Below are 57,671 nucleotides of genomic sequence, written 5' to 3' on the forward strand. Positions count from 1 at the left end.
AGCATGAAGTTGAAGATAAACAACTGTCGCTTCATGAGGTGTAAAGAGAGGGCTCTAAGAGTCCGAACTTAGTACGCCCCCATGGGGCGGAAAACAAAGCCGCCTTCTATGAAGGCGGATTTTTACTCCTGCACTCTACACGTATTTGCCGGGCATGTGCCTGTGATGTCCTCTGACTATTCAGGTCTTCTGTTAATCATATATCACTTAAGCATGCTAACGCTTGAACCTTACGCTGTTTAGCGCTATAGCTAAAACGGTTTAGCTTTCAGGTTTAATCAGAGGAGTTTTTTATGTCTGTTCGCGTATGGTGCCTCGGGGATGCCGTGGTCGATTTGCTACCCGAAATGCCGGGCCGCCTGATGCAGTGTCCTGGTGGAGCACCCGCTAATGTTGCCGTTGGCATTGCCCGACTACAGGGAAACAGCGGTTTTATCGGAAGGGTGGGTGCAGATCCTTTTGGTGAGTTTATGCGGCAGACGCTCAGTGAGGAGAATGTTGATACCCGCTATATGATCGCCGATTCACAGCATCGCACGTCAACCGTGGTGGTCGGTCTGGATGAGGAGGGGGAGCGCTCTTTTACCTTTATGGTGCGGCCCAGTGCCGACCTGTTTCTTGAACCGTCAGATCTGCCTGAATTTCACCGTGGAGAATGGCTGCACTGCTGTTCGATAGCCCTGGCGGCGGAACCTTCACGTACTGCGACGCTGACCGCTATGCAACAAATCCGGGCGGCAGGCGGCCATGTCAGTTTCGATTTAAATCTGCGGGAAGATCTCTGGCCCGACCCGGGACTGCTGCATACGGTGGTGAATGAGGCCCTCAGTCATACAGACGTGGTGAAACTCTCCGACGAAGAACTCGATTTTCTCAGCCCGGGTCAGGAAGCGGCTGTCAGCATGCCGCAGCTGGCCGCAAAATTCAGCATTCGCTTATTACTGGTGACGCGTGGCAGGGAAGGGGTGATGGCCTGTTATCAGGGCCGTATAACCCACCATGCCACCACGCCCGTTGACAGCGTCGATACTACCGGTGCAGGTGATGCCTTTGTGGCCGGATTACTCTGGGAGCTGGCGAAGTCAGGGCTGACTGTTAATGAATCGCAGCTTGCCAGCTGCCTGCTGACTGCGCAACGCTGTGGCGCACTCGCAACCACGGCAAAAGGAGCCATGACAGCACTTCCCTGGCACCACCAGCTGGACGAGCTGGCTGGCTAATCATCCTGAAACGTCCCTGTTTTGGGAGCTATCTCACAATCACTAAACCGGTTTAGCTATTTTCATTGCAGAGGGAAATTACCCGTGGCTATGATTTGCACCTAAACCGGTTTAGCAAAAAATACCGGTGATGATAGCCTCTCCTCAGGGATATAAAAAATGAAAAAAAGCACGTTAGCCGTCGCCCTCTCTGCAATATTCTTTTCCACACCCGTCTGGGCCGATCCCAGTATGAGCAGCATTGAAGCCCGCCTGGCTGCAATGGAGCAGCGACTGCAGGCTGCTGAGCAGCGGGCGAATGCCGCTGAAAGCCGCGCAGAGGTTGCCGAAAAACAGGCCCAGATGGCTGAAAGACAGGCTCAGCAGCTGGCGGCGGTTCAGCAGCAGACCCAGACCTCCACCGCTGAGGTCGCGCAGCGCACCGCGAAACTGGAACAAAAATCTGCCGATGAAGGTGGCTTTGAGTTCCACGGTTATGCCCGCTCAGGATTATTGATGAACAGCTCCGCCGCCAAAACGCAGGGCGGCCCGACTGTAACCCCGGCTGGCGAAACCGGCGGTCACGTCGGGCGTCTGGGTAATGAGCCGGATACCTACGTTGAGCTCAATCTCGAACATAAGCAGACGCTGGACAATGGTGCGACAACCCGCTTCAAAGCAATGCTGGCCGATGGACAGCGCACCTACAACGACTGGACGGCCGCCAGCAGCGATCTCAACCTGCGTCAGGCGTTTGTCGAACTCGGCCAGCTTCCGACCTTCACCGGCGCGTTTGATAACGCAACCGTATGGGCCGGTAAGCGTTTTGATCGTGATAACTTCGATATTCACTGGCTCGACTCCGATGTGGTTTTCCTTGCCGGAACCGGCGCCGGTATTTACGACATGAAATGGGCCGAGCAGGCGCGCAGCAACATCTCGCTTTATGGTCGTACTTTTGGTGACATCGAAAACAATGAAAACACCGCACAGAACTACATCCTGTCGCTGAATAATTTTGTCGGCCCGGTGCAGATGATGGTCAGCGGTATGCGGGCGAAAGATAACGACGATCGTCGGGATATCGACGGCCTCCGTGTCAAAAGCGATGCGGCAGAAACCGGCGTCCATGCGCTGCTGGGCCTGCATAACGACAGTTTTTATGGGCTGACAGAAGGTACGTCGAAAACAGCCCTGCTCTATGGTCATGGCCTTGGCGCTGAGGTGAAGTCGATTGGATCTGACGGCGCACTGCTACCGGAAGCGGATACCTGGCGGCTGGCGAGTTACGGTACAACTCCCCTCGGCGGTGGCTGGCACATTGCGCCCGCCTTACTCGCACAGCGCAGTGACGATCGCTACGTCAAAGGTGACAGCTACGACTGGGCGACAGTCAACCTGCGGCTGATTCAGGAAATCACGCAGAACTTCGAGATGCAGTATGAAGGCTCTTATCAGTACATGGATCTGCGTCCGGAAGGCTACAACAACCGTAATGCGGTCAGCGGCAGCTTCACCAAACTCACCGTTGCGCCAACCCTGAAAGCCGGTGATGTCGGCGACTTCCTTAAACGACCGGAAATTCGTCTGTTTGCAACCTGGATGAACTGGGATCACCGGCTGGATAACTATGCCAGTGACGACGCGTTCGGCAGCAAAGGCTTCGATGCCGGCGGCGAATGGAACTTCGGCGTACAGATGGAAACCTGGTTCTGAGCCGGCGGCTCCGGCTGTCGGGGCCTGAACGCCACGCGGATAGAAACATAACAAGAGTGAGGTATGTATGGACTATGTAAAAATATCGCGGGCCCTGCTGCCCCTGCTGGGTGGCAAAGAGAACATTGCCAGCGCGGCTCACTGCGCCACCCGACTGCGGCTGGTGCTGGCAGATGATGAGAAAGCGGACACGAAAGCGATTGGCCAGATTGAAGGCGTTAAAGGCTGCTTCCGCAACGCGGGACAGCTTCAGGTTATCTTCGGCACCGGCGTGGTGAACAAGGTCTACGCCGCTTTTATCGCCGAGGCGGGCATCAGCGAATCGAGCAAGTCAGAAGCTGCTGATATTGCCGCCCGCAAGCTCAATCCTTTCCAGCGCATCGCTCGCCTGCTGTCGAACATCTTTGTGCCGATCATTCCGGCGATCGTGGCATCGGGCCTGCTGATGGGCCTGCTGGGGATGGTTAAAACCTACGGCTGGGTCAATCCGGAAAATGCACTCTACATCATGCTGGATATGTGCAGCTCGGCGGCCTTTATTATCCTGCCAATCCTGATTGGTTTTACGGCGGCCCGCGAGTTTGGCGGTAACCCGTTTCTGGGAGCGACGCTGGGCGGCATTCTGACGCACCCGGCGCTGACCAACGCCTGGGGCGTCGCCGCCGGTTTCCATACCATGAACTTCTTCGGCATTGAAGTGGCGATGATTGGCTATCAGGGTACGGTATTCCCGGTACTGCTGGCGGTGTGGTTTATGAGCATGCTGGAAAAGCAGTTGCGTCGGGTGATCCCGGATGCGCTCGATCTGATCCTGACCCCGTTCCTGACGGTGATTATCTCCGGCTTTATCGCGCTGCTGATTATCGGTCCGGCGGGCCGTATGCTGGGCGATGGTATCTCCTTTGTGCTCAGTACCCTGATTGCGCATGCCGGCTGGCTGGCAGGTCTGGTCTTTGGCGGACTCTATTCGGTGATTGTCATCACCGGCGTGCATCACAGTTTCCATGCGATTGAGGCGGGGCTGCTGGGTAACCCGTCTATCGGGGTTAATTTCCTGCTGCCTATCTGGGCAATGGCGAACGTCGCTCAGGGCGGGGCCTGTCTGGCGGTGTGGTTTAAAACACGCGATGCGAAGATCAAAGCAATTTCGCTGCCCTCCGCGTTTTCAGCACTGCTGGGGATCACCGAGGCGGCTATCTTTGGTATCAACCTGCGGTTTGTGAAACCCTTTATCGCGGGTCTGGTGGGCGGCGCGCTGGGCGGTGCCTGGGTGGTGTCGGTCCATGTTTATATGACGGCGGTCGGACTGACCGGTCTGCCCGGCATGGCGATTGTTAAGGCGGGTTCTCTGCTCAATTATGTCATCGGTGTCGCCATCGCGTTCACCACCGCGTTTGTGATCTCTTATCTGCTCAAATACAAAACGGACTCTGAATAATGGCTTCATCAACACGTCTTGCCGCCATTCTGCAGGCGGTGATGCAGGATATGCCAAAGGCGCTCAGCGACAGCCACTATCCCGGCTGGCATCTGGCCCCAGTTACCGGACTACTAAACGATCCCAACGGCTTCATTCATTTCGACGGTCACTATCATCTCTTCTACCAGTGGAACGCGCTGGGCTGTGCGCATCAGCATAAATGCTGGGGGCACTGGCGCTCAACCGATCTGCTGAACTGGGAGCATCAGCCCATCGCGCTGATGCCGGATGAGGAGTATGACCGCAGTGGCTGCTATTCCGGCAGCGCAGTCGACGATAACGGCGTACTGACACTGGTCTACACCGGCAACGTAAAATTCGACGATGGCTCGCGCACGGCGTGGCAGTGCCTGGCGCAGCAGAACAGTGCGGGCGGTTTTGACAAGCTTGGCCCGGTCATCGCCGTGCCGGAGGGTTATACCGGCCACGTTCGCGATCCTAAAGTGTGGTGTCATGACGATGGCTGGTACATGGTGCTGGCGGCACAGAATATAGAGCGGCAGGGCAGGGTGCTGCTGCTGCGTTCTGACAATCTGCGGGAGTGGCAGAATCTTGGCGAGATCGCGGGCAGCGGACTGGGCGGGCTGGATGCCGCGGGTTATATGTGGGAGTGCCCGGACATGTTCACGCTCGGCGACAGCACCTATCTGATCTGCTGTCCGCAGGGTGTTGCGCCCGAAGAGAAGCGCTTTCTGAACAGCCACGCGTGCGCCTGGCTGAGTGGCGACCTGGATTATCATCAGCCTGCATACCAGCACGGCCCGCTGAACGAAATGGATGCCGGCTTTGAATTTTATGCTCCGCAAACCACGCTGACCGCGGATGGCCGGCGTCTGCTGGTGGGCTGGATGGGGACGCCGGACGGTGAAGAGATGGCCCAGCCAACCGTGGCGCAGGGCTGGATCCACCAGATGACCTGTCTGCGCGAGCTGAGTTCACGTAACGGGCGGCTCTGTCAGCAGCCCATCGCGGAACTGCAGGCGTTGCGCGAGAACGAGCAGCACTATCAGGGCCGCGCCGATGATGCGCCGCAGATTGCCGCACAGCGGCTTGAGCTTGAGCTTGAGAGCCAGGGCGACATCGAACTCAATTTCGCCGATACCCTGATCCTGACATGGCAGCACAACGAACTGCGGCTTGCCCGTCGTAGCCTGGTGTCGGGTGAATGGACGTATCGTTACTGGACCGGGGCAGCCCGCCGGTTACAGATTCTGTGTGACCACTCCAGCGTTGAGATCTTCATCAACGACGGGGAAGGGGTGATGAGCAGCCGCTATTTTCCGGACCAGCCGGCGCTGCTGACTCTGCACGGGCGCGCAGAACTGCAGGCGCGCTACTGGTCGTTACGTCGCTGCATGGTAGAATAAGCCCTTGTTTCCCTAACCGATGTCTTGCCGTGAGAAAAACAAAACGCGTTACCATCAGTGATATCGCCGGGCTGGCCGGGGTTTCAAAAGCCACTGCCAGCCTGGTGCTCAACGGCCGTGGCGAAGAGTTACGGGTCGCGAAGGAGACGCGTGAGCGGGTTCTGACGCTGGCCCGCGAACACCATTATCAGCCCAGTATCCATGCGCGGATGTTGCACGATGCCCGCAGTCATACGCTGGGGCTGGTAGTGCCGGAGATCACGAACCACGGTTTCGCTGCCTTTTCTCATGCGCTGGAAAATCTCTGCCGTGCGGCGGGTCTGCAGCTGCTGATCGCCTGTACCGACGAAAATGCCGGTCAGGAACGGGTCGTGGTCAACAATCTGGTGGCGCGTCAGGTCGACGGCCTGATTGTTGCCTCCAGTATGCTGACCGACAGCGACTATGTCAGCCTCAGCGAACAGCTGCCGGTGCTGCTGTTTGACCGCCACATGAACAACACGACGTTGCCCTGGGTCATCACCGACTCCGTGACGCCCACCGCTGAGCTGGTTGAAAAGCTGGCGCGCGCCTGTCCGGATGAGATCTACTTTATGGGCGGACAGTCCGATCTCTCTCCGACTCAGGATCGTCTGGCGGGATTCAGAGAGGGGCTGGCGCGGGCCGGTGTGACGCTAAAGCCGGAGTGGGTAATCCAGGGGAACTACCATCCCGGCAGCGGTTACGAGATGTTTGCCGCGCTATGTCAGCGGCTGGGGCGGCCACCCAAAGCAATGTTCACTGCGGCCTGCGGCCTGCTGGAAGGGGTACTGCGTTACATGAGTGAGCATAACCTACTGACCAGCGATATCCGCATCGCCAGTTTTGATGACCACTATCTTTATGATTCACTGTCGATTCCTGTCGACACCGTAGAGCAGAACGTTCCGGCGCTCGCGCAGGCCTGTTTTTCTATGCTGACCACGATGATTGCCGGAAATGATCCCGCAGACAGTCAGCTGGTGCTGCCTGCCACGCTGCGGCTGCGCGGCTAAATGCCGGGCGCTTCTGGCCCCGGCGGCTTCACCACTCGACCGGCAGGGCGCTGACACCACGCAGGTTAGCTCTGTGGTTGCGGCGAACCCCGGTGGTTACCGGCCGCATCGCTGGCAGGCGGGTCAGCAATACCTGTAACGCCACCTCCATTTCTGCCAGTGCCAGCCGGTAGCCCATACAGTGATGTATCCCGCCACCGAATGCCAGGCAGCGTCCCTCATGCCGTCGGATATTAACCCGCTCCGGCGAGGTGAAGACAAGTGGGTCATGATTGGCTGCGCCCAGACTCAGAAAGAAACGCGTTCCGGGCGGAATGAGCTGGCCTGCCACCTCAATCTCTTCCAGCGTCGTACGGTAAAGCATCTGGACCGAACTGTCGTAGCGCAGACACTCCTGTATAGCATTGGGTATCAGCGCATGATTCTGTTGCAGACATGCCAGTTCCTGCGGATGGTCATGCAGAGCCAGAATGATGTTACAGAGCATATTTGAGGTGGTCTCATGACCGGCAAGAAACAGCAGTATCACATTGGCGATGATCTCATCGTGACTTAGCCGGTCACCGTCGCTACCGCTACGCAGAAATAGGGACACCAGATCGCGGGCGCTGCTGTCACGGCGAGCGACGATCAGGGCGCTGAAGTAACTTTCCAGTACGGCAAACGCATCGGCGGCTTCAAGCAGATCTGCCTGGCTGATTTGCGGGTCGAAAACTTTGACCAGCACAGACGTGAGGCGACCCAGTTCAGACGCATCCGACTCCGGGACATCCAGCATCCTGCAGATAATGCGCACCGGTAGCGGAAAAGCGAATGCCTGTACCAGATCGCAGGTACGAAGGCCTGCCAGTGCATCAACCAGATCATTGGCTATCGTCAGCGCCATCTCTCTGAGGGGATGAATTTCCCGGGCGCTGAACGCTTTCATGACCAGTGCTCTCAACCGGTTGTGGTCCGGCGGATTCAGCACCAGAAACATTCTGCCGATGCCCTGAAACAGCGGCATGTCGGCAGCGGCATCACCAAATCTTAACCTGACACTTTCTATATAATTCTTACCGACCCGCCGATCGTTCAGCAGTGCTTCCACCACCGCGTGACTGCCGCTGATGATGATCTTATCCCCGGCCGGAATAAGCGGGCCCTGCCGATGCAGTTCTCGATAAAGCGGAAAGGGATTGTCAGCGTAGTCGGGGTTCATCAGTTCATGAAGCTGCATAGCTCACTCCTCGGCTTAAGGATTAATGCGAGCGCTGAATGCGGGCGAGAGAAGCGAAAAGGTTGTTTTTATCACTTTCACTGAGGTGGGGTGCCGTGAGCTGTGACATCAGAAATGCTTTGTCCTCCTGCGAGAAGGTGCCGGTCATCAGGTGCTGGCTGATCGCAGCCAGCACCTGGTTATCCAGCCGTTCAATCTGCTGCCGGGTTACGGCCAGATCGACAACGGATACGTCACTCTCCGGTGCTGAAAGCCAGTCAGCGCGATAGCGATACTGAATCGCTTTGCTGGCGTTCATCAAAGCATGGACAAAAGGCTCAACCGATTGAGGTTCAAGTCCTGCCTGCTGCGCGTTATGCAGCATATTATCCAGAACAACCTGCTCACGAGGCAGATCCTCAACGGATAAATGATGCTGCGCTTTATAACCCGCCACAGCCTTCATGACCTGCATACGTTCATTCAATGCGGTGGAAAGAGCATCGAGTGATACAGAGGAAACCGAGCCTGCGAAAACGTTGCTGCACATGAACAGGGAAGAGAGAAAAACTGCCACATATTGCATCATTGGTCTGCTCCATAAATGAAAACTGGCACTAATTTATGCATGAAAAAATAACTTAGTGTGATTATTTTGTTTTCAAAATGTGAACAGGCAGGGGTGACTGCTTAGCGTTTACAGACGTCTGATTCCGATGTGTTTTTTTGACTTTTCGTTCATAAAAAATTCATATCAGCATGGAATGATGGTGGGTTAATTCAGGTTCAGCCGGGCCGTAACAGGCTCTTCTCATCTTTCTTTGAGCGTCCGGGAATAACTAGGGTTTTTTCAGGATTCAGGAAAGATCCCGCAGGGCGGCAGCGCCGCCCGAATCGGTTTATGTGTTTTCAGGGCACGAACACGGCACGAACGCAGCCATCTTCTTTGTGTTTGAACATCTCATAGCCTCGCGGGGCCTCTTCCAGTGGAAAACGATGTGTCGCCATAAAAGCCGGATTAAGCTCATTTCTGGCAACATGCTCCAGCAGGCGATGCATGTAGCGTTGCCCGTGCTGCTGGGCGGTACGAATGGTCAGGCTTTTATTGATCATCAGCCCCAGCGGAAACTTATCCATCACGCCATACACCCCCAGAATCGCGATGTTGCCGCCTTTACGGCAGGCATATAACGCCTGGCGCAAGGCTGCTCCGACATCCGTTTCCAGATGCAGCAACTGTTTGGTCTTGTCATAGACCTGACTTAATCCTTCACCACGGGCTTCCATGCCGACAGCATCTATACAGCTGTCCGGACCGCGCCCGCCGGTTAACTCAAGCAGCGCTTCATTGATATCCACCTCGGTGTAATCCAGCGTTATGCTGCCTGCGAAGTCGCGTGCCATGGCCAGCCGTTCAGGATAGCGATCGATACCGATGACCTGATGCGCGCCCATCAGCCAGGCGCTTTGCTGTGCCATCAGTCCGACACCGCCACAGCCCCAGACCACCACGGTGTCACCCGGATGAATATTACAGAAGTCGGCACCCATATAACCGGTCGGCGTCGCATCGGAGAGGAACAGCGCCTGCTCATCGGTTACGCCTTCGGGCACGACGAAGCAATCATTGTCGGCAAAGGGCACGCGAACATACTCTGCATGTGAGCCGGCATAACCGCCAAACGCGTGGCTGTAAGCATAAATGCCGCCCGTGGCATGACCGAGCACCGTTTCGCCTTTCTCCCACTGCGGATGCGTATTGTCACAGCAGGAGGGCAACTGATGCTGGCAATACCAGCAGGAGCCACAGGAGATAAAAGAGGGCACGACTACCCGATCGCCGCGCCGGATATTTTTTACCGCATGGCCAACTTCAACGACCTCGCCCATAAATTCATGACCCAGGATATCGCCCTCTCGCATACTCGGGATCAGGCCGTCAATGACGTGCAGATCGGAGCCGCAGGTGGTCGTGAGCCTGACGCGAATAATCGCATCATGAGGATTGAGCAGGCCGGGGTCGGCCACGGTTTCAACGCTTAAATCGTTGACGCCATTCCAGCAGAGTGCGCGCATTTATTTCTCCTTATCCTGACGTCCGCCATGACGACCCGCAGGCTGCCCGTGCAGGGTAGGAATCTCACCGGTTTCAGCCAGACTTTTAAAGCGATGTAACGCTTTGCTGGCTACCTCTTTTGGCAGCAGATCAAATAACGTCGTTACTTTTTTTCCCAGTGCGCCACCCGGCGGCGTGAACTGCAGAGTCAGAGCCAGCTCGGTGCCCCATTCTCCCGGAGCCGGGCGCAGGCGCAGTTCACCTTCGTTAGGAATATCTGCATCCTCAAGCGAGCGCCAGGCAATAACTTCGCCTGGCTGCGCTTCAACAATGCGGGTATCCCAGCGGTAGTGCTTACCCAGTGGACCCTCAATCTGCCAGTGTGCATCGCTTTTATTGACCGGCGTCACGCTGGCAAAGTGGCTCATAATGCGGGGCAGGGTATCTGGCTCAAGCCACAGGTTAAAAAGCTCGGTAGCGGGCAGGCCCACAGTAATCCAGCGCCGTAGCGTGAGGGTATTATCACTGGCGGTAGTCAGGGATGTTGATGTCAAAATGTCCTCCGATTGTTTTCTCAGTGGAACAAAACTACTGAGTTTGAGTTAAGGACAGCTGGCGGAATTTTGCGAGCGAAGCCGCGCCCTGCTGGTCATCTCTGCAAGGCTATAAAGCTTCTGCGATGCATGCCGGGTTATGCGCACAGTAAGACGTCATGCCTGCCGGATAATCGGTATAATACGTGCCGCTGGTTTCATCATTTTTAGCAGCAAAAAGAGGCAGATATGTCTGTAACTGAAACGTCAGCCAGTGATAAAAATGTCGCGGAACTCGTCGGGACCCTGGAAAAACAGGCGGCAAATCGTGCGGATGCCTACTGGCACAACGGTCTGAAAAGCAGCACCAGAATCGCACTGGAAAAAATTAATCATGCGGTTGAGGCAAAGTGGATTGGCGCAGAAGACGGTCTGAACCTGAAGCAGCGCGTTTACAGCATTCAGGATAAATTGATTGAGCTGGCGCTGTGGTGATTCAGATGGCCCGGCGCTCCGCCCGTAGATCTGCGGGGGTAAAAAAGTGATATTTCAGCACGCAGCGCCGTCCCGCATTTTGCGCGCTTCGCAGAGACGGCGTATTGCCGGGCAGAATGGTGCCGGTCAGCATCGCATCATGACCGCAGTAATGGTGGAGCTGATGCAGCAAACGCTCCTGAGCGCGTGCAGCCAGTCCACGGCCCTGATACGTCGGAAGAATCACCTCATCCATAATCTGAAATCCCTCAATAAAGGCCAGTCGTCGCGGCACGCAAATCATCAACCCCGCCATCATGCCCTGCCAGAGGATCAGAAACACATGTCCCCCGGCAATATCGTCCCGTAATTCCTGCCTGCTGGTGGCCATCAGCTGATCCCGCAGATGCGGCAGCGTGTGCCAGCTGGCACGATAAGCGCGGTTAATAGCAGAGCTACAGAGGGGATAATCTTTCCGGCAGGCCGTAATCAGCGAAATCTGTCGGTCGTCAGACGCGGAGTGTGAGCCCGGAATGCTGAGGTAAATCAGCTGATCGGTTATACCAATATCAGGATCGGTTGCCGGCAGCAGAATACGCATCTTCAGCGGCCTGATCGTTTGCCACTCACGCATGATGCCGGCTGCGGCTGCGTAATCCAGTGCACCATCACGGGCCACGATCTCGATAAAAGGCTGAGCGGGGTCGCCCCCCAGATAGCGCGGTCCGGTGAGAAAACGCTGCCCATTAATCATCAGTTCGCGCTGCAAAAAGGTGTGCTGGGGCAGGCCGGTTTCACGCCAGGGAAAGGCGGCGGAGAAGTGATGATCGTGGCACCGGGCCTGCTGCTGCGCCAGCCAGCGGGTCAGCCAGCCGCTGAGACATTCAGATGAGACAGGCACAGTACGGTAGAGCGATAACATATAATTCAGCATAAAATTCCTTATTGCCCGCCGTCAGTAATCTCCTGCTTCTCTGCGTACACTACAGAACCGTGCCGATAAGGCTGCTGAGAGTGTAAACGATGCGTTCGCTTTATGACCATCACCATCGCATCGGTCAGCACGAATATCTGGCGTTTCATAAAGATTCCGGGCCTGCCGCACACAGGTTCACATGCCGGAAATGCTGTCAGATAAACGTCATCATCCTGTGCACTTGTTATCGCCGCTGGCTGTGCTGATTTAAAAAAACAAAGAATATTTCCCCGATTTTTGGCACGTTACGCAAACATGGTCAAATTAATTGATGCAACGGGACTAATTTGCCCAAAAAATAAAAATATTCGTTTTTTACGTAAATATTACGGAATCAGATAATCGGCAGCCGGTAAATGGATTATGCTAAACAGGCTGTTCAATAATTATAAAATGCACCATCTTTTTAACTCCCGGGGGTTATATGGTCCATATTGATTTATGTACCAAAGAGGGCGTGATGAAGGCTTATGCTTTCCAGACGCCCATGCAGGCAATGAACCTGCTGGATAAAATTAAAGATGATGAATTCCAGTGGTTTAATCTGGAGTGGGAAGGGTGTCGCTTTACCTGTCCGCATCAGTTTATTAAAAGACTCAGCAGTTGTTCTTATATTAAGTCGTTCTGGCGTTAATCCGACCGCAATGATTAAGCCTGTGCCTGACTGCGTATTCATAACGCAGATTTAATTTAACTGTTTTACGAGCAATTCATTCACGATGATAAACGGGGCAGATTATGCCCCGTTATTTTTCGTGCCTGCAGCACCTCACGCTGGTGCTCAGCGATAATAAGGCACCTCACCTGAGACAGTCGCAGGTTAAACAGTTTCATTATTACTGCTTAATTATTTTAGACTGCTGTTTATCAGTGCCTGAGAAATGCTCAACAAGACCTTATGCAAGTCTGTACGGATTTGTCCTGCGCCCGGCAATGCATCGTGATCCACTGTAAATCCGCTTCTTTTCTTCCCTTGACGTTAAGCATCAACTGTTACACTCAGGTGATACTTGATCCGGATCCCGACCGCAATGCTCCATAAAAAAATGCGCCTTCGTTCGCTGCTGACTTTACTTTCCATTGGGGGCGTCATTCTGACCTCCGGTCTGCTACTGAGTGCGCTGCTACTGTTTCAGAAGGCCAATATTGAAGACAGCCTGCTTGAAGGAAACATTGCCTATGCCCGCAAACTGGCCGATACCACCGATCGTTATCTGACGACAGCGCAGCGGGAACTGGCCTGGAGTGCATCGCAGATCAAGGGCCTTAGCAATCTGAAGCAGCTAAAAGCAGAAACTGAGCGCCTGCGCATGCAGTCAGGCTTTTTCAACTCGGTGGTAGTGGTTAACCATGATGCCATCATTGCGGCAACCTCACCCGATAGCCTGAATCTGACAGGCATGAAACTTCACTCAGCAGCCAGTCTGCAGGCTATTACAACCCGTAAGCCCTTTATCTCCGCGCCCTTTACCTCTGCCGCCGGAAACTATGTGGTGTTTTTATCTCAGCCGCTGTTCAGCGAAGAGGGGGGCTATCTGGGTTATATCGGCGGCACCATATATCTAAAAAAACAGAGCATGCTGAGCGAAATCCTGAGCCAGCATTTTTATACCAAAGGATCGACGGTGAGCGTGGTCAGCAATGAGGGGCTGATTATTTTCAGCCATGACCCGACGCTCGTCGGAACGAAGATGCTGCTGAGTCTGGCCCTGCAGAAGCGCCTGTCCACCACGGAAAGTGGACATTTCACCCTGGAAAAGGGGGGGAAAAGCTATCTGACCGGCTATGGCACGCTGCAGAAAACCGGCTGGAACGTATTTATAACTGGCACCTCTGAAACGGTCAGGCATATTCTGCTGCGCACGGCGGAAAGCGCCATCTGGTTCGTTCTGGGCATTATTCTCCTGACGGCCAGCGTAATTGCGTTTATGGCTGGTCGGATCGCTTCGCCACTGGAAAAGCTGGCGGACAGAGTGCGGGATGGTGGCAGTGAAGCACAGGCGGAGTCACTCGCTACGGTCAAAACCTGGTATTACGAGGCTGACCGGCTCAAAGAAGCGGTGCAGGAGCATCGCCATGCGGTGGCAGGCCATCTGGCTGCGCTTAACGATGAGGCGATGACCGACCCGCTGACCGGGCTCTGCAACCGTCGCGGATTTTCAGCCCTGGCGGCGCAGGCAGACAGTGAGCATGAACAGTGTGTCATCGCGATTGATATTGACCATTTCAAGAAGATTAATGACTGGTACGGGCATGACGCAGGCGATGCGGTTCTGGTGAGCCTGGCGGCGTTACTGCGTCAGGCCTGTCGCACCGGGGATATCGTCAGCCGGTTTGGTGGCGAGGAGTTTATACTGCTGTTGCCTGACACCACGCTGGCTGAAGCCGCCCGCACCGCAGAACGCATCCGCGAGACCGTCTGCGCCACCACCTTCCCGTTCGCCGGGACGATGACTATATCCGCTGGCGTGGCTTCACGGGATGACCAGAGTCGCGATCGCGAGGCACTGCTGCGCCGGGCGGATGAAGCGCTTTACGAGGCAAAAGCGGCCGGGCGCAATACGGTGATCATTGCCGGGCCGGACGGATTCAGTACGCCTGAGTCTGCCAGATAAGATTGCGGGGCAGGGAAGTCAGGATCAGCACTTACTGCGTAATCGCCAGCCAAGCCACTCATCCAGCGCCGCTTCCGGCAGTGGCCTGGAGTAGAAAAATCCCTGAGCCTGGTCGCAGCCGAACTCGGTCAGCGCCGTAACAGTTTCCGCATTCTCCACGCCTTCGGCCAGCACCATGTAATCAAGGTCTTTGAGCATTGCAATAATACTGCGGGCAATGACACGCGATGCAGTGTCAGACGAAATTTCGCTGATCAGTGAGCGGTCCAGCTTGATCACATCCAGCGGCATGCGCCGCAGATAACTGATGTTACTGTAGCCGGTACCGAAGTCATCCAGTGAAATACCAAATCCCCGTAGCTTCAGCATCTCAAGCCCCTGTATCGCGGTCGGACTTTCCAGAATCCGTTCTGTTTCCAGACACTCAATGCCCAGCAGCGAAACCGGCAGCTTCGCTCTTAGCATCTTCTCTTCCAGTTCGTCAGCAAAATCGTCACGGGAAAAATCGCTGCTGCTGACGTTAATGGTGATGGGCAACTGAATATAGCTGTCGCGAAGACGGGCGAGGCGGGCAATCGCATGCTCTGTGACCCAGGCGGTCAGTTCGGTAAGCAGCTGGGTTTGCCCGGCAACGGGTAAAAACTGCGCAGGTGAAAGTTCGCCGCGCTGCGGATGCTGCCAGCGGATCAGCGCTTCCAGTCCTATCGGCTTACCGCTGTGAAGGCAGATTTTCGGCTGCCAGGCGAGCCATAACCCTTTATCCTCGCGTATTGCAGTGGCCAGGTCATGCATCAGGGTGAAATCCTGAGTATGACGCGTATCAGTGGCTTCACTGAACGGCATTGAGGCAACGTTGCGGGTAATGGCTTCGTGCAACGCGCTGCCCGCCCGCCGCAGGATCTCCTGGGCAGGCAATTCACCCGTGTTGAAACTTGCCTCACCAGTATGTGTCATCAGCGCAACCGACAGCCCATCGCCAAGATCGGCGCTGATCCCGGCCAGTTTATTGGCCACCCAACTGGCAGTGAGTGTGCTCTCCTGTCGTGTCAGCAGGGCAAAGCGTCCGGTTGCTACGGTGTAAAGCATTTCTCCCGGGGCAGGGCGCAGACGCAGCGGCAGCAGTGTCGCCACATCCTTCAGCAGGCTCTCAACCGGCCCCATGCCCATTGAGCGTGCCAGTTCGTAGGCACGCGGCATATCGATACAGTCAATCAGCACAAGCCGCCGTGGCGTGGTGTCTCCGGAGGTGGCAAGGAACTGCAGGTCGCGGATCAGACGCTGACGATTGGGCAGGCCAGTTACCGGGTCGGCAAAGCCAGCCGAGTACCAGGCGTCAAGAAAGGACATCACCAGCGCAGCGAGCATTTTCAGCATGGTTACCTGATCGTCACTGAAGCGATGAGGTGCCGTGTCGGTCACGCAGAGCGTACCCAGAATCAGACCGGTACTGCTTTTAAGCGGCACGCCAGCATAGAAACGGATAAAAGGCGCGCCGGTAATCAGCTTATGGTCAGCAAAGCGGCTATCAAGCAGGGTATCAGGCACCACCACGGTGCTGTCACTGTCCACGGCGTGCCGGCAGAGCGAGTCCTGTCGCGTGGAATGAGTGAGTGTGAAATTGTGCGCCGCTTTAACGTGCTGCATCTCATCATCCAGGACGGAGATAAAGCTGCCGGGAATACCAATGGCCTGGCTGGCCAGCCGGACGAACTGTCGCAACACATCGTCACGACTCTCGTCGTTACTGCGCAGCGCGTGCAGGGTTCGCGTACGGCAATCGTCGCCGCCGCTAAGGCTCATGAGCATGAATTCCTCCGCACCGTCTGATTACGGAGCGAAATTAAACAGAAAAATTGAAGGTTATAGCGTTATGACTACAGGCTATTTCTGTAAAAAGAAAGAGCCATAACGATTTATTTTTTATTACACCGCCTGCCAGACCTGAAGAGAATAGCAAATCACTTTTCTTTAACGAAATATTTTATGAATGACGATTCTATTATTTTGTCGTTAAAAACTTTTAATTTCTGAAATATCCTGCCAGGATAGTAAGCATAAACATAGTGCGCTATATAATAACGCATTAAAGTAGATGACATAACTTATTTTTGTTTAATTTTAACTACACCAATGACAACATCGGGGAAAACCTCATGAACTCACTCAGGCATTTCACTATTCGCCGCGTTGTGTTGTGGATAATGATCGTTTCGCTGGGCGTGGTCGCACTGGCAGGTGGCTATAGCAGTCAGATCGTGCGGGATATCTATCGGCAGACCGATCGCTCAGCTGTTCTGACGCAACAACTGAGTTTTCTTGCGCGCAGCGCTCTTATTATGCAGGGCGGAACAGCCGCAGATAAAAACGCCCTGGTCGCCTTAATTCCGGCCAGTGCTGACTGGGATAGCGTCCGCGCAGCACTGACGACCTCACCCTCAGAGTATGCAACTGTCACCCGTGCGAAGCTGGATAAGGTAACGCAGCAGCTGGCACAAAATCAGGCTCTTCTTAACGCTGACCGGCGTCAGCTTGAGCGCGTACTGCTGGCGGCTGTGCTGGCAGCATTCGCGTTGCTGCTGTTTTGCGACCGCTATCTGGTCGTCCATCTGGTGCGTCCGGTAGCTAAAATCCGCGGTCATTTAAAAATTATTGCCGGAGGTGATCTGACACGCGAGCCGGAAGATCTGGGTCGCAACTGCGTCGGGCAGTTAGTGCCGCTGGTGAAAGAGATGCAGCACAGCCTGTTGCAGACGGTCAGCGCTATTCATGACAACGCAGCCATTCTTCATCGTGAGGCTGGCGACATCGCGGCGGGTAACGCCGATCTCTCCGACCGGACCTCCACGCAGGCCGCTGCGCTGGAGCAGACTGCTGCCAGTATGGAAGAGATCACGGTTACCGTGCGTCACAATGCACAGAATGCCCGCGAAGCGCGTGAACTGGCCGCCAGCACCACGGATACGACCCATCAGGGCGTGGAGCTGGTTCAGCGGGTGTCGGCAGCTATCACCAGCATCGCGCAGGGATCAGAGAAAATCCGGGAGTTTACCACCACCATTAATGGTATCGCATTTCAGACCAACATTCTGGCGCTCAACGCCGCCGTAGAGGCCGCCCGTGCGGGCGAGCAGGGCCGTGGTTTTGCGGTGGTTGCCAGTGAGGTACGTTCACTGGCGCAGCGAAGTGCTGCCGCCGCGAAGGAGATTGAAGAGCTGATAGCCGATACCGAGGCACGCGTAGATGATGGCCGACGCGCAGCAGAGAGTGCAGGAACGACTATGGAAGCCGTGCTGCGTGGTGTGGATGGGGTTAATGAACGGATCGGACAGATTGCGCTGGCCTCGGATGAGCAGAGCAAAGGAATAGCCCAGGTCACCGTGGCGGTTGCTGAACTTGACCGTGTAACGCAGCAGAATGCGACGCTGGTCCAGCAGGTTTCGACGACGGCAGGCAGCCTCAGTGGACAGACTGAAACGCTGGGCAGCGTCATTACCCGCTTTACCCTGCCGCCGCAGGTTGCCGGGATAGTGAACTGACATGTGCATCGTTTGAAAATAAGGGACCGTGTGGATTCTGGTCAGGCACAGTGATCAGATATTTTATTCATCCGCAGACAATGGCTCTGTAAAGTAATGGTTAATACTCACTCTTTTTTATCGCGGAATGAAAAGGTCATCTTTTCAGACGGTAATTAATGTTGAACATTAGCTGACCATTATTACCATTCAGAATAACGATGATTATTCTCAACGGTACAATCATTATCCGATTCACGAATTAAACATAAATACAGTTCATTCCGGTGGTTTTACCTGGGCTTTACGCTTTCCTGACGATCAGGGATCGCGCACATTTAAAACTTAACCCAAATTTATGGGTTGGCCAAAGGCGGATTCGGTTGCCTGGCCATCTCACCGGGGGCACCGTATGGGGAGCGTTTCATATGGGAAAACAGATTTTACAGCGGCCTGTTGCCGTCCAGCGTAACGTACGTGAGCTGCGCCTTGCGGCGGGTCTTTCGCAGGAAATTGCAGCCGAACGTTTCGACCTTAGCCAGCGCGTCTGGCAGACCAAAGAAGCATCAAAAAATCCTGCTCTGCTCAGTCAGGGCGAATATGAACTGCTGATGCTGCTGGCGGGAGAGCATCCGCACTACGAACTGATCCCAAAGCCTAAAAAGTAAGACGTTCTGCCACTATTTTCCCTGAAGTAAACGTATTTCAGGCCGATATAAAGAGCTAAGCGAAGCGCATTAATTCGCGCGTCTTAACTGCTCTGGCAGGATTGTTCTGGCACGGTCCGCTATTAACCAAACCGTCACGATCGCACTGCCCGGCATAACGTATTAACCGGCATCCCGCTGTCTGCGATGCTGGCTTTATCGGACTCATTGCGGCGGGTTTTGCTGCAGAGTTCACTGACGGGCCTTTCTTCCGGCAGCGGGTCGGCAGCCAGTTCTGCGTGTCCTGTCTGATTGAACGTGTCCTCTTCATGCTGCGTCATGCCGGCCACAGCAGATAACATCAGAGGGGATTTACGCTGAAACGTCCAGTTTATCATGATGCCGAGGCGGCTCGCCTTGACGCACTTAAGCAGTATCATCTGATGGATTCACCGCCGACCGATGCGCTGGATCGCCTTACCACGCTTGCCGCGCGACTGTTCCGCGTACCGGTTGCGTTTGTATCGCTCATCGATGAGAAGCGACAGTTTTTCGCCTCCCGCTACGGTTTGAACATTTCCGGTACGTCGCGCAACGTCGCCTTCTGCCACCATACCCTGGCGCAGGGCGATATCCTCTGCGTACCCGATACGCTGAAAGATCCCCGCTTCCGCGACAGTCCGCTGGTTCATGGCTACCCTTTTATCCGCTTTTATGCCGGGATCCCGCTCACAACGCCGGATGGTCATCACATAGGCACCGTCTGCCTGACTGACAGTCATCCGCGTGAGCCGCTGGCTGCAGAAGATCGGAAGCATCTGTCCGATATAGCTGCGCTGGTGATGGATCGCATGGAGATGCATCGTCTGGAGTTACTGCGCTACACCAGCCAGCAGCGGCTTCAGGCAATCTCATCCACTTCACCCGACGCCATTGTCTGTACCGATTTGCGGCGCGGCATCACCTTCTGGAATCCGGCAGCCACTGCCCTCTTCGGCTACAGCGCAGAGGAGATGAAAGGTCAGTATGTCAGCGAGCTGATCCCGGCGCGCTGCCAGACTGACTACCGTAACGAGCTGGCCCGGATTACCTCAGACGAAGGGGCTATCTCACACCCACGCTTGTTGCAGATATGGGGTGTGACGCGCGATGGCCGTGAATTCCCGGCAGAAGTCTCGTTTTCGGGCTGGCGTGAAGAGGGCGAGCGGCTGGTGGGCATGATCATCCGTGATGTCACGGCCCGCTATGAAAGTGAGGCGCGGCTCTGTGAGCTGGCTTCTCTGGATATGCTGACGCGACTCGCCAGCCGTAGCGCGTTTATGGATCAGGTCGGGCAGCTGACCAAAGCGTGCGTTCCCTACACCTTGTTGATGACCGATCTTGATGGTTTTAAAGAGGTGAACGATACGCTGGGACATGCAGCAGGCGATGCGCTGCTGTGTCACGTGGCCGAGCAGATTCGTGCAGTGTGTGCCGGTGCTGTGACGGCTGCGCGGCTGGGCGGCGATGAATTTGTGATCCTGCTGGCGGGCGGCAGCGCTGAGGCGGCGATTACCGCGGAAAAACTGATTGCGGCCGTACAAACGCCGTTCCACTATCACGATTCGCCGGTTGTGGTCGGTGCCAGCACAGGCATCGCTTCCTACCCGGATCACGGTCGCGATCCCTCTGCGGTGATGTCCGCCGCTGATCTGGCACTCTACCGCGCCAAAGCCTCAGGCAAAGGCTGCAGTATCCTGTTTATGCCTGCGTTTCGCGAAGCGGAGCAGCAGCGCCGCCGTTTCGAGCGCGAACTGGAAACGGCGGTGCGGCAGCAGCAGTTCACGCTTTACTATCAGCCCCGTTTCGATGTGGAAAGTGGAAAACTGGCTGGCTGTGAGACGCTGGTACGCTGGCAGCACCCGACACGCGGATTGCTGTTGCCTGCCGACTTCATCGGCATGCTGGTTAAAAGCCCGCTTTCCGTAACGCTGGGGGAATGGATCATCCGCAGTGCTCTGGCACAGGTCCGGCAGTGGCAGGTGCGATCGCCTGAGCTTCGCGTCAGCATCAATCTGTTTCCGCGTCAGCTGACAGTGAACAGCCTGGAAACCGTCATACGTGAGAGTGCCGGCGGCGATGCGGGTTTTGTTGAGCTGGAAGTAGATGAGCCTCTGCTGGCTGTACTGGTGCAGGATATGCCGGTTCAGGTTGAAGCGGTGCGACGTACCGGTGCCTCATTTGTCATCGATCATTACGGACGCACGCTGGGGGCTATTAACCTGCTGCGCCACAGCTTTGTGGCGGGTTTTAAAATCGATAAGTCGCTGACGCACGAGCTGAACTCCAGCATGCGCGTGCGAATGATGTTCCGATCTATCACCGCACTCGGCAAAAGTCTGGGTATTCGGGTGGCTGCAGAAGGGGTTGAAGATAAAGAGCAGATCGCCTTTGTCACGTCAGCCGGATGTCACATTATGCAGGGCAATGGCCTGTGCCGGCCACTGACACCGGCGGACTTTGAAGCGATGCTGTACGGCGAGGAGCATTCTGTGCCCGCTAATGCCAGCGGTTACGATGTCACATCCCCCTGAACATTCTGACCCTGGCAGCCGAAGAGAGGAGGCGATTGACGCCCGTCAGTCTGGCTGTCCGGGTCGGTAATCCTGTTTCAGCAATCCGAAAATCCAGTCATCCTGCCACTGACCATTGAGGAAGAAATTCTGCCGCAGGGTGCCTTCCTGAATAAAGCCCGCGGAGAGCAGCGTGTGGCGTGAGGCGACATTGCCTGCCGTCACCGTTGCGGTCATTTTGCGGTAACCCTGTTGCTCAAAGCAGAAGGCGATTATGGCATGCAGCGACTCGCTGCCGTAGCCTTTGCCCTGTGCCTCCGTGGCCAGAATAAACCCGGATTCCGCAACACCTTCTCCGCGATCGATAAACCCGCAGAAGCCTGCCGGAAGACCCGTCGCTTTTTCCTCAATGACCAGGCAAAGCCAGTGTGTGCAGCCTTTGTACCAGGCTGGCAGGCGCACGTTGAATGACAGGGTTCGGATCTCTTCAGCACTGCGCGGATCGCTGATGTACTTCATCACCGATCTGTCCTGACTGACCGCAAGATAAAAGGGCCAGTCTTCCTGACTCAGTGGCCGATAGGTCAGGCGCGGCGAGGTGACGTTAACGGGCATTTCTGGCCGGACTTCAGCGGGCTTCTCAGCAGACATAGTGCTATTCCCTGCGGGCAAGACGGTAAGGTGATGGCGCAAAAATAGCACAGAGCGGCAGACTGATGGCACGGGTGTGCGTGACTTTGCGAGGCATTCCGCAATCCCTCGGCTGTCTCACCCTCCGCGATATTGCCCGGCAACTCGCGGATCATATTTTCTTCCACAGCGGAGCAGACAGGCCATCTGCTCACATCATTGCTACGCTTTTAGCCAGATGGCTGACATTGTCCCTGATGAGAGTAATTTCCAATGGATCTGAAAACCTTTGAAACAGCCAGCTGGGCAGCACTGGCAGAAGCTGCCGCCGATCCGCAGGCCGGATTTCATTATCTGACGCTCGCTACCGTGGATGCTGGACAACGGCCTCAGGCTCGCACTGTGGTGCTGCGCGAGTGCCATGATGTCCGCCGGATGCTGACCTTTCATACTGATGTGCGAAGTCCTAAGTGGCTGGAGATGGCGGCGAACCCCCAGGTTACCGTGCTGGGATATTGCCATGAGCGTCGCCTGCAGCTACGGCTGGTGGGACAGGCTGAATGTTACGCAGCGGGAAGTGCGGTTGCCCGTGACGCCTGGCATACGTTACCGCAACACACGCGCCAGACCTATATCGGCGGGCCGCCGGGAGAAGCACTGGCTCCCGCTCACGAGACACTGGACGCGTCGACAGCAGAAACGGGCGAATCGCGTTTTGGCGTGGTGATTGTGCAGGTCAGCATGCTGGATGCGTATCAGCTTCAGCGCAATGAAAATCAGCGCGCACTGTTTCACTATTCCGCCCATGGCGAACGGCAGGAAAGCGGATGGATCAACCCCTGAGGCAGCCATGTCAGACGCGCTCAATGCCTGACCCGTTCTCTTTTTCTCAACTGAAAACAGAGATTTCACTGCTGTTCATACTATGATCCTCTTTTTATCTGCCGCATCGCTTATCCGATTTTAGCGCCATGTTATCTTCATATCGCGGCATATTTCTGCTTTTTTCTTCCCTTTGTCAATGTTTGTGCCAGGCTTTAACTAACCGGAAAGCAGTCACTTATGCTCAAGGTCACGGAAAGCACCAATGATCGTTCTGTATCACAGGCAGGTTAACCATGAACAATCAACCTCCTGAAAAAACAGGGTCAGAGAGTCGCGAACAGGTCTTAAGTCTGGCGGAGGAAACCGTTGAGGTCTCGAAACAGCGGGTCGTCGACGCTCATGTCAGGGTTACCCGCCAGGTCACTGAACATCAGCAGAAAATTGCGCTGATGCTCCGGCAGCAGACGGCGGACATTCAACGCATTCCTAAATCGGATCGGCTGACTGAGATGCCAGCGATCCGTGAAGAAAATGGCGTCCTGATTATCCCGATTGTCGAAGAAGAGGTCGAGATTGTCCGTCATCTGGTGCTGAAAGAGGAGTGGCACATTCGCAAAGTCGTCAGCGAGGTGGAGACCGAACAGATTGTCTCCCTGCGCCGACAGCAGGCTCATCTGACCCGAATACCCTATTCAGAGCCGTCCGAATCCATCACCGAGGAACACAACATGGCGCGTGAAACAATCGTAACAATGTTCAGCAATATCTCACTGGCAGAAGGGGCAAAGCGTAACCTGATTAAGGCCGGGTTCCTGGATGATGACATTGATATCATCTCGGGTGAACGGCTGCGCACTGAAGGTCATGAAGCCCGTCATCCGGGCTTCTGGCAGCGCCTGTTTGGCAACACGCTGGAAGAGGATCAGGCCGAAGTCTATGAAGATGCGATGCGTACCGGCGGTGTGGTGCTGTCGCTGCGGGCTGATGAAGATGAGTTGCCGCGCGCACTGGGCATCCTGGATGCGCATGAAGAGCTGACTGAGCGCAGTGCCGCATTGCCTGATGACTATGCGACCGATGATGGCCTGACAGCGCCCGCCAGCGGAACGCTTCAGGATAAGGGTGCCATCGATCCACGCCATACCGATCCTGCCCATCGCGGTGCGGCACGTGCGGCCCTGACTGGTGATGAGAGTGACGAGGATGTGCTGCGTCTGGCTGAAGAGCGACTGGAAGTAGGTAAACGACTGGTCAGCGAAGGATCAACCCGCGTGCGCCGCTACACTGTCACGGATCGGGTGTCTGAAAATATCTCTCTGCATGAGCAGCATGCCGAAATCTTCCGTCGTCCGGTGAACGAAACGGGCTCACCGGACCAGGTTGACTGGTCTGAAAAAACGGTTGAAGTGGAAGAGACGCATGAGCAGCCGGTGGTCAATAAGACTGCGCAGATCATTGAAGAAGTGGTGCTGCGTAAAGAGGCCAGCGATCGGGTTGAAACCATCAATGATTCGGTACGTCGTCAGGAGGTGGATATTGACCATGCCCGCGCCGACCATCTCAATACAGACCCCGTGACCGGTAATCCTGCCGCGACCGATCCGCTGCTGGAAAGCACGCGTCAGGCGCGCGGTGACGACAGCCGTCCGGTAACGCCAGGCAGCGAACCTGCGCATAAAGAGGGTTTCGCGGAAAAAGCCGGGGATAAAATTGCCGAAGCAAAAGAGAAGGTCGAAGACAAGTTTAAAAAACCGTAATGCTGTCACGTTGACGTTCCTCTTTCAGGCCTGAAAAAACCCGTCAGCGACGGGTTTTTTGGCGTACAGAGTATGTTTTGACTTAACTCTCCGGCGCGGGATCGACTTTCAGTCTTTTTCGCCCGGAATGGTCATTATGTGTACCGACCTGCCAGGGTAACGTTCATAACTGGAGCTGAACGCATGGACGCCATTTCTGTGCTCATGTGTTTTGTTTCTGCTAAGCGCGCAATGGCACAGCCATCATCTTAAGATAAATCGACATACGACAGGATAAACGCAAATACGGTGGAATTGTGATGACTTATAAAATCAAACCGATTCACAGTGAAGCAGATTATGAAGCCGCTCTGGCCGCCGTATCTCCCCTGTTCGACAATGAGCCAGAACCGGGAAGTGAAGCCGGTAACTAAAGCCCGCCCTGTGCGGGCTTTTTTATGGGCTGCTCTTTTGTACAGCCCTGAATCAGCCTTCCTTCACGTTGTGCTGACTAAAATTCCTGACTACCCTTGCTGGTGTTTCTGTCCCGTAGTGGGCCGGATAGCCCGAAAGCCGGGTCAGCCTCTGCGATTTTCAGTCATTAACGGCAGGTGATCGTTCATCTGCCGTGCATCATCAAACAGGGACACCATGACAGAACAAGACAACGCCCATACTTATCGCGCGGATGAGCACATTGATCCTTATATCTCGGTACAGGGTGCAAGAACACACAATCTCAAGGATGTGTCGCTGCGGTTTCCCCGGAATGCCATGGTGGTGTTCACCGGGGTTTCAGGCTCCGGGAAATCCTCACTCGCCTTTGACACGCTTTATGCAGAAGCTCAGCGCCGGTTTATTGAGTCGATTTCACCCCATGCCCGTCGCCTGATCGATCAGGCCGCTGCGCCAGATGTGGATAACATTGACGGACTCCCGCCTGCAGTGGCCCTACAGCAGAGCCGGGCTGGCGCGCAGGAGCGTTCAACGGTGGGCAGCCTGACCCGAATTTCCGTCACGCTGCGCCTGCTGTTTTCCCGTGCGGGCACAAGGCCTGACGGTGTGCCGTTTATGACCGCCGATTATTTTTCGCCTAACAATCCTGAAGGTGCCTGTCCGCATTGCCAGGGGCTGGGACGGGTTCATACCGTCAGAACCGAGGCGATGGTGCCGGACAGGTCACTGAGTATCCGGCAGGGTGCCATAGCTTCATGGCCGCGGGGCTGGCATAACAAAAATCTGCGCAGCATCCTTGAGACACTCGGCTACGATGTCGATGCCCCCTGGGATACGCTTTCAGCCCGCGACCAGCAGTGGATACTGCTGACTGACGAGCAGCCATCAGTGCCGATTTTTATGGGTCTTAACGCTGAACAGCGTGAAAAAGCGCTGGCGGCTGGCGAAGAGCCCGCTTATACCGGCACTTACACCAGCGCAGCAAAAATCGTATTGCAGAGCTATTCCACTGGCAGCGAGACGACGAAAAAACGGCTGGCGCGCTTTGTCACTGTCACACCCTGTTCAGCGTGTCACGGCAAAAGGTTAAACCGGAACGCGCTGTCCGTGACCTTTGCCGGTTATGACATTGCCAGCCTGAGTGAGCTGTCGGTCTCCGGGCTTGCGGAACGGCTGAAGCCTTATGCGAATGGCACCTCAGCGGATCTGCCAGTCGAGACGGCTCTGCGGGAAGCAGTGATCCGGATGGCGTCAGATATCTGCATGCGGCTTGAACAGCTTGAGACGCTGGGACTGGGTCATCTGGCACCGGGACGCCGAACAACGCTGCTCTCATCCGGCGAGCTGCAGCGCGTACGTCTGGCCACCCAGCTGATATCGCGGCTGTTTGGCGTGCTTTACGTGCTGGATGAGCCTTCTGCCGGTCTGCATCCCGAGGATGTCAAAGCGCTGCTCGCATCCCTGAAGAACCTGGTACGTGCAGGTAACTCGCTGGTAGTCGTCGAGCATAATATTGATCTCATTGCCGAGGCGGACTGGCTCATCGAAGTCGGTCCCGGCCCGGGAACGCATGGCGGTGAGATTGTTTATAACGGTGAACCGGCAGGGCTTAAAGACGTCAGTGCCTCGCCTACCTCAGGCTATCTCTTCTCCCGCAGCTATACCGGGATGCGCCAGCGCCGGCCCGCGGAGAGCTGGCTCAGGCTTGAGCAGGTCCATTGCAACAATATTACCGGCGTGGATATCGCCATCCCGCTGGCGAGAATGACGGCGGTTACCGGTGTTTCCGGCTCTGGCAAATCGACGCTGCTGAATCGCGTGCTTCCGGAAATGCTCGGACGTTTTGACAAAACATCCGACAGTGAAGAGAGTGAAGAAGAGGACCTGGTGCCGGACGTTAAGGGGCAGGTTGTCAGCGGAAATGACGCTATTGGTCGTCTGGTCAGAATCGATCAACGTCCTATCGGGCGGACGCCACGCTCCAATCTGGCTACTTATACCGGCTTTTTCGACATTGTCCGCAGGCTGTTTGCAGAAACCCCCGAGGCGAAAGCCCGAGGTTTCAGCGCCAGCCGGTTTTCCTTCAATCTGCCCGCGGGTCGCTGTCCTGCGTGCGAGGGACAGGGACAGATTTCGATTGAGCTGCTCTTTATGCCCAGCGCCACCGCAACCTGCTCGGTCTGTGCGGGAAGCCGTTACAACCCTGAAACGCTGGAGGTGCAGTGGAACGACCTGACCATAGCGGATGTGCTTGATCTCACCGTAGACGACGCCACCAGGGTCTTTGACGGGTATGACGGGATCCAGCGTTCGCTGTCGGCTCTGCGATCTCTGGGGCTGGGATACCTGACGCTGGGTCAGCCCGCCACGGAACTCTCTGGCGGTGAGTGTCAGCGCATCAAGCTCGCCTGGGAGCTGCAACGCGTCCAGCGCACATCCACGCTCTATCTGCTCGATGAACCGTCAACCGGGTTGCACCCATCCGACATGGACAAACTGCTGATTGTGCTGGATGAACTGGTGACGCGCGGCCACACCGTCGTAATGGCGGAACACACAATGCGCATCGTGGCTGAAGCGGACTGGGTGATTGATCTGGGGCCCGGTTCGGGGCTGAAGGGCGGAAGGATTGTCTCATCCGGTACGCCGGAAGCGGTCAGCACATCTGCTGAGAGTCTGACTGCGCCATGGCTTTACGCGCAGCTTAAAAAGAGGACGGGTGATCCGGCGTAATTAAATTGCAGTGGATGACGACGCCGCTGAAACGGCTGACCTGTAAGGGCTCAGGACACGCTGCTGAGCCCGTTAATAGTGATAACGACATGAGGCAATTGGCAGAGCATTTCGACTGACGGCACAGACCAGCCGGGTTTCTGCGGACCAGGCCGGTTTCACTCAATAATATCCTTGTCAGTCTCGTTACTGCTTCGCAGGCTTTCGATGGCATTCGTCAACCTGCGGGCATTCTTAGGCGATCGCAGTAGCCAGGCTGTCTCTTCCAGTGAGTTATATTCTTCAAGCGACATCAGCACACAGGACTCACCGTTCCGGCGGATGATCATTACTGGTGCTTTATCTTCTGCCGTCTGAATCATCGTGGCAGAAAGATTCCGTCGGGCTTCGCCGAAAATGATGGCTTTCATAAAGACCTCCGCAGTGAATAAAACAAACCAATGTACAATGAAAAGCCGGGCTTTCGCTTTCACCCAGGCACGGGGAAAGGAAGAACGTCTGTTCAGTTCCGGTCAGAGCAAACTGGCGCATCACATTCGGATTCACGAACGTCCACGCATTCATTCTCAACCTCAAGGATTATCATTGATGGTAATGTTTAAACCGCCACACCCAGGCAGCCTGATAGCGGAATATCTGGAAGATAACGGCATCAGTCTGCGCAGTCTGGCTAAACAGCTGGGCGTTTCGGCGGCATCGCTGAGCAAAGTGGCAAACGGTAAAGTCTCCGTCAGCCCGGAAATGGCAGTACGGCTGGAGACTGGGCTGGGTATTGCGGCGCGGCTCTGGCTATCCATGCAGGCTGCATACGATCTGCACAAGGTACGAGAAACGACAGACGTTTCCGGCGTGCCTCTGCATCCGGGGATCGTGACGTCCCTGGGGCGCGACGGGACAGCTTAATCCTCGCTCTGAGGTAGCTGCCCCATCACTATTACGGAGTTTATCCCATCAGCGCAGCGGCGTATTGACCTGCAACGCATCCAGCTCGCGCGCATCGTGACTGCAGAAAAAGGTGATTTCGTTGCCGCGCAGGCAGGAGAGTTCACGCAGTCGCTGCTGGTTGTGCCGTCTGGCCACATTATCCATGCCCATCATCCACTGGTAAAAGCGCAGTCCCGGCGTGCAGTGGCGCGTCGGTTGCCGCATTTCACCCCGGTAGAACCAGGCGTCGCCGCCGTGCAGCAGCCAGCCATCGGATTGCTGAATCGCAATGCCCGCGTGACCCGGCGTATGGCCCGCCAGCGGCACCAGCAGAATCTCCGGGGGTAAATCCCGCAGGCGATTAACCGCCTCAAAACCAAACCACGTTTCCCCCTGCGGCTGATAGGTTTCCCAGTTGCCGATCCCGCCCCATTGTCCGGGACGATAGCGCTCACGCGACAACCAGCTGTGACGCTGGTGGGCGGTATCGACCTCCTGCTGCATCAGATGGATGCGCGCCTGCGGAAAATCGGTCAGTCCGCCAGCATGATCAAAATCGAGATGGGTCAGAATAATATGGCGCACATCGTCAGCCCGAAAGCCCAGCCCCTTTACCTGTGATAAGGCGGTGAGATCGTCACGCCGCTGAATATTGTTTAAGGCGCGGAAAAAGCCCGAGAGGCGACTGCCGGGCGTATGGATATCCTGACGGCCAAAGCCGGTATCGACCAGCACCAGCCCGTCGCGGTCTGTCTCAATCAGCAGGCAGTGACAGACCAGGTGCGCTTTCAGGCCTTTACTGAATCCATCATAAAACACGCCGCCCAGCGGGCACATACAGCCACAGTTAAGGTGGTGAATTTTCATCGGGCCTCCATAGGGTCATCGGCAAAATCTCTGAGAGACTACGGCCTGTCCGGCGCGCAGCACATCAGCCTGGCTATAGAGTGTAGAGCGGGTTGAAACAACAGGCGGAGCGGTGAAGCGGATAACCGGGCGAAAAAAGCCGGTTATCCGCCAGAAAGCAGAGAATTAACTGTGGAACAGCGGGAAAGCACCGGTCAACAGACCGCCCGCCATTAATACCAGACTGACCAGAATCCCCCACTTGATGGCAAAGCGCTGGTGGTCGCCGATATCGACTTTCGCCAGGCCCACCAGCAGGTAGACTGACGGCACCAGCGGGCTCAGCAGGTGGAACGGCTGACCGACAATGGAAGCACGGGCAATCTCTTCTGCGGTAATGCCATAGCTGGCCGCCGTCTGCGCGATAACCGGCAGAATGCCGAAGTAAAAAGCATCATTTGACATAAAGAAGGTGAACGGCAGGCTGACCAGCGCGGTAAATACCGCCAGGTAAGGTCCGAAGCTGGTTGGGATCACGGCCAGCAGACTCTTCGCCATGGCATCCACCATGCCGGTGCCGGAGAGAATACCGGTGAAGATACCGGCGGCAAAAATCAGTGCGGTCACCGCCAGCACGTTACCGGCATGGGAACTGATACGGGCTTTCTGCTCCTCCAGCGTGGGATAGTTGAGCATCACCGCAATGGCAAACGCCAGCATAAACAGGATCTGAATCGGCATTAAACCAATCACCAGCAGCACCAGCAGCACGGTGGTCAGGATAAAGTTAGGCCAGAACATCTTCGGACGGCGGTTGGCGGCGCACTCTTCGGCATCGCCGAGGCCCAGTTCAATGTTGTCGAAATGGTGATCTTTCATGGTCATCACGCCTAACCGTTTACGCTCACGCAGACCAAACAGCACCGCCATCGCTACCAGGCTGACGCAGGCGAGCAGCATCGCAGGCAGCATCGGAATAAAGATGTCGAGAGCATCAATGCGCAGTGCCGCGGCGGCTCGTGCCGTCGGTCCACCCCAGGGAGAGAGGTTCATGATGCCGCTGGCGAGGTTGACCAGGCAGGTCATCATCAGCACGTTCATGCCCAGCCGGTGATAGAGTGGCAGGAACGCGGCGATAGCGATCATGTAGGTCGTCGAGCTGTCACCATCCAGTGAAACCAGCAGCGTCAGCACCGCGGTGCCGACCAGCACTTTAAGCGGATCGCCGCGAACCAGCCGGAGAATAAAGCGTACCAGCGGGTCAAACAGTCCGGCATCGATCATCAGACCAAAATAGAGAATGGAGAAGGTCAGCATCACGCCGGTCGGGGCCAGCTTTTTGACGCCATCCAGCATCATGGCACCCAGTCCGGCGTAAAATCCGCCAATCAGCGCAAATAGGGTTGGTATCAGGATCAGCGCAATTAAGGCTGACATGCGTTTGGTCATGATCAGATACATGAAGCAAACAACCATGGAAAAACCCAGTATCGTCAGCAAAATAGCAGCCCTCACAATGGCGTAAAAGTAATGAAAAAGTTACATGAAGCCAGGAAAATTCAGGTAATTAGTTAGCATGGTAACAATTAACCTGTTGTTTTAATTAACCCTGCACAGCAGGATGATATTAAATAGTTGTCAGGATTTAGCATTTCTTTAACAAGGAAGGGTGATCGCGATCATCTTTAAACGAATCTTAAACGAGTTTGTGTGACTGAGATCAACAGGCGCAAAAGCGTAACCCGGTGTTTCGGACCAGAGCAGGCGCAAAGAAGTCAGGGTGCAGGACAAAAAGAGAAAGGGCTAAACCAGGCGGCTTAGCCGGTGAAAGGTATTAGCTGCCAAGCAGCTGGATGATCATCTCAGGGGTTTTATTGGCCATCTTGCTAACGGCTGTCTGTCCCTGCTGGATAATCTGGCTGCGCGCCAGCTGACTCGCTTCTTCAGCATAGTCTGCATCCTGAATGCGGCTGCGAGCCGCTGAGGTATCCACGCCCTGCTGTGACAACACATTACGGTTTGACTCGTAACGGTTTATCTTTGCGCCATAGAGCGACTGATAGCCGCTGATCTTCTCCAGCGCTTTATCCAGCGCCTTCATGGTGGTGGAGATGTCACCACTGGTCAGCAGGGTAGTGTTGTTGAGTCCCAGCGTTTTGGTATCTGACGGCGTAGCGGGGATGCTATCCGACTGGATCGGCTGGCCATAATCGGCGCTGGTGATCACTTCGAGAGGACGACTCTCATGTGGCGGCGTTGCAGGCACGCCTTTAGGTTCCGGCAGGTTTCCCCACGTCAGACTACCGGTGAAGGAGCCGTTGCCTACCACCACGACAATCAAATCTTCGCTAACGGTGTCCAGCGAGATGCGCTCCAGCCGGGTGCCGGTATTGGTGCCGTTGTTGAAATCGCCGCTGGCGGCATCTTCATAACGGTCGCCGTCACCGCTGTAGGTGATGGTCATCCCGTTGTAGCTGCTGCTGTTACTGCCCGCCAGCGCCCAGCTCGTGCCGCCTTCCAGCAGCTGTGAGCTGTCATAGGTCGCGCCAGTGGAGAAACCATTATTGCTGGTCAGCAGGCGGGATTGTGCCGTTGTCGGATCTGTTATGCCTTTACTGACCCAGGTGTAATCAGGCGCACTGCCGTCCAGCGGCGTACCGGCCAGATGCTTGCCGTCGCGGGTAAACAGCTGGAGATCGTCATCCTGGCCCAGTGAGTCAATGGTAATGCTTATCGATGTTGAGCCTGCCGGAATATAGGCCAGCGGGATCACACCCGAGGTAAACGAGTAACTCTTGCCCGGCTCCGGGAACTTAACGTTGATAGGGTCAACGTTACCCAGTTTCGCAGGCGGCAGATCGGGATTATCGGTTGCCAGCGGATAACGCCCGAAAATCTCGGTATGATCGGCAACGTCGTTGATGCCGGCCAGTATCTGCTGATACTGGCTGTTGACGCTCTGCCGATCCGCGTCCGACAGCGTACCGTTAGCGGCCTGGACTGACAGCGTACGCGCCTGAATCAGCAGATCGACGATAGTGCCCAGGCCGCCACTGGCGGTCTGGGAATAGCTGATGGCGTCATTAAGGCCGCGTGCCACTACTGCGTCGGCGTTGACATTGGCCGTCATACGGTTGGCTATCGCCTGACCTGCCGCATCGTCTTTGGCACTGTTAATCCGCATCCCTGATGATAGCCGTTCAACCGTTCGTCCCAGAACGGAGTCAGTACCGTACCGCAATTTGTTCGTAATGGCGGCGGTTTCGTTATGGTTGATCGTTAACATGGTCGCTTCGAACAGGGAGAGGAGTCTCTGTTTTATCGGCAGGGTGATAAGCAGCTTTAATCTCTGCGGCGACAAAAACTGAGCAAAGACGGGGTCAGGCGGGCAACTGGCTGATGGATAACTGCTTTTCAGATAAAATAAATTAACGGTTCGCCCGGTCAGGAAAGAAGCCTGCTGCGCAGAGACGCAGCAGGCGAGGGCAGATCAATTAAACACCATGCCGCCGTCAATCAACAGCGACTGACCGGTCATATAATCGGAGTCGGGACTGGCGAGGTAAGCGACGCAGGCGGCCACATCCTCCGGTTCGGAAAGCCGTCCCAGCGTAATACGTTTTGCAAATTCTTCGGTGCCGTAACCGGCGGGTTTTCCGGCGGCTTCAGAGATTTGCCGGTCGATCTCTTCCCACATTGGTGTTCTGACAATGCCCGGGCAGAAGGCGTTGACCGTGATACCGGCGGGAGCCAGATCGCGTGCGGCGGTCTGTGTCAGGCCACGCACGGCAAACTTACTCGAGCTGTAGACCGCCAGCTCCGGATTGCCGACGTGACCCGCCTGTGAACAGGCGTTGATGATTTTGCCGCCGTGGCCTTCTGCGGCGAACGCTTTAATTGCGGCCTGCATGCCCCAGATTACCCCTTTGACATTTACGTTATAGACCTTGTCGACCACCGCTTCGGTGATCTCAGCAATCGGCGTGGAGGGGGCAATACCGGCATTGTTGACGATGACGTCAAAACCGCCCAGCGCGCGACGCGCCTCTTCAACAGCATCCATCACCTGATCGCGCTGTGAGACATCGACTTTCAGGGCAATCGCTTTGCCACCCTGCTGGTTAATCTTCTCCGCGACCTGGCGGGCGGTCTCCTGATTGAAATCGGCTACGGCCACCGCCAGCCCATCTTTTGCCAGACGCAGGGCGATCGCTTCACCAATGCCCTGTCCTGCGCCCGTTACAAATGCCACTCTGTTTTTCATCCTGATTTCCTTTTTACGAGATTAAAGAAGCTGGCTCAGATGGAGCTGACCCATCAGCAGCGGGTTGTCGGCGTAATCGACCGGCACAGCCACCACGGCAGGACCCTGAACATCCATCGCTTTACGCAGCGTCGGCTCCAGCTCTGCCGCGCTGGTCACCGCAAAGCCCGCAGCGCCAAACGCTTCGGCGTAGGCTTTGAAATCGACCGGGCCAAAATTGACACCTGAGACGCGGTGATATTTTTTCTCTTCCTGCATTGCCACCATGTTGTAGGCGTTATCGACCCAGACGATGTGCAGGATATTGGCTTTTAAACGGACAGCCGTTTCCAGCTCCATGCTGGACTGCAGGAAACCACCATCCCCTGAAACCGATACCACTTTGCGCTGCGGATCGACCAGCCAGGCACCAATCGCCCACGGCAGTGCCACGCCCATGGTCTGCTGACCATTGGAGATCATGATCTGGCGGGCGCGAAAGCTGTAGAGATAGCGGGCGATCCAGATGTGAAAGCTGCCCATATCAACGGTCAGGCTCACGTCGCTGTTAATGATGTCCTGCATGGCGCGCACGATGCGCAGCGGATGCAGGGCAAACTGATTCAGGCTGGCACCCTGCATCGCCAGCAGTTTGCGTTGCTGCTGACGATCTTCCAGGATGCTGGCGGCTTCCGCTGTCAGCTGCAGCGGCGCGGTAATACGTGCTGCCAGTTTACGCACCGTGGCGGCGATATCACCCACCAGCTCCGCGTCCGGCAGGTAGCGGTTGTCAGTCTCTGCCGGAATCACGTCGATGTGAATCAGGGTGGCACTACCGCTGTTCCACATCGCTGGTTCATATTCGACCGGGCTGTAACCGATGGTGATGATCAGGTCAGCCTGTTGCAGCAGCCGGTCACCCGCCTGGTTGTTAAACAGTCCGACGCGACCGGCGAAGCGTGAGAAGTGATCCTGTCTGATCGCGCCCGCAGCCTGATAGGTGCTGGTGACCGGAATGTGACTGCGGCTCAGCAGATCGTGAATCGCTTCGCTGTTTTCCGGCTGGCTCGCCATCAATCCCAGCAGGATGACCGGATTTTTCGCGCCGGCAATCGCCTGGCTGACCGTGTCGATCATCGCGTCTGGCGCGGCACCCAGTACCGGTCGACCTTTGCTGCTCAGTGCTTTGCCGGTCACCGGCTGGTCGACAATATCCTGCGGCAGGCTGATAAAGGCACCGCCGCCCCGGCCATGCTCGGCGTGACGAAACGCATTCGACAGGCATTCAGAGAGCGCAGAGGGATCGGTCACCTCAACCGCATATTTGGTGATCGGGCGAAACATGGACACGGTATCCATGCTCTGGTGAACCTGCTTGGCGCTGTCCGAGCGTTTCACCTGGCCGCCGATGGCGACCACCGGATCGCCTTCGCTGGTGGCGGTGGCCATGCCGGTGATCAGGTTAGAGCAGCCCGGCCCGGACGTAACCAGTGCCACACCCGCATTGCCGGTCAGCCGGCCCACTGCGGCGGCCATGAAGGCGGCATTGGCTTCATGACGAACCGGGATAGTCTGGATGGAGGAATCCAGCAGGGAATCAAAAACCTTATCGATCTTTGCGCCAGGAATGCCAAAAACATGCTGCACGCCCTGCGCCTCAAGCTGTGCGACCACCAGGTCAGCGCCGCAGGTCCAGAGCGTGGTATCGGTTGGAGTTTTCATCGTCATTCCTCTGATTAGCTTTCTACCGCACGGATCGCGGCGTCAAGATTGGCGGGGTTCAGGTCGGCATTGAGAAAGTCACTGTCCTGCGGCAGATCCACGACCAGCTTGCTGATGGCACCAAAGGTCAGGGTGCCCTGTTCCAGCGCATAATCGAGAATGTGGCCGCCGCCTTCGCGGTCGTCGGTAATAAAATGTTCGTGATAGCCCGCCACGTTAATGCCCTGCATATATTGCGGGGTGCGGAAGCCAATCAGTTCGCCCTCACGCTGGCTGAAGGAGAAGGTCGGCTGATCGCCCAGCACTTCCGGCATGGAGCGATAGGGACGGCACTGGCATGGCACAGTGCGGGTGTCGACGCGGCTGAAACGACCGCTGATGCGCAACGCGCAGAACTGGTTATCGGAGATGATTTCGCTGTCAATCACCCGATGGATGTCTTCACGCGACATCGGCCGGTCAAACGCAAACAGGTGCTGCGGTTTGAAAAAGGTCATGACCGCAAACGGGGTTTTCTGAGCCGGATCGGCCGGATGCGCACTGCCATCTGAGTGCAGCTGATAGACCTTGCTGTCGAACGCAATCATCTCGCCATCCAGCCGGTTAAATGTGCCCAGGCCGAAATCCCCTTTGCGCAGCAGGTCGGCGATGCGAACATTCCCGTCGTAGACGCCGCTCAGCAACGCACTCATTAAAGAGGTCTGATAGATAACGCTTTCTGGTGCATCCTGGGAAAGCGTTAAGACAGTATGTTTTAGTTGATTCTCACAGGAACAATCAGTTACACAATTGCTCATTTCATGCCTCATCGATTAACCGTTAAGCCGTGTTAACCTAATGGTGAACCGATTCAGTCGGTGGGTCCAATAGCGAAACCTGTTAACTTTGAGACGTTTTTGATATGGAACTGCGCCACCTGCGTTATTTTGTTGCCGTAGCCGAGACGCTTCACTTCACCCGAGCCGCTGAAATGCTGGGAATTTCTCAGCCGCCGCTGAGCCAGCAGATACTGCGGCTGGAGCAGGAGATTGGCACACCGCTACTGAAGCGGCTGACGCGCGGAGTGGAACTTACTGAAGCGGGGGAAGCGTTTCTGGCGGATGCGCAGCAAATTGTCCAACTGGCCGATCAGGCGCTGGAGAACGCGCGAGGTATTGCCCGCGGGATCAGTGGCCAGCTGTCGCTGGGGTTTGCCAGCTCGGTGGCGTTTAATCCGCGCATCTTCACCCTTATCCGTCAGTTTACAGATCGCTATCCGGCGATGGAGCTGCTAACGCGTGAAGAGAACATGTCGTTACTTATGCAGGATCTACAGGAGGGTTTGCTGGATGCGGCCTTTATCCGCCTGCCGTGCGAAAGCAGTAAGGCGTTTAATCTGCGCGTGATCTCCACCGAGAAGATGCTGATAGCACTGCCGCGCAGCCATCCTCTAAGCGGCACGCCCGCAGTCGCGTTGTCCGCGCTGGCGGATGAAACCCTGATAATCTTCCCGCGCGACGTTTCACCTAGCCTGTATGAGCTGATTGTCACGGCCTGCCTGCCTGCGGGCGGGCTTTTCCCGTCACACTTTTCAGCAGGCACCACAGATCACCACATCGCTGGGCATGGTGGCGGCAGGCTGCGGAATTGCGCTGGTGCCAGAGTCGCTGCGCTGCGTCGATAACCCGGAGGTCAGCTTCTGCGATATCGAAAACAACACCCTGTTTACTGATGTCGCATTTGCCTGGCGTCGGCATCACCCATCAAAAGCGGTGCTGCATCTGCTGGCGCTGCTGGCCGAGCCGCCTGTGACACCAGGCGAAGCGGGTTGATAAGCGCCAGCTATTGTACTGAAAACAATAACCAACTGGCGGCCCGTGGCCGGGATGCCAATAATCGGTGCATGACTACATACCGCGTAAGAGTCGGGTATCACAACCCGTCAGCCCTGACATTCAGGCAACTGGATGAAATTCTGGAGCCGCAGCGATTCTGGAGAACAGATTCGGCGGGCGGCCAGTTCCGCTATTTCATGGAGTATGAGTACCAGTCTGACGTGCGCGATCTCTGTTCGGTCTGCTCGCTGGCCTACAGTCAGGCCTGCAAAGTCAGAAAGTGCCCGCTGATTCTGGTCGAGGTGATGAACTGAATGCGTCCGGCGATCCCGCGGTTCTCAGCACGGGTTCGCCAGGCATTTTATGCGACTGTTTTAACCTGCCCGTCGCTGCATCAGCAGACTTAACGCGGCGGGCAGCACTGTGAGCGTCACCAGCGTGCCACTGACCAGACCGCCAATAATCGCCAGCGCCATCGGACCCCAGAAAACCTGATGGGCGATGGGGATCATGCCGAGGATTGCAGCACAGGCGGTCAGCAGAATGGGACGCGCCCGATGATGCGCGGCCTGTCGGATAGCGTCATCGGCAGGCAGTCCGGCGCGGTTGTTCGCATCCACTTCACTGATCATAATCACCGCGTTGCGGATGATGATCCCCGCCAGCGCAATAATCCCCAGCAGCGCCACAAACCCCAGCGGTGTGCCCGCCGGCAGCATCGCGGAGACAATGCCGGGCAGGCCAAACGGAGCCATGCTCAGCGCCAGCAGCATGCCGGAGAAGCGTTGCAGCTGAATCATCAGCAGGACCAGCATGGCGCAGAGCGTCACTGGCAGCAGGGCAAAAACCGAACCGTTGCCTTTGTTCGATTCCGCCGCCACGCCTCCTTCTTCAATTCCGTATCCGGCTGGCAGTGAGGCGCGCAGGGCGGCGACCTCAGGCGCGAGCTGTTGCGAGACCTGTTCAGCACGCTGGCCGGGGGCAATGTCGGTCTGCACGGTAATGTATGAGAGTCGCTGACGGCGCCAGATCACCGGATCGTCCACGCCCCAGTTCAGAGTCGCCACCTGGCGCAGCGGAATTTTCTGTCCGCTGGCGTTGGTGATCATCAATCCTTCCAGCGTCTCCGTGTTCTGCCGTTCCGTATCATTGCTGCGCAGCACCACATCAATCAGCCGGTTGCGATCGCGCAGGGTGGTCACCAAACTGCCGGACATCAGGGTGTTCAGCGCGGAGGCGATGGTGTCGGACGACAGTCCGGCGGCTCGGGCGGCGGTCTGGTTTACCGCCAGCGTCATGACCCGTTCTGGCTCCCCGGCGGTGAGATTCACCCCGCGGGCCAGCGGAGAGCGGGCGATCAGCGCTGCCAGATCACTGGCAGCCTGCCGCACCCGGGCATTATCCGGGCCGGTGATGCGATATTTCAGTGGCCAGCCCACCGGCGGACCCAGCTCCAGCGGCGAGACCCGCGTCGTGATATCACTGAAATCTGTTGCCAGTTTCTTCTCCAGCCTGCTGCGAAGCCTATCGCGTACCGCCAGACTTTTCGCCACCACCACCAGCTGAGCGATGTTTTCATTATCCAGCAGCACATCCATCGGCAGATAGAAGCGTATTGCGCCAGAGCCGACGTAACTGGTGAAGTGTGCTACATCCCGATCGTTGCGCAGCATCTGTTCCAGCTGTGCGGTTCGGCGCGTGGTTTCCGCCTGGGCCGCGCTGGCGGGCAGCGTCAGGCTGACCAGCAGTTCAGGGCGATCTGACGCCGGGAAAAATTCACCCTGCATAAAAGTGGTGGCGTAAAGGCTGACCAGCAGTACCGTCATCGCTGCGCCAATCGTCATCAGCCGGTGGCGCAGAATCATCTCCAGTAGCCCGTGATAGCCGCGCATCAGCATGCCCGGCGGCTGGTGGGCTTTGATGCGCTTCGCTGACAGCAGCCAGCAGCCGGTGAGCGGCGAGAAGATAACCGCAACAACCCATGAGCAAAGCAGCGCCAGCGTAATCACCACAAAAAGTGAGTAGCAATACTCCCCGGCACTGGACGCGGCAAATCCGACCGGAATAAAACCGGCGATCATGACCAGAGTACCGGTCAGCATCGGAAAGGCGGTGGTTTTGAATGCATACGTTGCGGCCTGCCACTTGCTGTCGCCCGCTTCGAGTCGCGCCACCATCGCCTCGACGGTGATCATGGCGTCATCCTCCAGCAGCCCGAGCGCAATAATCAGCGCGCCCAGTGAGATGCGCTGCAGTCCGATGCCCGCCAGCAACATGCCGGTAAAGGTCAGCGCCAGCACCAGCGGAATAGCTGCCGCCACTACCAGACCGGCACGCAGCCCCAGCGAAACAAAGGAGACAGCTAACACAATGACAACCGCTTCGCCCAGTATCCGGACAAAGCCACTCACCGCTTGTTTCACCACGGAAGACTGATCGGCTACGCGAGTCATGGTGATGCCGTGTGGTAACTGACCGGCGAGTGTCTGCATGCGCTGATTAAGCTGTTTACCGAAATCGAGCATGTTGCCGCTGGCGGCCATCGAGATCGCCAGCCCGATAGCCGGCACGCCGTTAACCCGAAAGGTGGGCGCGGGTGGTTCAGCCGGTTGCAGGCTGATGGTCGCCAGGTCGGTCAGCGGAATGAAACGCTCCCCGATATGCAGGGTAATTGTTTTCAGGCTTTCGACCGAAGTCAGGGTGCCGCTGACCCGCAGCGCGATGTTCTCACGGTCAGTACGCAGGCTGCCAGCGGGCACCACATCGTTCTGCGCTTTGATGGCGTCACTGACCTGCTGTAAATCAAGGCCCATGCCGTTTAGTTTGCGCGGGGAAAAGGCAATGACCACCTGCTGCTCCTGTACACCCAGCAGACTGGTTTTGCCGATGTCGGGCAGACTGGCCAGACTGCGGCGCAGGTTATCAACCCGATCGCGAAGTTCTCTGGCGGTAAAGCCATCCGCCGTGAAGCCGTAAATTGTGCCGAAGGTGTCATCAAATTCGTCGTTAACCGCCGGCCCCTGCACGCCCTGCGGCAGTGAAGACGTCACGTCATGCATCTTTTTACGCAGCTGATACCAGATACCGGCCACCTGAGATGGCGGCGTGTCATCGCGCAGGTTGACATAAATGATCGTCTCTCCGGCGCGGGTCTCGCTCTCAACCGCATCCAGCGAAGGGATCTCCTGCACCTTCTGTTCCAGCACGTCCGTCAGCAGTTGCACGGTGGTGTTCACGTCAGCGCCGGGCCACTGGGCAGAGATCACCGCGGTTTTAATGGTAAACGCCGGATCTTCATTACGTGACAGACGTTCATAGCTCAGCACACCCGCCGCCATCACCAGCAGCATGAAAAAGACCACCAGCTGCTGGTGCGCCAGTGCCCAGCCAGAGAGGTTAAAGCCAGTCAGTTTTTTCATGATCCCTCCTGCGCCAGCGTCACTTTTTCACCGGGCTGCAGGGTGCCGACACCGGCGGTAACCACGCGCTCGCCTGGCCGGATCCCGGCAGAGACAAAGATTTGCTGTGCGCTGAAGCGGGCCAGCACCACCGGACGAAGCTGTAAGCGTGATGCCGCATCAACCACCAGCAGCGCAGGCTTGTCTGCGAAGCGGGTCAGGGCGCTGGCGGGCAGGGCGATGACCGGCGGTTGCGCATCGGGAAGCGTGACCGTGACGGTGGCACCCAGAGCCATCGCCTCCGGTGGCTGATTCATTGAGATGCGCAGCCGCCAGGTACGGGTCTGTGAATCGGCCTGCGGGCTGATGTCACGTATCGTGCCACTGGCCTGGATGCCCGGGTCAGCGAGCAGCGTTACTTTCAGCGCAGTCCGGCCGTCAGCTCGCAGCAGAGCAGGTGTTGTCAGATCAAACACGGCATCGCGTGCATCACCGGCTGCCAGTGTCATCACAGTCTGTCCGGCGCTGACCACCTGACCGGGTTGAACCGGAAGGGCGGTAATCCGGCCTGCTGCGGGCGCAGTGAGCTGGGTCCAGCTGAGGTTATCCTGGGCATTTTTCAGCGCCGCTTCGCTGCTGAGACGGCGGGACTGCGCGCTCTGCCAGTCTCCCTCGGCACTGTCCAGCTGGCTGCGGGCGATGGCTCCGCCGGGCATCAGCAGTCGCATCCGGTGGAGGTTAAGCGCGGCGACCCGTTCGGCGGCACGAGCGCTGTCGAGATCGGCCCGCGCACTGTTCAGCTGATTACGAGGCTGATCATTTTCCAGCGCGGCCAGGGGTTGCCCTATGCTTACGCGGTCACCCAGCTCAACAGCGCGGCTCACCACCCGGCCATCCAGCCTGAAGGCCAGCGCAATCTCTTCATGGGCGCGGATTTCACCGGTCAGCACGCGTGACGCGTCACTGCTGAGCGGCGGGGCAATCACCGTTTTGACCGGGCGGAGCGGGGCGGCTGGCGGGGCGGCATTGTTGTCCCGGCAGCCGGTCATGATGAATACGCCGAGCAGCACGAACACGATCGGTGCGAAGATATGAACACTGAAGAGATGACGCCACACCTGGCGGGCAGCATCCGATAAGAAGTCTGTCATAACCGGGTTCCTGTAATGAGTTGTGCTCATTGAACCCGGCCTGTGTCCAGAAACGTTCCATGAACCATCAAGAAATGGTCAAGTCAGAACAATTTATCTCGCCGGTAGTGTTATCCTAATCATCAGACCGCCGTCGGCAGGCAGCGTGGCGTGCAGCGATCCGCCGTGCGCCTCGATAATCGCTTTGGCGATCGACAACCCCAGACCGCTGCCGCCGGAGTGACGGGCGCGTGAAGAGTCAGCACGGGTAAAGCGGTCAAACAGCTGCGGCAGGAAGTCTGGCTCTACGCCCTGACCGTAATCACGAAAAGTGAGTGCGGTCGCCTTATCGTTCTGGCTGGCCGTGATCAACAGTGCGCCACCGTCGGCAGCGTAGCGCAGTGCATTTTCACAGAGGATGGTCACGACCTGACCCAGGCGAAAGGCGTCGGCGCAGAGCAGCAGATCGCCGGGTGCGAGAACGCTGATAGCTACACCCGACTCTTCTGCCTGTGGCAGCAGCCAGCCTGTACGCTCGCGCAGCAATTCAGAGAGATTAAATCGCTCTCGGTTGAGGGTAAGCTGCCCGGCATCTGCCAGTGACAGCAGATGCAGTTCATCTGTCAGGCGGCTGAGCTGTGTCAGTTGCTTCATGATCATCGCCAGCTGCTGCGGCTCCGCAGGGAAGACACCATCCAGAATGCCCTGCAGGCGGCCCATTGCCGCCGTCAGTGGCGAGCGAAGTTCGTGTGCCATCGCCACATGCGAAGTGCGCAACTCGCGATCGTAACGCGCCAGCTGCTGCGTCATCTGGTTAAAATCTTCGGTAAAGCGCACCAGCTCCTGCGGCGCTTCTTTCACTACCGCCGCCGTCCGGCCAAATTCCCCCTTCGACACCGCACGCGCCGCCGTCGCCAGCTGGCTGAACTGCGCCGACAGCGGACGGGCGAAACGCAGCGCCATCATCACCATAAACGGGATGGTGACCACCACCAGGAGCAGCACTGTCAGCCAGTCAGATGATGCCAGCGAGGGATCGGAAAAGTTGATCCCCCACCACTGATCGACAATCTGATGAAAGCGCGCTGGATCGCTGGCGGGATGATGGCGCAGCTGGGTGAACTCACTAAGCAGCGCGGGCGGCATGCGGTAGTAGACCCAGAACGCCTGCACCGCAAAGCGCAGCCACATACAGGCGGCGATCAGGATCACGCTGCCGATGGCCAGAAACAGCACCCGGATGCAGATCCAGCGCCACAGTGAGGTATGCGTATTGTTCTTCATGGCTGTCTGAACCGGTAACCGACGCTGCGAACTGCCGGTAAGACGTCAGAGATGCCTGCAGCCTCCAGTTTACGACGCAGGTTATAGACGTGGGTATCGACTACACGCTCCAGTGCATCGCTTTCCGGCAGACAATGCTCCAGCAAAAACAGGCGGGTAAAAGGCCGCGTCGGCGCACGCATCAGGGTGACCAGCAGGGAAAATTCAGTGGGCGTCAGATCGAGGCGGCGCGGTGCATCACTTTCACTATCAACCACGGCGGTGAGTGCCAGCGGATCAACCACCAGACCCGCCCAGCGCAGCAATTCTGCGACGGGCGCATGACTCTGGCTGCGGCGCAGCACGGCCTGAACGCGCGCCACGACCTCGCCCGGATGATAGGGTTTGACCACGTAGTCATCTGCGCCATAGCGCAGGGCACCGATACGGTCCGGCGCGTCACCCATCGCCGTCACCATGATTACCGGAGTATTGTCACGCCGCCGCAGCGCAGCCAGCACTTCGGTGCCGTTCATGCCTGGCAGCATGATATCCAGCAGGATCAGATCGGGCTGCCAGCGTCCTGCAGTTTCCAGCCCGCCGGCTCCGTCACCGGCAATCATGACCTCATAATTTTCACGTTTCAGGTAGGCCTCAAGGACACCCGCCGCATCCGCGTCATCTTCAATAATCAGTACACGTTTTGACTGCATTTTCGGATCACCTTGACTGTTTCTTCATAAATCCCTGGTCGTTCATTGACACTCGCCTCGCATACTCCGGCCAGTGACGCGGCACTGAATCCCTCAGCTCCGCACCTGATGTGATAATGAGGAAACGTGATGATAACCGGAAAAATAACGCTTCACATGGTCTGTTTTTCGCTGGGGTTGAGTGCCGCTACTGCTATAGCTGATGAAAGCGCCACGCCACCGCCCAGCCTGACGCTGGGCATTGCGGGTATTAATGCCCCGCGCTATAGCGGCGCAGACAAGCAGCACTGGCAGCTGATGCCGGTCATTCAGGCGCGCGACGGAGCATTCTTTTTCGACTCGCTGAAAGGCATTGGCTATGACCTGCAGGCGGATAACGGGCTGTATCTGGAACATACGCTGGGCTACGGGCTGGGTCGCTCTGACCGCAATTCATCGTGGCGCGACGGTGATGATCGGCTGAGAGGCATGGGCAATATCGACGCAACGGTTAACACCGCGCTGGCAGCAGGCTGGTCAGTCACCCCGTGGTTTGTGGTTGAGGGTAAAGCGACGCTGCCATTAAGTGATAGTCAGGGCGTGCAGTACCGGACGTCTGTAACCTTGATCCCCTGGCAGACCCAGGACGATACGGTGGCATTGCAGGTGGCAGGTCTGGCTGGCGATGCGCGTTATATGAATACCTGGTATGGCGTGAGCAGCGGGCAGAGTGCACGTAGCAGGTTTGAACGCTATAACGCCGCGGGGGGATTTTATGGCACAGACACCAGCCTGACATGGAGTCATCAGTTCACGCCCGCCTGGGCTGTCAGCGTGATTGGCGATTACACCTGGCTGGATAAGCATGTTTCAGATAGCCCCATCGTCGCCCGGCACAATGGTACCTCGGCCACGCTGGCATTGAGCTACACCTTCTGAATGGCACCATGAAGAAAAGTGAGATGCGTAGCCATCGCATGTTGCTGGCTGCGCTGATTCTTTTCTATCTGCTGGTTTATACCCTTCTCGTCGTGGTGCTGAGTCTGTTTGATGCGCCCGTACGGGGATAGGGACATCATTAATATCCACTGCAGGGCTTAGAGTCATTAATTAACCCGGTTACCGAATAAAGCAATGCTGATATAGCGGCTGGCAGGAAATAACAATACATTGCTAGTGAAAGTAATGCTGCTAATTAACAGGCATGGTTTATAAATATTAACTGAGCTGATTTATTATCGGTGAGTTATGCTGAAAAAACAGTTAAATCAGATAATAATTGTTTTTTATAATTCATTGCCTCTTATTTGTTTCGGTTTAAATATTGTTGGTGGATATGGAAAGATCATAATTCTGTCAGTTTATCTGCATATATATTGCTGTTTTATAAGTAATTAAATTGTTGTTATCAAGGGGTGACTTATTTTGAATGCATTAACTTTACTTTTAAATATTACAGTTAACCCAGTATGGATGCAGTGCATTTTAATTCACAGATAACACAGCGATAATATTGGCATCCGGCCTGGATAAACCATTTTCCCCTCACCTATCAGTATGTGAACCTTATAGAAAGTAAACCGATGAGAAAGAAAAAGAGCCCTGTACCTCATGATGCGACATTCCGACAGTTTCTGGCAAATCCGGATGTTGCCAGAGATTTTATGCAGCTGCATCTTCCTGAAGAACTCCGTAAAATCTGCGATCTCGGCACACTTAAGCTTGAATCCGGCTCCTTTGTCGAAGACGATTTGCGGCAATATTTTAGTGACGTTCTGTACAGTCTTAAAACCTCAGCCGGGGACGGCTACATACACGTTCTGATTGAACATCAATCTACACCTGACAGACATATGGCGTTTCGTCTGATGCGTTATGCGATTGCCGCTATGCAACAGCATCTTGCGGCGGGTCATAAAAAGCTGCCCCTGGTAATCCCTGTATTGTTCTACACCGGTAAGCGCACGCCCTATCCTTATTCGACCCGCTGGTTCGACGAATTTGACGATCCGGCTGTGGCAGAACAACTTTATAGAAGCGCTTTTCCGCTGGTGGACGTTACGGTTATCCCTGATGAGGAGATTATGACGCACCGCAGCATGGCCGCACTGACGCTGATGCAGAAGCATATTCATCAACGTGATATGGCTTCGATCATTGACCGTCTGAGCACCTTACTGATGGCCGATTATCTTTCTTCACCCCAGGTATTGGCGCTGATACACTATTTAATGCAGGCAGGTGAATCAGCTGATCACGAAGCTTTTGTTCGCGAACTGGCACAGCGGGTGCCGCAACACGGAGATGCACTGATGACTATCGCACAGCAGCTTGAGCAAAAAGGTATTGAAATAGGTCGCGCTGAAGGTATTGAGCTGGGCGAACAGCGGGGAATGGAGAAAGGCCGCAGTGAAGGTAAGCGCGAAGCCACGCTGGAAATCGCTCGCGTTATGTTACAGCGCGGCCTTGAACGTAAAACCATTATGGAAATGACAGGCCTTTCCTCAGACGATCTGGCTAACATCCAGCATTAAGCCTCTGCGGATAAGACCTGATAACAACTTTTCATGTCAGGGAAAGCAAAGCTCTCAGGTCTTATTGCCCGCCGGCTGGCGCTGCAGGTAATTCCAGGTTGCGCCCAGCATGCCGGAGTCGTTACCGTAGGTTGCGGCATCTATGCGGATATCAGGATCATATTTTGCCAGCTGCTCTCCCAGTTCTTCGAGGAAGGGTTCGCGCTCGGTAATTCCTCCACCAATAAATACCCTCTGCGGATCGAACACGCTGAACAGGTTATATAAGCAGGCCGCAAGATCCGCATAAAATTTATTTACCACCTGCTGCGCGGCATCTTCATTACGGTCGTATGCGTCAAAGACATCTTTACCACTGATGTCGTCGACAGGCTTATCAATAAGCTGGCTGTAATTCTCCCGCAGCGCCGTCATGGTACAGCTCTGGCTCATGGTATGACGTTCAATATTGCCGCTGGTGGGACGCGATGTTAGCAGGCAACCAAACTCGCCCGCCCGGTTGCGTCCACCCCGAATCAGTGCGCCATTGCAAAAAGCCGCTCCGCCTAACCCGGTGCCTATCGTCAGCATCAGGAAATCGTTGAGCTTTTTTGCTTTTCCCAGCCACTTTTCCGCCAGTAGCGCACAGTGTGCATCGTTTTCGACGGTAGCAGGCAGGGACGTTTTTTCTGTCAGCCACTGGTTCAGATGAAACTGGTCAAAGTCACGTATGGTGCCGCCCATGGCAATATAACCGGCGTCTGCATCAATATAACCCGGTGTGCTGACGGCAATACCAGCACAACCGGGATTTTTCTCCAGCCAGGCCAGGATTTCATCAAGTATTTTATCGCGTGCGTTATGAGAAATATCAGCACTATCGCTGGTCAGAATATTTCCCTGATCGTCAATCACACCCATTTTTAAAGAGGTACCACCAATATCAAAAGCTGCAATTTTCATCAACGTTCTCTGAAGTTGTTTTCATACAACTAATTGTAGTGCTGAAAAAAAAGGGCAGACGGCAAGGCACCGGCAATTTTGTCAGGAAAGGTACAGATTTATAAAGCTATTGCCAAAAGGGCGTGTCTGAGATTACCCCGCACACAAGAATATCCCTGTAATTTAAAACCCGCACAGCCAGTGTGGATGCACAGATTTAATCGTTACGGTGCTGTTACTACCACTTAGCGCAGCAGGATGCGGGTGTTGACGCCGCCAAAAAGCCAAATCCGTTGGACGTGGCATAGATTATGCGCGGCAGATCGGGCATTAAGCGTCACCAGGTCAAGATTGCCTGCTGCTTCATCGGGATGATAGAGGTCCAATGAAGTAAAGGGTCACTGAGGTTTTACGTTCAGGGGGCGGGACTGCGTAATACGAGTGCGACCAATTGGGCAGAGGCTTCTTCCCCTTCATCAAGGCTGTACTTCAACAGTACTGGGTTGGCATCGCGTTTGATCACCCTGTAAATCGCTTCTGCTGCTTCGTCTGCAGGGGTTTTACGCTCAAGCTCACCGGTTTCTCTTCCATGGCGGAGGGTCTGCTGAATCAGGTTCAGCAGCCGCTTTTCGCAAGCCATCGCTGATGGTCAGCGATCACGTGATGCGACGGCGGCAATATCATAGCGTTTGCGTTCGTGAAAAAAAGCTCAGTGCCAGAAAGTGTGCCAAACAGCCGCCGCAGTTGTTCTGATGCTCCTGAAGCGTCGGCTATCGCGGCTTCGGCACGCTGCATGATCATCGCCAGCCGGTTTGAACAGATGACTTTGCCAATGGCCTGTTTCGATTCAAAAAACTTATGAATGTACGCTCTGGTAAAGCCGATTGCTGGCCACACTCCAGGCCCTGCTGCAGGCAAAAGCCATGAATTGCAGCGGATGAAGGGTGCTGATAGCGTTAATCTTCAGATTCAGCAAGCCAGTGGAGTCATACGGATAGTGTGTTCACTGACAGGGCTTATAACGCTGAATCTTCCGCAGATGATAACTTCTGAACGGCCGATCCTGGGCCGCACAGCCAGAGACATGAATCGAATACCCGCTTGAGTGCCTGATTTTAACGTCCCTTACTATCCTGCGCTTGCGTTCACTGTTTAGTGCTTCTTTAAATAAGCTGAATTATACTGTCCAAAATGAGCGCAAATTCAGTGATTTCTTAATGATTTACATTATCGATGATCAGATTAGTTACAATTCAGATGACTGTACGCTAAGCCATCTTCCTACTCAGGAAATGCTGAGTCTGAGTATTTCATCGGGTCGGCTGTTTGAACAGTTACTGAATTCTGAAGGTGAGATACTGTCGCGCGATAGCCTGTTGACCGAAGTCTGGGATAAATATGGCCTGCGCGGATCAAACAGCAATCTGAATCAGTATCTGAGTATTCTGCGCAGAGCGCTTGCAGCCTATGGCTGTGAAAACCTGATCATCACCATTCCGAAAATTGGCATCCGACTCAATACTGAAATCAAAATAGAACGCGAATCCTCTCCGGCTTTTGTTGCGATGCAGGTTCAGGTTGATGAGATGCCTGCAAAGCAGGTGGTATCTGTCGCAGATAGTCAGCCCATGCTACCCGATCCTGTTATCGCAGAGCATGTTGTTGAAAAACCCGCTCTGAATCTCGGACAGCTCCTGCTCGCCCTAATCATGCTGGTGCTGCTTGGCAGTGCTTTATGGTATTTCACTGTGCGTCAGCCTGCTGAAAAGAGTGCCTCTATGAGCAACATCAAACTGGAAGGCGGTTGCGAAGCTGTTATTATCCCGGGATTAGAGGTGTTTGAACAAAAATCACTGGAAAAGCAAATACTTGAAATGCTTAAAGAGAATAATCAATCCTGTGTGCCGGGTCGACGCATCTATTTCGATAAAAACACGGCATTCACAACTAAAGATTATGGCCGGACTATTCTTTCCGCATGTAACCTGAACAGCAGTGGTCATATCGTTTCCTGTGACAACTTCTACTATCTTGACTGGAGAATGTTTTGAAACGGAAAGCCACTCTTACGCTGACGATAATGCTGGCTATGCTGTTGCTGGGGATCTTTGCAGGCATTAACTATTTTAATCTCCGGACAAACGAACTGCCTTTCCGCTGCTCAACATTTAGCCGCTACGATCTTAGTCGCAACGATAATAAAAAAATTGAGTTTGCTGTTTCCCAGGATCTACGTTTTATTAATTCTGATTCAGGATATTTATTACTGAATGGGCAGGTGACGTTTGGTGATGAGGTAACAACGGTTAATCGACGTATTGCACTCAGTGCCGGTAATAAGATTGATAGTGACACTTACCGTTATAAAATAAGAGAAATTATTACTTCGACTAACGATACGACGCCGGATGCCGTGTTTAATCTGCTGCTGGCTGAGATCACGCTCGATCCGGGTTATCTTCAGCTTGATATCACCAGAATCGATAAAAAGACCTATCTGGTTGGCGGACCGCTCTCCTATCTCTTCACCTGTCAGCGTTACTGAATGCATCGACTGATAACCGAAACGCAAACCGGAAGAGCATATGCTCTTCCGATTTGTTTTATCTGTACTTTGCAGATTACCAGGTACGGAAGCTTTTCAGGGTATCTGAGAAAAGCTGTAAATCGTTAGCGGTTATGGGGCTCGCTTTCGACAGAGAGAAAATCAATATGTCTTCCATATTGAGCGTGAATAAGGCTTGTTTCTGATAAACACGAAGATTATCTGGTCGCAGGAAGTCATAACTAATCATGATTCCTGTCGTCAGGTTATCCCCCAAAACTACTGATTGATGGGCTTCCTGTTGCCAGTCTTTCATCTGCTTTTGCAGGATAGCGAGCTGGCTAAGGATATACTCTTCCGGGTTGTTATGGTCGCCTAACTTATCACGGGAAATAGTGATTGGTGGCAGAACAGATCGTGTATCAGCCAGCGTATTCAGAGTTCGCTCGGAGTAGCCTTCCGGCAAGGTAATTGTGCCTTCAGTGAAGCGACAAATAGTCTTATACATGGGTAATCTCCGTTTCATTATGATTTATTGTTTGCCCAAATAACTGCTCTGCCGTGACTTCGCTGAGCGTACCGTTATTTAACAGGACGATTTTATCGGCACTTCGGATAGTTTCCGGGCGGTGTGCGATGATGATTCTGGTGATCTTCATCTGCTTAATTGCGTTGTTGATCTGCGCTTCGTTATAGATATCCAGATGACTGGTGGCTTCATCCAGTACCAGGATTTTAGGTTCACGATAGAGTGCGCGCGCCAGCAGGATACGTTGTAGCTGGCCACCCGATAAAAACGAGCCCATATCACCTACCAGGCTTTGATAATTCATCGGCATTTTCATGATATCGCCATGAATCTGAGCCAGACGGGCCACGCGGGTAATTTTTGCGTGATCGGGTTCGTTATCAAAGAAGCTGATGTTCTCGCTGATTGAGCCTGAAAAGAGAATGTCATCCTGCATTACGCAGCCGATGCGATTACGGTGATGTTCAAGTCCGGTTTGAGTGATGTCCATGCCACCCACGGTGATGGTGCCTTCTTCAGGGTGCAGCAGGCCAAGAATAATTTTGGCCATCGTAGTTTTGCCCTGGCCGGATGGCCCCACGATGGCAAGGCTCTCACCCGCTTTAATCTCCAGATTGGCACCATCGACAACCCAGGGTTCAGTCGGCGCATAACGAAAACGGATATTGATGAGCTTGATGTCCTGCGGTACGTCTGTCTCCTTGTCGATTTCCTTACTAACCAGACCCGGATTGCCCTCAGAACTGGCTTCTGTTTCAGACAGAACAATATCGGCCAGGCGTTCACCATGCATTCTCAGCATACGAAAATCGATGATGGCATTGATCAAACCTGAACCGCGACTCATGAATTGATCGGAAAAGCTGATAAAGGCGGTCAGCATACCGGCAGAGAAGTTGCCATCCAGGACCTGCAGCGCGGCAAGCCAGACCAGAACGACACGGCCCACTGAAGTTAGCAATCCCTGAGCCGAACCGAACAGGATGTTGAGCTTCTGAATCACGATGCCTTTATTGGTGGTATCCACCAGAAAGTTCATGTATGCCGAGAGGCGGGGCACCTGTTTATTATTGGTTTTAACCGCCTGGATACCGCGCAGCGTTTCAAGCAGAGAAGACTGGGTACGGGCCGAGCTGATGATTTGTTCTTCATTGGCGCGGCGAACCGGATCGTAGGCCATGAAACGTAGCAGTGCATAGGCGAGAAAAAGTCCAATGACCAGCCACGCCAGTTGCGCGTTATAGATGAAAAGCATCACTACCGTGACGATTGACATGACACCGTCCAGTACGGTGCTGATAAAACGGGAAGTCAGCGTACTCTGAATGGTATTAAGCGAACCGTAACGGGAGAGAATGTCTCCGACGTGGCGTGATTCGAACCATTCCAGCGGCAGCTTTAACATATGGTGACAGACATTTACGGTCCACTGCACACTGAGCTGACTTGAGAACCAGCTCATTACCCATGAGCGCAACGCTGTAACGATAGTCTGAAACAGCGCGATCATGATAAAGCCCACACCGAGCAGCGATAGCAAAGAATAGTCAGCAGAAACCAGCACCATATCCATCACCCACTGCATAAAGAAGGGGCCGAGGACGCCGAATAGCTCCAGTGCGATTGAGAGGATGAGCACCTGAGCAAAGGCAGACTTTACCCCGGTCACGCTGCCCACCAGCTTCATCATTGAGATGCTTTCTTTCTCTTCTTTTACTTCAAAGGTAGAGGAGGGAACCAGTTCCAGCGCGACCCCGGTGAAGGCGGTCGATGCTTCTTTAAATGTCAGTTCACGGATCCCGCGCGCGGGATCGTGAATGGTGATCTTATTGCCGCGTACTTTCTTCAATACCACAAAGTGGTTCAGTTCCCAGTGCAGAATGCAGGGCATACGCAATTTAGACAGCTCTTCCATTTCCACTCGCAGGGCGCGAGAAGTCATATTGAGCTGTTGTGCCATAGCGATGACATCAGCCAGAGTGGCGCCTTTGAGTGATGTGGCGAACTGGCGGCGTAACGTGATCATGTCGATCTGATGACCGTGATAATTAGCCACCATGCCAAGACAAGCCAGCCCGCACTCGGCTGCCTGTGACTGACGAATCATCGGTAAGCGGTTAAACCATTTAAAATTGAGTTTCTCTAATAACAACACAGAACAGACCTTCTAAATCAGAGAGAAATTTTGTGTCCCAGCGCGAAAATCGGCTCCAGTACCCATTCATAGAGACGACGTTTGTCGACAATAAAGTCGGCATCCAGCGCCATACCTGGCTTCAGTTTTTCATTCTGCGAATAAGCAGAAATAGTTTGTTTATCCAGAGAGACCAGAACCCGGTACTGCTGTTCCTGAACATTGTTTTTACCGGTTAAGGTGGTAACTTCCTGAGGAGAGAGGGCGGTTCGCGAGACCTCGATTACCTTGCCATATTGCTGGCCAAATTTTTGGTAAGGGAAAGCTTTATAGCGCAGCACGACACGCTGGCCTGGATGGATAAAGCCAATGGATTGCGTGTTGACCATGATGCGGGCAACAAGATTGGTATTGTTAGGCAGAATCGCGACTGCCGACTGGCCGGCATTCAGCATCTGGCCATTTTTGACCATGATCATGCCGACATAACCACTTTTCGGCGCACGAAGCTCAATGGATCGGCGTGCTTCATTCTCTGCCATTGCCTGACGGTTATCTGCCAGCTGCCGTTCGATGTCGTTGCGTTTTTTCTCATCATCCAGCGGCTTTTCATGCAGTTGCTGCTCCGCCTGAACAATTTTTTGCGACGTGTCCAGCAGCTGACGCTGATACTCTTGGTAACGTGCCTGACTGTCGAGCAGATTGGATTCCTGCTCTTCCAGTTGACGGTTTGAGGCGTACCCTTCCAGGTGCATAGCGTTGAGTTTATCGAGTTGCAGCTTTGCTAACGCGACCTGCTTGCGACGGTGTGTCAGTTGAAGTCTCAGCTGTTCCTGCTGGAGTTTCAGACTGGCGATGGTGTCGGATAACCCTTTCATTTCGACGTCATGCAATTTGGCAAGCGTCTGAAGATCCTGCTGAAGTCGTTCCCGCTGAGCCACCAGATTTTCGGCGATAACCTGACGCGTCTGTCCCATCTGTGTTGAGACTTCTGATGACAACACCATAAGAACATCATCTTTTTTGACCAGTTGTCCCTCCTTAACTGGAATATCCACTACGGTTGCGCTTACGGGAGGAGGAACAACTAACATGCCATTCTCAGGCAGCAGTTCTCCGGTAGAGGATTCATATTTCGTATAGCTGCCGAAAATGAAAAACAGGGCTGTCACGGCAGTAATAAAAATCACCACAGAAATAACAAGCCAGCGATAGGGCGGACAATAAAGTGCCACGATACCCAGGTTACCCCGGTTAGCGGCATCAAGCGCCTCCTGACGGAAGAGTGATTGTTCCATTTATAGATTCATCATGATTGAGGGATTAACGGCACTGAAAATAATTCAGCATATCGAGTGATAACGATCCGGTGCTTTGCGCCAGACTGATCAGGGCATTGAGATAACTTAAGCGTGCTTCAGCCTGATCTTTGAGTGCGGTGTAATATTTTTGCTGAGCATCCAGTTCATCGTTAACGGTGCGGAAGCCCATTTCACGGCCATACTGGACCGACACCACTTTTTCACGTGCTGAGTCGACGGCATTCTTTTGAGCACTGAGTAAAACTTTGCCATTGGTCAGGCTAAGCCAGGCAGAACGGGTATCGGTTGCCGCTTTGCGTTGTGCTTCCATCATGGAATACTTTGCTGCCTGACGGCGGTAAGATGCTTCAAAAGATTGTGAAACCTGACTACCGCCGGCAAACAACGGAACAGAAACGTTTACGCCATATTGGAGGTTATTACTCTTTGAGTTCGTCCCGAAGATTGCGTCATACAGGATATTGTCGTCGTCGTCATTACGACTCCAGTTCTTGCCGTATCGCGCATAGAGCGAGACCACTGGCATGTGCGCGCCGTCAGCCGCAAGGACATCTGCATCTGCCTGGTCATTCTGAAAAAGAGCAATTTTAATATCAGTATTACGCTGCTGGCTGGCATTAATTGCATCGGTCAGAGAAGAATAGGGCGATGCTTTCAGGCACTGAAAATTCACCGGTTCTACGGTGTCCGGGCTGATACCCGATAAACGGCGAAATGCCTCGCCTGCAAGCAATAGCTGATTGCCAGCTTCTATTTCCTTAGCCTGTGCCAGAGCGTAGTTAGCTTTAGCCTCATCCAGTTCAGTGCGGGTATTTTGACCGTTGATTAAGCCGGTCTGAATTTTCTGCTGTTGTTGCTTAAAGTTATGGCTGGCGGCTTTGGCTGCCTGTAAAACTTCCTGCTGATAAAGCACCGTAAAATAAGCATTACTGATGGCATTAAGTAACTTTTCTTCAGCCTGTTTTGCCTGTGCTTCAGCAGTGTTGGCAATCGCAACACCTTTACGCCATCCGGCATATTTACTCATATCAAACAGCGGTTGTCTGACGCTGAGATCGTAACTGTGGTTAGTAACCCCACTCTGATATTTCTTATCCGGTTGTTCCTGACGATCCCAGTTTCCCTCCAGGGTCAATGTTGGCAGCATTCCGGCCATACCTTGCCAGTATTTTTGTTTATCTGCCGCACTGGTCATCTGACTGGATTGTAATGCTGAGTCGTAGCTCAATGCAGCCTGAGCAGCTTGCTGCAGGTTGGTTGCAGATGTGCAAAATGGAGCACAGGTTAGAGCCAGTAATGCAATATTCAGATTATGAAATTTCATGATTTTCGCTGTTTATAAAATTTTTCGTGCCAGGTGATTAAATGAGTTCCTGTGCAAAAACATACTTAATTAAATCTGTGTTTGATTGCAGCTGAAGCTTACGCATGGCGTTGTATTTCTGTGTTGCAACGGTGCTTATGCTACGTTTACGCGCTTTTGCTATCTCCATCAGGCTGTATCCAATGGCGAATAATCGAATGACCTCTACTTCTGAAGGTGACAAAAGTGTTTGTGCCGGATCTGCGGGTGCAGAGAGCATTAAACTCTTCATCTGTTCCGAGTAGTATATTCCTGAGTTGGATGAGCAAACCCAATTGAATGCTTTGACCAAATCACGAATGTCATCTCGCTTGTGCACGATGGCATTAACCGGGATTTGTAATATGCTTTTCAAAATAGCCTGGCTGTTTTGTGCAGTAAAAATAATAATTTTTAATTCCGGGTTTTGCTTATGTATCTGTTCTATTTTTCGCACGCCATTGACATCATTGCGGTCAAAATTAAAGCAAAAGTCCGTTATTAATATATCGGGCATATCCTCTCTGATAACAGACAGCAAAAGATCAGCTTCAACCGGATAAGCAATAACATCAAGTTCTGAAAACTCCTTTATGAGTATGTTCCGGATAGAGTAAAGAATAAATGGACTTTCATCTGATACACCAAGCCTGAGCTTATTTTTTTCCTTGAGTTTATTCACAGACAATCCTTTTCTGTAGATAAAATATGAAGAAGGGCTCCGCAGAGCCCTGCTGATTACTGGTAACTAAGCGTATACGTTGCTACTGCATTAGCCGTGCCAGGATTGATTTTCGCAGCAGTCTGATAATATCGTGCATAGAGTGGCACCGTCACTAAGGCAGATGAGAGCGGGTAAGTCGCAATGTTAAATGGAGTAGCAAGTGCAATCGGCTGCTCATTTTCATTAAGGATTTGTACACCGACGCCACTCGCCGTTGAGGCCGAATTAAGTGCTACCACACCCAAATCGGATAATCCGCCAGACGCGTCACCATCCAACTGCATCATCACATCAAACGAACCCGAAAGAAGCGCCTCACAGTTAAGCTGAATATTAAATGCGGTGGTAGCGCTAGTCTGACCGATTCCTGATCCTAAACCGCTAGTGGGATTCGTGGTGTAACTACCTAATGGCACAGGCAGATTGGTATCACCGGCGACTGAGCAGGTCTGATCTTTAACAGTGATACCTGTTTTAATATTGGTGAAGTTGAATGATACATCTTTACCTGATATTAACGAACCAACATCAAAAGCGTTTACATAGCTCTTAAGAGAAGTAGACGCTGACATAGAGTTGGAGGTCTTTACAATCTGATAAGGTACGTTGATTGAGACATCTGTATATGAACCAATGGTTCCGCCGCTGGTTAAAGCATAAGTACTAATCATGATACCCGTTGCAATACTTGCGGCATCGGTACTCATCTCTCCGCCATAGCCAGTATATAACGTCAATCCATAACCCAGGGCACCCGCGTCAATCGCCTTGCGCTTAAAATAGACCTCACCGCTTAATCCATCTGCGTACTGCTGCAGATTATCCAAAGCACATTTAAAGTTAGCGGTTGCCGTGCCGCTATAAACGATCGTACCTACTGGCACAGCAGCTGAAATATTAATGCCCAATGAGCTCACATCAACTAACGTTGTACTTGATGTTATTTTGCATGTTAACGTCACATCGGCTGATGAATCCGCTGCATTAACATTAAAAGTAGCCATCAGTATCAGACTTAATATTAGTGAAACTGAGCCAATGAGGCGCATTATTTTCTTTCCTGAAATAAAAAACATGATGTTACCTCATTAACCCTGTGTATCTTTATTGTCGGTATTAGAAGCGTACCGCACCGGCTGCATTTGATCGCTACTACAGGTTGTCGTCAGTCTCGCCAGTGCCTGATTCTCACTGGACTGAACGGCACCAGATTCAAGGTTAACCAGGCAATTGTCATTTGCCGTTTTTCCCCATGAAACATGCAGACGGCTGACATCTTTATTCAGCCTGACGTAAATCTGACCACCCTGTGAAACAGTCGTTACCAGATTGCCATTTTCATCATTAACTGACGCACCAAAGGGTAAGGCATTGCCATTGGGCTGATTTGCCCGTATTAAAAGTGGTTTTCCCTTACTGGTTTTATAGTCCAGTCTGACTACAGCACCTTCAACAGGAATAACGCGCTGCTGAGTTGACTCCAGCTCAACATCAAGCGGAATACCTTTCGGATCAATCGCCAGTTCATTTATCCTGTACGGATTAAGATTAGGTACTATTGCTCTGCCGCTTCCGTCCAGCACTATATTTGGATAACCAAGCACCCGAGCCCCTTCCGCATCAGCGGCACTTACTACAGCATACGTTGTTGACTGATAAGCACTAAAGTTGATGCTATCAGGCAAGGCAACCACGGTTCCGCTGGCACCTGCTGAGGCTGAATAATAGTCCTCTCCCTTTGTATATGACGCTGTCAGCATGCTGTAAGGTGAACGATATTGACCACCGATCGAGCCTGACTTTTTATTATCGATATCGCGTGCAGCACCTACGTTATAGCTATATT

Annotated in this window: 49 protein-coding genes and 3 pseudogenes (1 of these 52 running past the window's edge); 23 read left to right on the forward strand and 29 right to left on the reverse strand. The window is 54.5% G+C overall.

The annotated features are described in order from the left end of the window. The first annotated feature begins 293 nt into the window (after nt 1-293). The 5 genes from F3I44_RS20875 to F3I44_RS20895 all read left to right on the forward strand — a co-directional run bounded on the left by F3I44_RS20875 (nt 294) and on the right by F3I44_RS20895 (nt 6,796). The gene (locus F3I44_RS20875; protein ID WP_150015334.1) at nt 294-1,220 is read left to right on the forward strand and encodes an aminoimidazole riboside kinase; all 927 of its coding nucleotides are present in this window, start codon (nt 294-296) and stop codon (nt 1,218-1,220) included. A 159-nt stretch (nt 1,221-1,379) separates the two neighbouring features. Continuing rightward, on the forward strand, nt 1,380-2,915 hold the full coding sequence (locus F3I44_RS20880; protein ID WP_150015335.1) for a carbohydrate porin: 1,536 nt from the start codon (nt 1,380-1,382) through the stop codon (nt 2,913-2,915). A gap of 67 nt (nt 2,916-2,982) precedes the next feature. Beyond that, nucleotides 2,983-4,353, forward strand: a complete 1,371-nt coding sequence (locus tag F3I44_RS20885; RefSeq protein WP_150015336.1) for a sucrose-specific PTS transporter subunit IIBC — start codon at nt 2,983-2,985, stop codon at nt 4,351-4,353. Continuing rightward, on the forward strand, nt 4,353-5,762 hold the full coding sequence (locus tag F3I44_RS20890; protein ID WP_150015337.1) for a sucrose-6-phosphate hydrolase: 1,410 nt from the start codon (nt 4,353-4,355) through the stop codon (nt 5,760-5,762). The genes F3I44_RS20885 and F3I44_RS20890 overlap by 1 nt, the downstream gene beginning before the upstream one ends. A gap of 29 nt (nt 5,763-5,791) precedes the next feature. Next, nucleotides 5,792-6,796: a substrate-binding domain-containing protein gene (locus F3I44_RS20895; protein ID WP_150015338.1), complete on the forward strand. Its 1,005-nt coding sequence runs from the start codon at nt 5,792-5,794 to the stop codon at nt 6,794-6,796. A 28-nt stretch (nt 6,797-6,824) separates the two neighbouring features. Here the strand turns inward: F3I44_RS20895 and F3I44_RS20900 are convergent, their stop codons facing one another. The 4 genes from F3I44_RS20900 to F3I44_RS20915 all read right to left on the reverse strand — a co-directional run bounded on the left by F3I44_RS20900 (nt 6,825) and on the right by F3I44_RS20915 (nt 10,604). After that, a complete protein-coding gene (locus F3I44_RS20900; protein ID WP_150015339.1) occupies nt 6,825-8,015 on the reverse strand; it encodes a cytochrome P450 in 1,191 nt (396 codons plus the stop codon). A gap of 22 nt (nt 8,016-8,037) precedes the next feature. After that, nucleotides 8,038-8,583: a chorismate mutase gene (locus F3I44_RS20905; RefSeq protein ID WP_150015340.1), complete on the reverse strand. Its 546-nt coding sequence runs from the start codon at nt 8,581-8,583 to the stop codon at nt 8,038-8,040. A 320-nt stretch (nt 8,584-8,903) separates the two neighbouring features. Then, a complete protein-coding gene (locus F3I44_RS20910; RefSeq protein WP_150015341.1) occupies nt 8,904-10,070 on the reverse strand; it encodes a zinc-dependent alcohol dehydrogenase in 1,167 nt (388 codons plus the stop codon). Continuing rightward, the gene (locus tag F3I44_RS20915) at nt 10,071-10,604 is read right to left on the reverse strand and encodes an SRPBCC family protein (RefSeq protein WP_150015342.1); all 534 of its coding nucleotides are present in this window, start codon (nt 10,602-10,604) and stop codon (nt 10,071-10,073) included. A gap of 228 nt (nt 10,605-10,832) precedes the next feature. Here F3I44_RS20915 and F3I44_RS20920 point away from each other — a divergent pair, with 228 nt between their 5' ends. After that, nucleotides 10,833-11,078: a hypothetical protein gene (locus F3I44_RS20920; protein ID WP_150015343.1), complete on the forward strand. Its 246-nt coding sequence runs from the start codon at nt 10,833-10,835 to the stop codon at nt 11,076-11,078. A 1-nt stretch (nt 11,079) separates the two neighbouring features. On the opposite strand, the gene F3I44_RS20925 is transcribed toward F3I44_RS20920, so the two are convergent. Together F3I44_RS20925 and F3I44_RS23805 are read right to left on the reverse strand one after the other, a co-directional pair. Further along, complete coding sequence (locus F3I44_RS20925; protein WP_150015344.1) at nt 11,080-11,991, reverse strand: N-acetyltransferase; 912 nt, start codon at nt 11,989-11,991, stop codon at nt 11,080-11,082. Nucleotides 11,992-11,999: 8 nt separating this feature from the next. Next, nucleotides 12,000-12,140: a hypothetical protein gene (locus F3I44_RS23805; protein ID WP_156085420.1), complete on the reverse strand. Its 141-nt coding sequence runs from the start codon at nt 12,138-12,140 to the stop codon at nt 12,000-12,002. Nucleotides 12,141-12,457: 317 nt separating this feature from the next. Here F3I44_RS23805 and F3I44_RS20930 point away from each other — a divergent pair, with 317 nt between their 5' ends. After that, on the forward strand, nt 12,458-12,667 hold the full coding sequence (locus F3I44_RS20930) for a hypothetical protein (protein WP_150015345.1): 210 nt from the start codon (nt 12,458-12,460) through the stop codon (nt 12,665-12,667). 397 nt (nt 12,668-13,064) lie between these two features. Continuing rightward, entirely contained in the window at nt 13,065-14,648 is a 1,584-nt protein-coding gene (locus tag F3I44_RS20940) for a diguanylate cyclase (protein WP_150015347.1), read from the forward strand. A gap of 24 nt (nt 14,649-14,672) precedes the next feature. Here F3I44_RS20940 and F3I44_RS20945 read toward each other — a convergent pair whose 3' ends face one another. Further along, nucleotides 14,673-16,454 (reverse strand): sensor domain-containing phosphodiesterase, encoded by a 1,782-nt coding sequence (locus F3I44_RS20945; protein ID WP_150015348.1) that lies wholly within the window; start codon nt 16,452-16,454, stop codon nt 14,673-14,675. A gap of 347 nt (nt 16,455-16,801) precedes the next feature. On the opposite strand from F3I44_RS20945, the gene F3I44_RS20950 reads away from it, so the two are divergent. Then, on the forward strand, nt 16,802-18,184 hold the full coding sequence (locus F3I44_RS20950; protein ID WP_150015349.1) for a methyl-accepting chemotaxis protein: 1,383 nt from the start codon (nt 16,802-16,804) through the stop codon (nt 18,182-18,184). A 407-nt stretch (nt 18,185-18,591) separates the two neighbouring features. After that, a complete protein-coding gene (locus F3I44_RS20955; RefSeq protein WP_150015350.1) occupies nt 18,592-18,831 on the forward strand; it encodes a transcriptional regulator in 240 nt (79 codons plus the stop codon). Between the two features lie 134 nt (nt 18,832-18,965). On the opposite strand, the gene F3I44_RS20960 is transcribed toward F3I44_RS20955, so the two are convergent. Next, complete coding sequence (locus F3I44_RS20960; RefSeq protein ID WP_223811721.1) at nt 18,966-19,250, reverse strand: hypothetical protein; 285 nt, start codon at nt 19,248-19,250, stop codon at nt 18,966-18,968. A gap of 3 nt (nt 19,251-19,253) precedes the next feature. Between F3I44_RS20960 and F3I44_RS20965 the strand changes: the two genes are divergently transcribed. Beyond that, nucleotides 19,254-21,383 (forward strand): bifunctional diguanylate cyclase/phosphodiesterase, encoded by a 2,130-nt coding sequence (locus F3I44_RS20965; protein WP_150015351.1) that lies wholly within the window; start codon nt 19,254-19,256, stop codon nt 21,381-21,383. 45 nt (nt 21,384-21,428) lie between these two features. Here the strand turns inward: F3I44_RS20965 and F3I44_RS20970 are convergent, their stop codons facing one another. Beyond that, entirely contained in the window at nt 21,429-22,013 is a 585-nt protein-coding gene (locus F3I44_RS20970) for a GNAT family N-acetyltransferase (protein WP_150015352.1), read from the reverse strand. 252 nt (nt 22,014-22,265) lie between these two features. On the opposite strand from F3I44_RS20970, the gene F3I44_RS20975 reads away from it, so the two are divergent. From F3I44_RS20975 to F3I44_RS20990, 4 genes and pseudogenes are all read left to right on the forward strand, one after another. Continuing rightward, on the forward strand, nt 22,266-22,835 hold the full coding sequence (locus F3I44_RS20975; protein WP_150015353.1) for a pyridoxamine 5'-phosphate oxidase family protein: 570 nt from the start codon (nt 22,266-22,268) through the stop codon (nt 22,833-22,835). Nucleotides 22,836-23,110: 275 nt separating this feature from the next. Further along, a complete protein-coding gene (locus F3I44_RS20980) occupies nt 23,111-24,574 on the forward strand; it encodes a YsnF/AvaK domain-containing protein (protein ID WP_150015354.1) in 1,464 nt (487 codons plus the stop codon). Nucleotides 24,575-24,873: 299 nt separating this feature from the next. Next, a pseudogene (locus F3I44_RS20985) lies at nt 24,874-24,984 on the forward strand (transcriptional regulator); the annotation flags it as partial. A 220-nt stretch (nt 24,985-25,204) separates the two neighbouring features. Then, on the forward strand, nt 25,205-27,742 hold the full coding sequence (locus F3I44_RS20990) for an excinuclease ABC subunit UvrA (protein ID WP_150015355.1): 2,538 nt from the start codon (nt 25,205-25,207) through the stop codon (nt 27,740-27,742). Nucleotides 27,743-27,900: 158 nt separating this feature from the next. Here the strand turns inward: F3I44_RS20990 and yefM are convergent, their stop codons facing one another. Further along, nucleotides 27,901-28,152 carry a YoeB-YefM toxin-antitoxin system antitoxin YefM gene (yefM, locus tag F3I44_RS20995; protein WP_150015356.1) on the reverse strand — a complete coding sequence of 84 codons (252 nt, stop codon included), beginning with the start codon at nt 28,150-28,152 and terminating at the stop codon, nt 27,901-27,903. A 178-nt stretch (nt 28,153-28,330) separates the two neighbouring features. On the opposite strand from yefM, the gene F3I44_RS21005 reads away from it, so the two are divergent. Beyond that, nucleotides 28,331-28,645: a HigA family addiction module antitoxin gene (locus F3I44_RS21005; protein ID WP_150015357.1), complete on the forward strand. Its 315-nt coding sequence runs from the start codon at nt 28,331-28,333 to the stop codon at nt 28,643-28,645. A gap of 48 nt (nt 28,646-28,693) precedes the next feature. Here F3I44_RS21005 and F3I44_RS21010 read toward each other — a convergent pair whose 3' ends face one another. The 6 genes from F3I44_RS21010 to budA form a co-directional block, all read right to left on the reverse strand. Continuing rightward, the gene (locus tag F3I44_RS21010; protein WP_150015358.1) at nt 28,694-29,533 is read right to left on the reverse strand and encodes an MBL fold metallo-hydrolase; all 840 of its coding nucleotides are present in this window, start codon (nt 29,531-29,533) and stop codon (nt 28,694-28,696) included. A 165-nt stretch (nt 29,534-29,698) separates the two neighbouring features. Further along, on the reverse strand, nt 29,699-31,012 hold the full coding sequence (locus tag F3I44_RS21015; protein ID WP_150015359.1) for a CitMHS family transporter: 1,314 nt from the start codon (nt 31,010-31,012) through the stop codon (nt 29,699-29,701). Between the two features lie 334 nt (nt 31,013-31,346). Continuing rightward, the gene (locus F3I44_RS21020; protein WP_150015360.1) at nt 31,347-32,798 is read right to left on the reverse strand and encodes a flagellin; all 1,452 of its coding nucleotides are present in this window, start codon (nt 32,796-32,798) and stop codon (nt 31,347-31,349) included. A 204-nt stretch (nt 32,799-33,002) separates the two neighbouring features. Next, nucleotides 33,003-33,776: a (S)-acetoin forming diacetyl reductase gene (locus F3I44_RS21025; RefSeq protein WP_150015361.1), complete on the reverse strand. Its 774-nt coding sequence runs from the start codon at nt 33,774-33,776 to the stop codon at nt 33,003-33,005. 21 nt (nt 33,777-33,797) lie between these two features. Continuing rightward, on the reverse strand, nt 33,798-35,477 hold the full coding sequence (gene alsS / locus F3I44_RS21030) for an acetolactate synthase AlsS (RefSeq protein ID WP_150015362.1): 1,680 nt from the start codon (nt 35,475-35,477) through the stop codon (nt 33,798-33,800). 14 nt (nt 35,478-35,491) lie between these two features. After that, complete coding sequence (gene budA / locus F3I44_RS21035; protein WP_150015363.1) at nt 35,492-36,274, reverse strand: acetolactate decarboxylase; 783 nt, start codon at nt 36,272-36,274, stop codon at nt 35,492-35,494. 104 nt (nt 36,275-36,378) lie between these two features. Here budA and F3I44_RS21040 point away from each other — a divergent pair. After that, nucleotides 36,379-37,288, forward strand: a pseudogene (locus F3I44_RS21040) (LysR family transcriptional regulator). Between the two features lie 71 nt (nt 37,289-37,359). Further along, entirely contained in the window at nt 37,360-37,605 is a 246-nt protein-coding gene (locus F3I44_RS21045) for a hypothetical protein (RefSeq protein WP_013356609.1), read from the forward strand. Nucleotides 37,606-37,665: 60 nt separating this feature from the next. Here the strand turns inward: F3I44_RS21045 and F3I44_RS21050 are convergent, their stop codons facing one another. The 4 genes from F3I44_RS21050 to F3I44_RS21065 form a co-directional block, all read right to left on the reverse strand. Beyond that, nucleotides 37,666-40,710 carry an efflux RND transporter permease subunit gene (locus F3I44_RS21050; protein WP_150019608.1) on the reverse strand — a complete coding sequence of 1,015 codons (3,045 nt, stop codon included), beginning with the start codon at nt 40,708-40,710 and terminating at the stop codon, nt 37,666-37,668. Continuing rightward, nucleotides 40,707-41,840 (reverse strand): efflux RND transporter periplasmic adaptor subunit, encoded by a 1,134-nt coding sequence (locus F3I44_RS21055; protein WP_150015366.1) that lies wholly within the window; start codon nt 41,838-41,840, stop codon nt 40,707-40,709. Before F3I44_RS21055 ends, F3I44_RS21050 begins: the two co-directional genes overlap by 4 nt. Nucleotides 41,841-41,933: 93 nt before the next feature. Beyond that, nucleotides 41,934-43,103 (reverse strand): cell wall metabolism sensor histidine kinase WalK, encoded by a 1,170-nt coding sequence (locus F3I44_RS21060; RefSeq protein ID WP_150015367.1) that lies wholly within the window; start codon nt 43,101-43,103, stop codon nt 41,934-41,936. Beyond that, nucleotides 43,100-43,795, reverse strand: a complete 696-nt coding sequence (locus F3I44_RS21065; RefSeq protein WP_150015368.1) for a response regulator — start codon at nt 43,793-43,795, stop codon at nt 43,100-43,102. The genes F3I44_RS21060 and F3I44_RS21065 overlap by 4 nt, the downstream gene beginning before the upstream one ends. A gap of 129 nt (nt 43,796-43,924) precedes the next feature. Between F3I44_RS21065 and F3I44_RS21070 the strand changes: the two genes are divergently transcribed. From F3I44_RS21070 to F3I44_RS21075, 3 genes are all read left to right on the forward strand, one after another. Next, the gene (locus tag F3I44_RS21070) at nt 43,925-44,713 is read left to right on the forward strand and encodes a MipA/OmpV family protein (RefSeq protein WP_150015369.1); all 789 of its coding nucleotides are present in this window, start codon (nt 43,925-43,927) and stop codon (nt 44,711-44,713) included. Between the two features lie 8 nt (nt 44,714-44,721). Then, nucleotides 44,722-44,844: a hypothetical protein gene (locus F3I44_RS24160; RefSeq protein ID WP_255467313.1), complete on the forward strand. Its 123-nt coding sequence runs from the start codon at nt 44,722-44,724 to the stop codon at nt 44,842-44,844. A 513-nt stretch (nt 44,845-45,357) separates the two neighbouring features. Then, entirely contained in the window at nt 45,358-46,308 is a 951-nt protein-coding gene (locus tag F3I44_RS21075; protein ID WP_150015370.1) for an Rpn family recombination-promoting nuclease/putative transposase, read from the forward strand. Between the two features lie 54 nt (nt 46,309-46,362). Here the strand turns inward: F3I44_RS21075 and F3I44_RS21080 are convergent, their stop codons facing one another. Both F3I44_RS21080 and F3I44_RS24360 read right to left on the reverse strand, forming a co-directional pair. Beyond that, nucleotides 46,363-47,250: an ROK family protein gene (locus tag F3I44_RS21080; protein ID WP_150015371.1), complete on the reverse strand. Its 888-nt coding sequence runs from the start codon at nt 47,248-47,250 to the stop codon at nt 46,363-46,365. A gap of 394 nt (nt 47,251-47,644) precedes the next feature. Further along, nucleotides 47,645-48,117: pseudogene (locus tag F3I44_RS24360) on the reverse strand (TetR/AcrR family transcriptional regulator); the annotation flags it as partial. A gap of 329 nt (nt 48,118-48,446) precedes the next feature. Here F3I44_RS24360 and F3I44_RS21090 point away from each other — a divergent pair. Both F3I44_RS21090 and F3I44_RS21095 read left to right on the forward strand, forming a co-directional pair. Continuing rightward, nucleotides 48,447-49,280: a winged helix-turn-helix domain-containing protein gene (locus tag F3I44_RS21090; RefSeq protein ID WP_150015372.1), complete on the forward strand. Its 834-nt coding sequence runs from the start codon at nt 48,447-48,449 to the stop codon at nt 49,278-49,280. Beyond that, the gene (locus F3I44_RS21095; RefSeq protein WP_150015373.1) at nt 49,277-49,774 is read left to right on the forward strand and encodes a FidL-like protein; all 498 of its coding nucleotides are present in this window, start codon (nt 49,277-49,279) and stop codon (nt 49,772-49,774) included. Before F3I44_RS21090 ends, F3I44_RS21095 begins: the two co-directional genes overlap by 4 nt. A 76-nt stretch (nt 49,775-49,850) precedes the next feature. On the opposite strand, the gene F3I44_RS21100 is transcribed toward F3I44_RS21095, so the two are convergent. The 7 genes in view from F3I44_RS21100 to F3I44_RS21130 are tightly spaced (at most 56 nt apart) and all read right to left on the reverse strand, a layout consistent with a single transcriptional unit that may run on beyond the window. Next, a complete protein-coding gene (locus F3I44_RS21100) occupies nt 49,851-50,282 on the reverse strand; it encodes a DcrB-related protein (protein WP_150015374.1) in 432 nt (143 codons plus the stop codon). After that, on the reverse strand, nt 50,275-52,458 hold the full coding sequence (locus F3I44_RS21105) for a peptidase domain-containing ABC transporter (RefSeq protein ID WP_150015375.1): 2,184 nt from the start codon (nt 52,456-52,458) through the stop codon (nt 50,275-50,277). The genes F3I44_RS21100 and F3I44_RS21105 overlap by 8 nt, the downstream gene beginning before the upstream one ends. Nucleotides 52,459-52,475: 17 nt before the next feature. Then, nucleotides 52,476-53,735, reverse strand: coding sequence for an HlyD family secretion protein (locus tag F3I44_RS21110; RefSeq protein WP_150015376.1), 1,260 nt, complete (start codon nt 53,733-53,735; stop codon nt 52,476-52,478). A gap of 25 nt (nt 53,736-53,760) precedes the next feature. After that, nucleotides 53,761-55,083 (reverse strand): TolC family outer membrane protein, encoded by a 1,323-nt coding sequence (locus F3I44_RS21115; protein WP_150015377.1) that lies wholly within the window; start codon nt 55,081-55,083, stop codon nt 53,761-53,763. A gap of 37 nt (nt 55,084-55,120) precedes the next feature. Then, nucleotides 55,121-55,783: a response regulator transcription factor gene (locus F3I44_RS21120; RefSeq protein WP_150015378.1), complete on the reverse strand. Its 663-nt coding sequence runs from the start codon at nt 55,781-55,783 to the stop codon at nt 55,121-55,123. A gap of 56 nt (nt 55,784-55,839) precedes the next feature. Further along, the gene (locus F3I44_RS21125; RefSeq protein ID WP_150015379.1) at nt 55,840-56,901 is read right to left on the reverse strand and encodes a fimbrial protein; all 1,062 of its coding nucleotides are present in this window, start codon (nt 56,899-56,901) and stop codon (nt 55,840-55,842) included. A 12-nt stretch (nt 56,902-56,913) separates the two neighbouring features. Beyond that, nucleotides 56,914-57,671, reverse strand: the 3' end of a protein-coding gene (locus tag F3I44_RS21130; protein WP_150015380.1) for a fimbria/pilus outer membrane usher protein. It continues 1,828 nt past the right edge of the window; only the last 758 of its 2,586 coding nucleotides appear in the window; the start codon falls outside the window, past its right edge; its stop codon occupies nt 56,914-56,916.

Source organism: Pantoea sp. F_5 (assembly GCF_008631595.1).
GTDB classification, from domain to species: domain Bacteria; phylum Pseudomonadota; class Gammaproteobacteria; order Enterobacterales; family Enterobacteriaceae; genus Pantoea; species Pantoea gossypiicola.

Excerpts from the sequence above, each read along its gene's own strand:
- F3I44_RS20875 (WP_150015334.1), top strand. The coding sequence starts at position 294 with ATGTCTGTTCGCGTATGGTGCCTCGGGGATGCCGTGGTCGATTTGCTA.
- F3I44_RS20880 (WP_150015335.1), top strand. The coding sequence starts at position 1,380 with ATGAAAAAAAGCACGTTAGCCGTCGCCCTCTCTGCAATATTCTTTTCC.
- F3I44_RS20885 (WP_150015336.1), top strand. The coding sequence starts at position 2,983 with ATGGACTATGTAAAAATATCGCGGGCCCTGCTGCCCCTGCTGGGTGGC.
- F3I44_RS20890 (WP_150015337.1), top strand. The coding sequence starts at position 4,353 with ATGGCTTCATCAACACGTCTTGCCGCCATTCTGCAGGCGGTGATGCAG.
- F3I44_RS20900 (WP_150015339.1), bottom strand. The coding sequence starts at position 8,015 with ATGCAGCTTCATGAACTGATGAACCCCGACTACGCTGACAATCCCTTT.
- F3I44_RS20905 (WP_150015340.1), bottom strand. The coding sequence starts at position 8,583 with ATGATGCAATATGTGGCAGTTTTTCTCTCTTCCCTGTTCATGTGCAGC.
- F3I44_RS20910 (WP_150015341.1), bottom strand. The coding sequence starts at position 10,070 with ATGCGCGCACTCTGCTGGAATGGCGTCAACGATTTAAGCGTTGAAACC.
- F3I44_RS20920 (WP_150015343.1), top strand. The coding sequence starts at position 10,833 with ATGTCTGTAACTGAAACGTCAGCCAGTGATAAAAATGTCGCGGAACTC.
- F3I44_RS20925 (WP_150015344.1), bottom strand. The coding sequence starts at position 11,991 with ATGCTGAATTATATGTTATCGCTCTACCGTACTGTGCCTGTCTCATCT.
- F3I44_RS23805 (WP_156085420.1), bottom strand. The coding sequence starts at position 12,140 with ATGAAACGCCAGATATTCGTGCTGACCGATGCGATGGTGATGGTCATA.
- F3I44_RS20930 (WP_150015345.1), top strand. The coding sequence starts at position 12,458 with ATGGTCCATATTGATTTATGTACCAAAGAGGGCGTGATGAAGGCTTAT.
- F3I44_RS20940 (WP_150015347.1), top strand. The coding sequence starts at position 13,065 with ATGCTCCATAAAAAAATGCGCCTTCGTTCGCTGCTGACTTTACTTTCC.
- F3I44_RS20945 (WP_150015348.1), bottom strand. The coding sequence starts at position 16,454 with ATGCTCATGAGCCTTAGCGGCGGCGACGATTGCCGTACGCGAACCCTG.
- F3I44_RS20950 (WP_150015349.1), top strand. The coding sequence starts at position 16,802 with ATGAACTCACTCAGGCATTTCACTATTCGCCGCGTTGTGTTGTGGATA.
- F3I44_RS20955 (WP_150015350.1), top strand. The coding sequence starts at position 18,592 with ATGGGAAAACAGATTTTACAGCGGCCTGTTGCCGTCCAGCGTAACGTA.
- F3I44_RS20960 (WP_223811721.1), bottom strand. The coding sequence starts at position 19,250 with ATGATACTGCTTAAGTGCGTCAAGGCGAGCCGCCTCGGCATCATGATA.
- F3I44_RS20965 (WP_150015351.1), top strand. The coding sequence starts at position 19,254 with ATGGATTCACCGCCGACCGATGCGCTGGATCGCCTTACCACGCTTGCC.
- F3I44_RS20970 (WP_150015352.1), bottom strand. The coding sequence starts at position 22,013 with ATGTCTGCTGAGAAGCCCGCTGAAGTCCGGCCAGAAATGCCCGTTAAC.
- F3I44_RS20975 (WP_150015353.1), top strand. The coding sequence starts at position 22,266 with ATGGATCTGAAAACCTTTGAAACAGCCAGCTGGGCAGCACTGGCAGAA.
- F3I44_RS20980 (WP_150015354.1), top strand. The coding sequence starts at position 23,111 with ATGAACAATCAACCTCCTGAAAAAACAGGGTCAGAGAGTCGCGAACAG.
- F3I44_RS20990 (WP_150015355.1), top strand. The coding sequence starts at position 25,205 with ATGACAGAACAAGACAACGCCCATACTTATCGCGCGGATGAGCACATT.
- yefM (WP_150015356.1), bottom strand. The coding sequence starts at position 28,152 with ATGAAAGCCATCATTTTCGGCGAAGCCCGACGGAATCTTTCTGCCACG.
- F3I44_RS21005 (WP_150015357.1), top strand. The coding sequence starts at position 28,331 with ATGGTAATGTTTAAACCGCCACACCCAGGCAGCCTGATAGCGGAATAT.
- F3I44_RS21010 (WP_150015358.1), bottom strand. The coding sequence starts at position 29,533 with ATGAAAATTCACCACCTTAACTGTGGCTGTATGTGCCCGCTGGGCGGC.
- F3I44_RS21020 (WP_150015360.1), bottom strand. The coding sequence starts at position 32,798 with ATGTTAACGATCAACCATAACGAAACCGCCGCCATTACGAACAAATTG.
- F3I44_RS21025 (WP_150015361.1), bottom strand. The coding sequence starts at position 33,776 with ATGAAAAACAGAGTGGCATTTGTAACGGGCGCAGGACAGGGCATTGGT.
- alsS (WP_150015362.1), bottom strand. The coding sequence starts at position 35,477 with ATGAAAACTCCAACCGATACCACGCTCTGGACCTGCGGCGCTGACCTG.
- budA (WP_150015363.1), bottom strand. The coding sequence starts at position 36,274 with ATGAGCAATTGTGTAACTGATTGTTCCTGTGAGAATCAACTAAAACAT.
- F3I44_RS21045 (WP_013356609.1), top strand. The coding sequence starts at position 37,360 with ATGACTACATACCGCGTAAGAGTCGGGTATCACAACCCGTCAGCCCTG.
- F3I44_RS21050 (WP_150019608.1), bottom strand. The coding sequence starts at position 40,710 with ATGAAAAAACTGACTGGCTTTAACCTCTCTGGCTGGGCACTGGCGCAC.
- F3I44_RS21055 (WP_150015366.1), bottom strand. The coding sequence starts at position 41,840 with ATGACAGACTTCTTATCGGATGCTGCCCGCCAGGTGTGGCGTCATCTC.
- F3I44_RS21060 (WP_150015367.1), bottom strand. The coding sequence starts at position 43,103 with ATGAAGAACAATACGCATACCTCACTGTGGCGCTGGATCTGCATCCGG.
- F3I44_RS21065 (WP_150015368.1), bottom strand. The coding sequence starts at position 43,795 with ATGCAGTCAAAACGTGTACTGATTATTGAAGATGACGCGGATGCGGCG.
- F3I44_RS21070 (WP_150015369.1), top strand. The coding sequence starts at position 43,925 with ATGATAACCGGAAAAATAACGCTTCACATGGTCTGTTTTTCGCTGGGG.
- F3I44_RS24160 (WP_255467313.1), top strand. The coding sequence starts at position 44,722 with ATGAAGAAAAGTGAGATGCGTAGCCATCGCATGTTGCTGGCTGCGCTG.
- F3I44_RS21075 (WP_150015370.1), top strand. The coding sequence starts at position 45,358 with ATGAGAAAGAAAAAGAGCCCTGTACCTCATGATGCGACATTCCGACAG.
- F3I44_RS21080 (WP_150015371.1), bottom strand. The coding sequence starts at position 47,250 with ATGAAAATTGCAGCTTTTGATATTGGTGGTACCTCTTTAAAAATGGGT.
- F3I44_RS21090 (WP_150015372.1), top strand. The coding sequence starts at position 48,447 with ATGATTTACATTATCGATGATCAGATTAGTTACAATTCAGATGACTGT.
- F3I44_RS21100 (WP_150015374.1), bottom strand. The coding sequence starts at position 50,282 with ATGTATAAGACTATTTGTCGCTTCACTGAAGGCACAATTACCTTGCCG.
- F3I44_RS21110 (WP_150015376.1), bottom strand. The coding sequence starts at position 53,735 with ATGGAACAATCACTCTTCCGTCAGGAGGCGCTTGATGCCGCTAACCGG.
- F3I44_RS21115 (WP_150015377.1), bottom strand. The coding sequence starts at position 55,083 with ATGAAATTTCATAATCTGAATATTGCATTACTGGCTCTAACCTGTGCT.
- F3I44_RS21125 (WP_150015379.1), bottom strand. The coding sequence starts at position 56,901 with ATGTTTTTTATTTCAGGAAAGAAAATAATGCGCCTCATTGGCTCAGTT.